This is a genomic window from Bacillus sp. GW823-FHT06A11, assembly GCF_058795355.1.
The window spans coordinates 301,606-359,276 of record NZ_JBXAHS010000002.1; the positions used below are offsets into that span (position 1 = coordinate 301,606).

58 protein-coding genes, 2 tRNA genes and 2 other annotated features (2 of these 62 only partly in view) are annotated in these 57,671 nt (G+C 36.5%); of the genes, 51 read left to right on the forward strand and 9 right to left on the reverse strand.

Annotated elements, in window-relative coordinates:
- On the reverse strand, window positions 1–225 hold the 5' portion of the coding sequence (locus AC1Q8L_RS10040; RefSeq protein WP_000782771.1) for a 5'-nucleotidase, lipoprotein e(P4) family. The gene continues 603 nt to the left of window position 1, outside the view; 225 of the gene's 828 nt are visible here — the first part of the coding sequence; it begins with the start codon at window positions 223–225; its stop codon lies beyond the left edge, outside the window.
- A 343-nt stretch (window positions 226–568) separates the two neighbouring features.
- Here AC1Q8L_RS10040 and AC1Q8L_RS10045 point away from each other — a divergent pair, with 343 nt between their 5' ends.
- The 3 genes from AC1Q8L_RS10045 (at window position 569) to AC1Q8L_RS10055 (ending at window position 3,232) form a co-directional block, all read left to right on the forward strand.
- Window positions 569–1,453, forward strand: a complete 885-nt coding sequence (locus AC1Q8L_RS10045) for an ABC transporter ATP-binding protein (RefSeq protein WP_065229401.1) — start codon at window positions 569–571, stop codon at window positions 1,451–1,453.
- Between the two features lie 2 nt (window positions 1,454–1,455).
- On the forward strand, window positions 1,456–2,682 hold the full coding sequence (locus AC1Q8L_RS10050) for an ABC transporter permease (RefSeq protein WP_001224987.1): 1,227 nt from the start codon (window positions 1,456–1,458) through the stop codon (window positions 2,680–2,682).
- 118 nt (window positions 2,683–2,800) lie between these two features.
- Window positions 2,801–3,232, forward strand: a complete 432-nt coding sequence (locus AC1Q8L_RS10055) for an Rrf2 family transcriptional regulator (protein WP_000512998.1) — start codon at window positions 2,801–2,803, stop codon at window positions 3,230–3,232.
- Between the two features lie 59 nt (window positions 3,233–3,291).
- Here AC1Q8L_RS10055 and AC1Q8L_RS10060 read toward each other — a convergent pair whose 3' ends face one another.
- Window positions 3,292–3,957, reverse strand: coding sequence for an aquaporin (locus AC1Q8L_RS10060; protein ID WP_000913212.1), 666 nt, complete (start codon window positions 3,955–3,957; stop codon window positions 3,292–3,294).
- Between the two features lie 143 nt (window positions 3,958–4,100).
- Window positions 4,101–5,066 carry a DMT family transporter gene (locus AC1Q8L_RS10065; protein WP_001201640.1) on the reverse strand — a complete coding sequence of 322 codons (966 nt, stop codon included), beginning with the start codon at window positions 5,064–5,066 and terminating at the stop codon, window positions 4,101–4,103.
- Between the two features lie 99 nt (window positions 5,067–5,165).
- Between AC1Q8L_RS10065 and AC1Q8L_RS10070 the strand changes: the two genes are divergently transcribed.
- Window positions 5,166–5,738 carry a helix-turn-helix domain-containing protein gene (locus AC1Q8L_RS10070; RefSeq protein WP_000661921.1) on the forward strand — a complete coding sequence of 191 codons (573 nt, stop codon included), beginning with the start codon at window positions 5,166–5,168 and terminating at the stop codon, window positions 5,736–5,738.
- Window positions 5,739–5,808: 70 nt separating this feature from the next.
- Here AC1Q8L_RS10070 and AC1Q8L_RS10075 read toward each other — a convergent pair whose 3' ends face one another.
- Window positions 5,809–5,994 (reverse strand): PspC domain-containing protein, encoded by a 186-nt coding sequence (locus AC1Q8L_RS10075; RefSeq protein WP_000044336.1) that lies wholly within the window; start codon window positions 5,992–5,994, stop codon window positions 5,809–5,811.
- A 180-nt stretch (window positions 5,995–6,174) separates the two neighbouring features.
- Between AC1Q8L_RS10075 and AC1Q8L_RS10080 the strand changes: the two genes are divergently transcribed.
- The 5 genes from AC1Q8L_RS10080 to AC1Q8L_RS10100 all read left to right on the forward strand — a co-directional run bounded on the left by AC1Q8L_RS10080 (window position 6,175) and on the right by AC1Q8L_RS10100 (window position 10,836).
- On the forward strand, window positions 6,175–7,416 hold the full coding sequence (locus AC1Q8L_RS10080) for an amidohydrolase family protein (RefSeq protein ID WP_025117768.1): 1,242 nt from the start codon (window positions 6,175–6,177) through the stop codon (window positions 7,414–7,416).
- Between the two features lie 98 nt (window positions 7,417–7,514).
- Window positions 7,515–8,810, forward strand: coding sequence for a purine/pyrimidine permease (locus tag AC1Q8L_RS10085; RefSeq protein WP_016512274.1), 1,296 nt, complete (start codon window positions 7,515–7,517; stop codon window positions 8,808–8,810).
- A 165-nt stretch (window positions 8,811–8,975) separates the two neighbouring features.
- A complete protein-coding gene (gene gerE / locus AC1Q8L_RS10090; RefSeq protein WP_000659484.1) occupies window positions 8,976–9,200 on the forward strand; it encodes a spore germination transcription factor GerE in 225 nt (74 codons plus the stop codon).
- Window positions 9,201–9,307: 107 nt separating this feature from the next.
- Window positions 9,308–9,970 carry a type 1 glutamine amidotransferase domain-containing protein gene (locus tag AC1Q8L_RS10095; RefSeq protein WP_016512275.1) on the forward strand — a complete coding sequence of 221 codons (663 nt, stop codon included), beginning with the start codon at window positions 9,308–9,310 and terminating at the stop codon, window positions 9,968–9,970.
- A 227-nt stretch (window positions 9,971–10,197) separates the two neighbouring features.
- Window positions 10,198–10,836 carry a TetR/AcrR family transcriptional regulator gene (locus AC1Q8L_RS10100; protein ID WP_016512276.1) on the forward strand — a complete coding sequence of 213 codons (639 nt, stop codon included), beginning with the start codon at window positions 10,198–10,200 and terminating at the stop codon, window positions 10,834–10,836.
- Window positions 10,837–10,884: 48 nt separating this feature from the next.
- Here AC1Q8L_RS10100 and AC1Q8L_RS10105 read toward each other — a convergent pair whose 3' ends face one another.
- Window positions 10,885–11,568: a type 1 glutamine amidotransferase domain-containing protein gene (locus AC1Q8L_RS10105; RefSeq protein WP_016512277.1), complete on the reverse strand. Its 684-nt coding sequence runs from the start codon at window positions 11,566–11,568 to the stop codon at window positions 10,885–10,887.
- Window positions 11,569–11,897: 329 nt separating this feature from the next.
- Between AC1Q8L_RS10105 and AC1Q8L_RS10110 the strand changes: the two genes are divergently transcribed.
- The 8 genes from AC1Q8L_RS10110 to AC1Q8L_RS10145 all read left to right on the forward strand — a co-directional run bounded on the left by AC1Q8L_RS10110 (window position 11,898) and on the right by AC1Q8L_RS10145 (window position 17,742).
- On the forward strand, window positions 11,898–13,223 hold the full coding sequence (locus AC1Q8L_RS10110; RefSeq protein ID WP_025117769.1) for an MFS transporter: 1,326 nt from the start codon (window positions 11,898–11,900) through the stop codon (window positions 13,221–13,223).
- 213 nt (window positions 13,224–13,436) lie between these two features.
- On the forward strand, window positions 13,437–14,246 hold the full coding sequence (racE, locus tag AC1Q8L_RS10115; RefSeq protein ID WP_000774008.1) for a glutamate racemase: 810 nt from the start codon (window positions 13,437–13,439) through the stop codon (window positions 14,244–14,246).
- Between the two features lie 183 nt (window positions 14,247–14,429).
- Entirely contained in the window at window positions 14,430–15,479 is a 1,050-nt protein-coding gene (gerM, locus tag AC1Q8L_RS10120) for a spore germination protein GerM (protein WP_001126742.1), read from the forward strand.
- 131 nt (window positions 15,480–15,610) lie between these two features.
- Complete coding sequence (rph, locus tag AC1Q8L_RS10125; protein ID WP_001261762.1) at window positions 15,611–16,348, forward strand: ribonuclease PH; 738 nt, start codon at window positions 15,611–15,613, stop codon at window positions 16,346–16,348.
- Window positions 16,349–16,359: 11 nt separating this feature from the next.
- Entirely contained in the window at window positions 16,360–16,968 is a 609-nt protein-coding gene (locus AC1Q8L_RS10130) for an XTP/dITP diphosphatase (RefSeq protein ID WP_000815949.1), read from the forward strand.
- 13 nt (window positions 16,969–16,981) lie between these two features.
- Window positions 16,982–17,485 (forward strand): metallophosphoesterase, encoded by a 504-nt coding sequence (locus tag AC1Q8L_RS10135; protein WP_000645488.1) that lies wholly within the window; start codon window positions 16,982–16,984, stop codon window positions 17,483–17,485.
- A 108-nt stretch (window positions 17,486–17,593) separates the two neighbouring features.
- Window positions 17,594–17,667: transfer RNA gene (locus tag AC1Q8L_RS10140), tRNA-Gly, on the forward strand.
- 1 nt (window position 17,668) lies between these two features.
- Window positions 17,669–17,742, forward strand: a tRNA-Arg gene (locus tag AC1Q8L_RS10145).
- Between the two features lie 157 nt (window positions 17,743–17,899).
- On the opposite strand, the gene AC1Q8L_RS10150 is transcribed toward AC1Q8L_RS10145, so the two are convergent.
- Complete coding sequence (locus tag AC1Q8L_RS10150; RefSeq protein ID WP_000061063.1) at window positions 17,900–18,259, reverse strand: DUF6572 domain-containing protein; 360 nt, start codon at window positions 18,257–18,259, stop codon at window positions 17,900–17,902.
- 363 nt (window positions 18,260–18,622) lie between these two features.
- Here AC1Q8L_RS10150 and AC1Q8L_RS10155 point away from each other — a divergent pair, with 363 nt between their 5' ends.
- Window positions 18,623–18,823, forward strand: a complete 201-nt coding sequence (locus AC1Q8L_RS10155; RefSeq protein WP_000124460.1) for a hypothetical protein — start codon at window positions 18,623–18,625, stop codon at window positions 18,821–18,823.
- A gap of 94 nt (window positions 18,824–18,917) precedes the next feature.
- Here AC1Q8L_RS10155 and AC1Q8L_RS10160 read toward each other — a convergent pair whose 3' ends face one another.
- A complete protein-coding gene (locus AC1Q8L_RS10160; RefSeq protein ID WP_016512281.1) occupies window positions 18,918–19,532 on the reverse strand; it encodes a PH domain-containing protein in 615 nt (204 codons plus the stop codon).
- A gap of 519 nt (window positions 19,533–20,051) precedes the next feature.
- Here AC1Q8L_RS10160 and AC1Q8L_RS10165 point away from each other — a divergent pair.
- From AC1Q8L_RS10165 to ysxC, 7 genes are all read left to right on the forward strand, one after another.
- Window positions 20,052–20,300 carry a hypothetical protein gene (locus AC1Q8L_RS10165; protein ID WP_001983650.1) on the forward strand — a complete coding sequence of 83 codons (249 nt, stop codon included), beginning with the start codon at window positions 20,052–20,054 and terminating at the stop codon, window positions 20,298–20,300.
- 197 nt (window positions 20,301–20,497) lie between these two features.
- On the forward strand, window positions 20,498–21,496 hold the full coding sequence (locus tag AC1Q8L_RS10170; protein ID WP_000358255.1) for a hypothetical protein: 999 nt from the start codon (window positions 20,498–20,500) through the stop codon (window positions 21,494–21,496).
- 309 nt (window positions 21,497–21,805) lie between these two features.
- A complete protein-coding gene (gene tig / locus AC1Q8L_RS10175; RefSeq protein WP_000105215.1) occupies window positions 21,806–23,083 on the forward strand; it encodes a trigger factor in 1,278 nt (425 codons plus the stop codon).
- Window positions 23,084–23,347: 264 nt separating this feature from the next.
- Window positions 23,348–24,607 (forward strand): ATP-dependent protease ATP-binding subunit ClpX, encoded by a 1,260-nt coding sequence (clpX, locus tag AC1Q8L_RS10180; protein ID WP_000472289.1) that lies wholly within the window; start codon window positions 23,348–23,350, stop codon window positions 24,605–24,607.
- A gap of 106 nt (window positions 24,608–24,713) precedes the next feature.
- Window positions 24,714–26,384, forward strand: coding sequence for an ATP-dependent protease LonB (gene lonB, locus AC1Q8L_RS10185; protein WP_000119173.1), 1,671 nt, complete (start codon window positions 24,714–24,716; stop codon window positions 26,382–26,384).
- 182 nt (window positions 26,385–26,566) lie between these two features.
- Entirely contained in the window at window positions 26,567–28,897 is a 2,331-nt protein-coding gene (gene lon, locus AC1Q8L_RS10190; RefSeq protein ID WP_000097288.1) for an endopeptidase La, read from the forward strand.
- The gene (gene ysxC, locus AC1Q8L_RS10195; protein WP_000869118.1) at window positions 28,894–29,490 is read left to right on the forward strand and encodes a ribosome biogenesis GTP-binding protein YsxC; all 597 of its coding nucleotides are present in this window, start codon (window positions 28,894–28,896) and stop codon (window positions 29,488–29,490) included. The genes lon and ysxC overlap by 4 nt, the downstream gene beginning before the upstream one ends.
- A gap of 34 nt (window positions 29,491–29,524) precedes the next feature.
- Here ysxC and AC1Q8L_RS10200 read toward each other — a convergent pair whose 3' ends face one another.
- Window positions 29,525–29,941, reverse strand: coding sequence for an organic hydroperoxide resistance protein (locus AC1Q8L_RS10200; RefSeq protein WP_000359768.1), 417 nt, complete (start codon window positions 29,939–29,941; stop codon window positions 29,525–29,527).
- 2 nt (window positions 29,942–29,943) lie between these two features.
- Complete coding sequence (locus AC1Q8L_RS10205) at window positions 29,944–30,396, reverse strand: MarR family winged helix-turn-helix transcriptional regulator (protein ID WP_000133921.1); 453 nt, start codon at window positions 30,394–30,396, stop codon at window positions 29,944–29,946.
- Between the two features lie 415 nt (window positions 30,397–30,811).
- Between AC1Q8L_RS10205 and hemA the strand changes: the two genes are divergently transcribed.
- From hemA to AC1Q8L_RS10335, 26 genes are all read left to right on the forward strand, one after another.
- Complete coding sequence (hemA, locus tag AC1Q8L_RS10210; RefSeq protein ID WP_000547865.1) at window positions 30,812–32,146, forward strand: glutamyl-tRNA reductase; 1,335 nt, start codon at window positions 30,812–30,814, stop codon at window positions 32,144–32,146.
- Between the two features lie 17 nt (window positions 32,147–32,163).
- Window positions 32,164–32,997: a cytochrome c biogenesis protein gene (locus AC1Q8L_RS10215; protein WP_000009005.1), complete on the forward strand. Its 834-nt coding sequence runs from the start codon at window positions 32,164–32,166 to the stop codon at window positions 32,995–32,997.
- Between the two features lie 15 nt (window positions 32,998–33,012).
- Window positions 33,013–33,942 carry a hydroxymethylbilane synthase gene (gene hemC / locus AC1Q8L_RS10220; protein WP_001226406.1) on the forward strand — a complete coding sequence of 310 codons (930 nt, stop codon included), beginning with the start codon at window positions 33,013–33,015 and terminating at the stop codon, window positions 33,940–33,942.
- A 2-nt stretch (window positions 33,943–33,944) separates the two neighbouring features.
- On the forward strand, window positions 33,945–34,718 hold the full coding sequence (gene hemD, locus AC1Q8L_RS10225) for a uroporphyrinogen-III synthase (protein WP_000992341.1): 774 nt from the start codon (window positions 33,945–33,947) through the stop codon (window positions 34,716–34,718).
- A complete protein-coding gene (gene hemB / locus AC1Q8L_RS10230; RefSeq protein ID WP_001087056.1) occupies window positions 34,715–35,704 on the forward strand; it encodes a porphobilinogen synthase in 990 nt (329 codons plus the stop codon). Before hemD ends, hemB begins: the two co-directional genes overlap by 4 nt.
- Window positions 35,704–36,990 carry a glutamate-1-semialdehyde 2,1-aminomutase gene (hemL, locus tag AC1Q8L_RS10235; RefSeq protein ID WP_492339435.1) on the forward strand — a complete coding sequence of 429 codons (1,287 nt, stop codon included), beginning with the start codon at window positions 35,704–35,706 and terminating at the stop codon, window positions 36,988–36,990. The genes hemB and hemL overlap by 1 nt, the downstream gene beginning before the upstream one ends.
- 81 nt (window positions 36,991–37,071) lie before the next feature.
- Entirely contained in the window at window positions 37,072–38,082 is a 1,011-nt protein-coding gene (gene spoVID / locus AC1Q8L_RS10240) for a stage VI sporulation protein D (RefSeq protein WP_003271973.1), read from the forward strand.
- Window positions 38,083–38,148: 66 nt separating this feature from the next.
- Window positions 38,149–39,174, forward strand: a complete 1,026-nt coding sequence (ysxE, locus tag AC1Q8L_RS10245) for a spore coat protein YsxE (RefSeq protein WP_000350660.1) — start codon at window positions 38,149–38,151, stop codon at window positions 39,172–39,174.
- A gap of 204 nt (window positions 39,175–39,378) precedes the next feature.
- Window positions 39,379–39,610: a binding site (T-box leader), on the forward strand.
- 37 nt (window positions 39,611–39,647) lie between these two features.
- On the forward strand, window positions 39,648–42,293 hold the full coding sequence (locus AC1Q8L_RS10250; RefSeq protein WP_000072222.1) for a valine--tRNA ligase: 2,646 nt from the start codon (window positions 39,648–39,650) through the stop codon (window positions 42,291–42,293).
- Window positions 42,294–42,386: 93 nt separating this feature from the next.
- A complete protein-coding gene (locus tag AC1Q8L_RS10255; protein ID WP_000582037.1) occupies window positions 42,387–43,688 on the forward strand; it encodes a bifunctional folylpolyglutamate synthase/dihydrofolate synthase in 1,302 nt (433 codons plus the stop codon).
- Window positions 43,689–43,853: 165 nt separating this feature from the next.
- Window positions 43,854–44,804 (forward strand): stage II sporulation protein B, encoded by a 951-nt coding sequence (locus AC1Q8L_RS10260; RefSeq protein WP_098295251.1) that lies wholly within the window; start codon window positions 43,854–43,856, stop codon window positions 44,802–44,804.
- 233 nt (window positions 44,805–45,037) lie between these two features.
- Window positions 45,038–45,613 carry a Maf family protein gene (locus AC1Q8L_RS10265; protein WP_000720494.1) on the forward strand — a complete coding sequence of 192 codons (576 nt, stop codon included), beginning with the start codon at window positions 45,038–45,040 and terminating at the stop codon, window positions 45,611–45,613.
- 46 nt (window positions 45,614–45,659) lie between these two features.
- Window positions 45,660–46,301 (forward strand): RadC family protein, encoded by a 642-nt coding sequence (gene radC / locus AC1Q8L_RS10270; RefSeq protein WP_065229394.1) that lies wholly within the window; start codon window positions 45,660–45,662, stop codon window positions 46,299–46,301.
- A 700-nt stretch (window positions 46,302–47,001) separates the two neighbouring features.
- The gene (gene ltrA / locus AC1Q8L_RS10275) at window positions 47,002–48,873 is read left to right on the forward strand and encodes a group II intron reverse transcriptase/maturase (protein ID WP_061688023.1); all 1,872 of its coding nucleotides are present in this window, start codon (window positions 47,002–47,004) and stop codon (window positions 48,871–48,873) included.
- A 321-nt stretch (window positions 48,874–49,194) separates the two neighbouring features.
- Entirely contained in the window at window positions 49,195–50,214 is a 1,020-nt protein-coding gene (gene mreB / locus AC1Q8L_RS10280) for a cell shape-determining protein MreB (RefSeq protein WP_000466736.1), read from the forward strand.
- 41 nt (window positions 50,215–50,255) lie between these two features.
- Window positions 50,256–51,107 carry a rod shape-determining protein MreC gene (mreC, locus tag AC1Q8L_RS10285; RefSeq protein WP_001135487.1) on the forward strand — a complete coding sequence of 284 codons (852 nt, stop codon included), beginning with the start codon at window positions 50,256–50,258 and terminating at the stop codon, window positions 51,105–51,107.
- 14 nt (window positions 51,108–51,121) lie between these two features.
- Window positions 51,122–51,667: a rod shape-determining protein MreD gene (gene mreD, locus AC1Q8L_RS10290; RefSeq protein WP_000975765.1), complete on the forward strand. Its 546-nt coding sequence runs from the start codon at window positions 51,122–51,124 to the stop codon at window positions 51,665–51,667.
- A 35-nt stretch (window positions 51,668–51,702) separates the two neighbouring features.
- Complete coding sequence (minC, locus tag AC1Q8L_RS10295) at window positions 51,703–52,389, forward strand: septum site-determining protein MinC (protein WP_000391521.1); 687 nt, start codon at window positions 51,703–51,705, stop codon at window positions 52,387–52,389.
- A 2-nt stretch (window positions 52,390–52,391) separates the two neighbouring features.
- Window positions 52,392–53,189 (forward strand): septum site-determining protein MinD, encoded by a 798-nt coding sequence (minD, locus tag AC1Q8L_RS10300; RefSeq protein ID WP_000503309.1) that lies wholly within the window; start codon window positions 52,392–52,394, stop codon window positions 53,187–53,189.
- A 133-nt stretch (window positions 53,190–53,322) separates the two neighbouring features.
- Window positions 53,323–54,069, forward strand: coding sequence for a stage IV sporulation protein SpoIVFA (gene spoIVFA, locus AC1Q8L_RS10305; RefSeq protein ID WP_000797475.1), 747 nt, complete (start codon window positions 53,323–53,325; stop codon window positions 54,067–54,069).
- The gene (gene spoIVFB, locus AC1Q8L_RS10310) at window positions 54,062–54,922 is read left to right on the forward strand and encodes a stage IV sporulation intramembrane metalloprotease SpoIVFB (RefSeq protein WP_000599064.1); all 861 of its coding nucleotides are present in this window, start codon (window positions 54,062–54,064) and stop codon (window positions 54,920–54,922) included. Before spoIVFA ends, spoIVFB begins: the two co-directional genes overlap by 8 nt.
- A gap of 67 nt (window positions 54,923–54,989) precedes the next feature.
- A complete protein-coding gene (locus tag AC1Q8L_RS10315; RefSeq protein WP_025117774.1) occupies window positions 54,990–56,378 on the forward strand; it encodes an Rne/Rng family ribonuclease in 1,389 nt (462 codons plus the stop codon).
- A gap of 77 nt (window positions 56,379–56,455) precedes the next feature.
- Window positions 56,456–56,533 (forward strand) — a sequence feature (ribosomal protein L21 leader region).
- A 14-nt stretch (window positions 56,534–56,547) separates the two neighbouring features.
- Window positions 56,548–56,856, forward strand: a complete 309-nt coding sequence (rplU, locus tag AC1Q8L_RS10320) for a 50S ribosomal protein L21 (protein WP_000270907.1) — start codon at window positions 56,548–56,550, stop codon at window positions 56,854–56,856.
- Between the two features lie 11 nt (window positions 56,857–56,867).
- A complete protein-coding gene (locus AC1Q8L_RS10325) occupies window positions 56,868–57,212 on the forward strand; it encodes a ribosomal-processing cysteine protease Prp (RefSeq protein WP_002094147.1) in 345 nt (114 codons plus the stop codon).
- A gap of 3 nt (window positions 57,213–57,215) precedes the next feature.
- Window positions 57,216–57,506, forward strand: a complete 291-nt coding sequence (rpmA, locus tag AC1Q8L_RS10330; protein ID WP_000944957.1) for a 50S ribosomal protein L27 — start codon at window positions 57,216–57,218, stop codon at window positions 57,504–57,506.
- A gap of 63 nt (window positions 57,507–57,569) precedes the next feature.
- A protein-coding gene (locus tag AC1Q8L_RS10335; protein WP_001003586.1) for a sporulation initiation phosphotransferase B crosses the window boundary here: on the forward strand, window positions 57,570–57,671 show its start. Its footprint extends 447 nt past the window's final position; 102 of the gene's 549 nt are visible here — the first part of the coding sequence; its start codon is at window positions 57,570–57,572; the stop codon falls past the right edge of the window.

Consider the following 57,671-nt stretch of genomic DNA (forward strand, 5'->3'; position numbering starts at 1 on the left):
AAGAACTGCATCAAGCTTTAATTGACCGATATTGTACCCTTGGTAGTAAAGTGCTTTCGTTTCGCCAGCTGTTTGATACCATAAATCAGCCATTAATTGCTGTTCTGTTAATTTTACTTTCTCTTCTTTCGCCACTGTTTTCTCTGGTGTTCCTGAACATGCTACAAGTGATGTAGATAGAACCGCTACAGATAATAGAGTGGTAATGCCCCTCTTCATCTTCATATGTATCCTCCTTGATGTTAGAAAATCATTTTATATTATATATTAAAATATAATATTTTTATATGAACATTTGCATATTGTCTTTTGTATATATAGTAGTATGTCCTATATTAGAAAGATGAGCAAAATAATAATAGTTATTTTGACAAGTTTTATTGTCGTAATGACAATTATAATTGACAAAAAGGGTTTTGTTATTTACAATTTTAACTAAATAGAACAAATGATGGATTAATGACGGTGTTTACATATAAGAGGATGAAGTGTAGTGCTATATTTTTTCTTGAATAAACATAGTCTTTGAAAGAGAGTACGAATGATACTAAAGGGGAGGCTTTATACTTTGAGTTTACAAATTCAAAACTTAACGAAACAATTTGGGGAATCAAAAGCAGTTAACGGTTTGCAAATTTCGTTACCAAAAGGTGAAGTACTAGGATTACTTGGACGAAATGGTGCAGGGAAAACAACAACAATCAAAATGCTTCTCGGATTATTAACGCCTAATGAAGGTACGATTACGTGGGATGGAAAAGCATTTGGGGATAGTGGCGTAACAATTGGGTATTTACCAGAAGAAAGAGGTTTATATACAAAAAGTAGAGTAATAGATCAGTTGCGATATTTTGGTAGATTAGAAGGAATGTCGAAGAAAGAAGTAGATCACGCTATTGATCATTGGTTAGAGCGTTTAGCGATACCAGAATATAAATTTAAAACGGCTGGAGAGCTTTCAAAAGGGAATCAGCAAAAAATCCAATTAATTGCTGCTCTTCTTCATAATCCGGAACTTCTCATTTTAGATGAACCATTCAGCGGCCTTGATCCAGTTAATGCCGGGATGTTAGCTAGTATTATTGAAGAACAAGTACAGAGCGGAAAGACGATTATTTTATCAAGTCATCGTATGGAACAAGTAGAGGCTTTTTGCCAACATGTATGTATTTTGAAAAAAGGTGAAGCAGTCGTAAAAGGACAGCTAAGTGATATTAAGAAAGAATACGGTTTCCGTAATTTAACGATTGAAGATACAGTAGAGAATGAAAAGGGATTAGAGGCTATACATGTATCGTATGAAAAACAACAAGGCCTTCTTTATGTGAAAGTACAAGACGATGCGGAAGCTCTCAAGATTTTGCAACAGTTGCAAGAGCAAGGTGTTAGCTTACGACAATTCAAAATGTTAGAGCCGACGTTAAATGAAATCTTTGTAGAGAGGGCGAAATAACGATGCGTAAATTTTCTCACGTATTTTCATTTTATTTTAGGGAAGCATTTTTATCTAAAAAATCATTAATTACGAGTGCCATTTTATTTTTAGTTGTGTTTGGGATTTTTGCATTTAATCATTTTACTTCAGGCGATGATAAAAATAAGGATAAAGATAAAATTGCAGTTGTAGTAGAGAGTTCCACATATAAAGTACAAAAAGATGAGCTAAATAAGTTATTGCCATCAGCAAAAATAACACTTGGTTCAAAGGATGATTTTGATAAACTGCATAAGCAAGTAGAAGAAGGCGATTTAGATGGTCTATTCCATGTGACGGAAAAGGGTGGGGCTCCATCGATTACATATATGTATAATGGATTTCCAAGCCAAGCAACTTCTGCAATTATGGCAGGATATTTAAAGCAACAATATACGATGGTGACAATTGCCAAAAATAATGTTTCACCAGAAATTGCACAGCAATTACAAACAGAAATTCAAGTAAAGCAAGAAGCGATAAAAGATCGTACATCTTCTTTCGGAATTGCCTATTTCTTTACATTTGCTTTATATATGTTTATTGTAGCGTTCGGAAATACAATCGCAATGAATATTGCATCTGAGAAGGCGTCACGTGTAATGGAAGTAATGCTTCCGAAAGTGAAACCTCTTACGATGATGTATGCGAAAATTTTAGCGGTTGTTTCAACGGCTTTATTGCAACTTGTCATATTGGCGTGTGGTTATCTTATTCCATATTTGTTAGGTTGGGTCGATTTAGAAAGTGCCTCACTATTTGGTATTCCAATTGACTTTACGAAATTAGATGCAAAGGTTGTAAGCATGTTTCTTGTTTATTTCATTACGGGATATTTACTTTATGCAATGATGTATGCTGCTGCTGGAGCTGTCGTGTCTAAGACGGAGGATTTACAAGCTGTATCTTTCCCGGTAATGATTTTAATTATGGCTGCATTCTTCATTAGTATTAAATCATTAAGTGATCCGAATAGTACTATCGTTGTTGTAAGTTCTTACGTTCCATTTTTTACACCGATGGTTACCTTCTCACGTATTGTAGCTGGTGAAGCAGGTATGCTAGAAATTACGATAACATTAGCAGTCTTATTGGCGACAATTGCGATATTAAATGCTGTTACAAGCCGCATTTACGTAAATGGCGTAATGAATTACTCAGATAAAGTGAAATTTAAAGATTTAGCGAAATTTATAAAGCGTCAATAATGAGAGAAAAGCATGATTTCCTATTGAAATCATGCTTTTTCTTTATGTATAAATTAAAAATAGTATATAATAATAAGAGTCGTCTTTTAATAGAATGAATAAAAAGGAGGGTGTGCAGATGGGGATTAGTAGTCGTTTTACAGTAGGTGTTCATATGCTGACATTACTTGCGATAGATCGAAACTCTCGCTGTACCTCTGAATGGATTGCCGGTAGTGTGAATACAAATCCAGTTGTGATTCGTCGCATTACAGGAATGTTGAAGAGAGCAGGACTTGTTGATGTACAAGCTGGTAAAGGTGGTACGACACTTGCTCGAGATTTAGAAGAAATTACATTACTTGATGTATATAAAGCAGTGGAAGTTGTAGAAGAAGGACAGCTATTTTCCTTCCATGAAAATCCCAACATTGAATGTCCAGTAGGAGCTAATATTCAATCAGTATTAGAAATTATTTTAATGCAAGCGCAAGAAGCGATGGAAAACGTGCTTGCAAATGTAACGGTAGATCAATTAGTTACAAATCTAAAGTCTAAAATGAAAGAATAAAAAAGCGAGCTTCCTCATAATGAGGGCTCGCTTTTTTTTATTCAGAAATATTGAAAATTCTATTTTTCAGTATTTAAAATGAATTTACCTACGATAGCTGCGAAGATACCACCAAGAATTGGTGCTATGATGAATACCCATAGTTGAGAAAGTGCTTCTCCACCAACAAATAAAGCTGGTGCGATACTACGAGCTGGGTTAACAGATGTTCCAGTTAACGGAATTCCTAATAAGTGGATTAAAACTAATGTGAAACCAATTACTAGTCCAGCTAAAGAAGAACTTCCTTTTTTACCTGTTACAGCGACGATAACTAAAATAAATACGAAAGTTAAAATGAACTCAACTAAAAATGCTCCAGATAAACCAAGAGTTCCGAAACCATTTTGTCCTAAATTATCTAAAGGTGTTTTAGCAGATTTTAAAATTGTTACTAACGTTGCAGTTCCTAATAAACCACCTAAAATTTGAGCTAATACATAATAACAAAGTTCCATAGCGTTCATGCGTTTGTTGATGAACATAGCTACTGATACTGCTGGGTTAATGTGACATCCAGAAATTGTTCCGATGCTATATGCCATAGCTACAATAGATAAGCCGAAAGCCATAGCGATTCCTAATGTTCCAATTCCTTCGATTCCGCCGCCAGTGACAGCTACTCCAGTTCCGAATAATACAAGTACAAAGGTACCAATAAATTCAGCGATTGCTTTTTTTAACATAATTTACCTCCTATTAATGCGCATGAAACGTATTATAACATACGTTTTAGTATAAACAGCCAATGAAATACTATTCTGATAAGGCAAAATAGGGGGACAATAAAAAAGAGTATGGTTCATCTCTATAGAACCATACTCTTTTTTTATGCTGGTTTTTTCTGTTTAACGGCTGGAATAGATCGGTTTAAAATACTATTTGCAACCATTCCTAACATAATAATAATCATTCCAAGTAGGGAAAGCCCGCCAGGAAACGAACCATTCAAGAAAACAATTTCTCCAAGTACGGTAAAGACCATCGTTCCAGCTTGTGTTGCTTCAACAGCTCCAAGTAAAGCCAGGTTATCTTTTGCTAAGTCAGTAGCAAAGAAAAATGTCATCGTTGCAATAACGCCGGAACATAATGCTAACAAAAATCCTTGAAGCATTTGGCTAGATGTTGGAATACCCGTAGTAGAAAATCCGTATACACCAAGCAAAATTGTTATAGGAAGACTTCCAATTGCCATTCCTAATACACGTTGGAACGTATCAAGGCGTCCGCCAACAAGCTCCATCATTTTTCGGTTACCGAACGGATATAAGAAAGCGGCTAATACGACAGGTAAAAAACCTGAAATGAACTGAGTCATTGTAATATGGCCTGCGGCAGTTGCTTGCATACAAATTACACCAAGTAAAATAAATAAAGCAACATATAAGCTACGAAGTGGAATTTTTCCACGTACAAGTTTCGTACCTGATTTTGTTTCTATTTTCACAAAAAATAGTGGTGATAGTAGTAAACCAGCTAAAATCGTAACTTGCCAAGTTCCAGCAACGAGCCAAGCTGGAGAAAAGACAGCTGAGAAACTTAATAAAGAATAAAAACCAATACCGGCAACAGAACCCCATCCGATCCACGCCAATGGATGTTTTTTTAACTCTTTCCATAATCCCCTAAAGTTTTTGCGAAATAAAACGATAAGGAATAAAATAGGGAGAGCAAATAAAAAACGGAAGGAAGCTGTCCAAGCCCAGCTCGTTCCAGATACATTCATTGCTCTATTAATAATAAAGGTTGCAGAAAAAAAGGCCGATGATAAAAGACCTAATAAAATTGCGCGCATGAAGTATAGCACTCCTTTCAAAATAAATAATTATGTATAGTATGATATACTTTAATTAAATAAAAGTAAACTATTTTATACTTCGAGGTGGTTTTATATATGAAAGAAAATGAAGATATGCAAACGAAAGAAGTCATTCAACAAGTTGGACAGTTATTGAGACAAATTCGAAATGAACAGAAATTAAGTTTAGAAGAATTAGCTCATAAAACAGGAGTTAGTAAATTAACATTAGGAAAGATCGAAAGAGGGGAAACAAATCCGACGCTAGCTGTCATTTGGAAAATAACGAAAGGGTTATCAATTCCTTTATCTAGATTAATGGTTTTTGGAGAACCAGTAGCCGTTGCGCGCTGTGGAGAAGGATTTGCAGTAGATGTAGGACAAGCATGGCATTTAGAAACGATGTTCCGTTATACGAAAGAAACAGGGATGGAAATGCACCGTGCTTGTTTACGATCAAATAGTATATATGAACCAGAAGCTCATCATGAAGGTGCGATTGAGCTTGTAACGGTAATGAAAGGGAAAGTGTCTATTCAAGTGGAGAATGATGTATATGAATTAAATGAGTTTGATTCCATTCAATTTGAAGCGAATAAGAAGCATATTTATAAAAATGAAGAAGAAGAAGTGGCGGTATTACATTTAACGATGAAATATTCTTCATGAAAAAATCCCCTATAGAAAAATCTATAGGGGATTTTGTATACACTATGCTCAAATATATGAAAGAATGTTATTAGTAAGAGTGTGGCATAAGTAATAAACAAATAAAATAAACTAAAAACCCCGTCCCAAAACATAAAACTGCAATGACCCAAAGTATGCGAATGAGAGTAGAGCTAATATCAAAATATTCTCCTAAACCACCGCATATACCAAATAGCATTTTATCAGTTTCGGATTTACATAATCTTTTTGACATCTTCCAATACACTCCTTTTTATAGCAAACTCTATACTTCTATTCTATATGGAAATCTATGAGGAGACTATGAGGTTGTATGACATTTTTTTAGGGAACAGTCATATTAATTGTCTTAATTTTCAGTTGATATTAAAATTATAGTAAGAGGTAACTTTTAATAAAGGGTGGGGAAATAGAGATGACGGTATATTGGTTGACTAATGTAACGCTTGAATCGGGGTATACATATGAAGAGGGGAGAATTTCAAAAACAGAAACAGAGTTATGTAGTTTACTTATTGAAGAGGGACGAATTAAAAAAATTATAGCAGGGACTGTTCAAGAGGAAGGGGTACTCATTCTTGATGCTAATCGTTTATTAATTTTGCCCGCTTTCGAAGAGATGCATATTCACATTGATAAGACATATTATAGTGGTCCTTGGAAAGCTTGTATGCCAGCAGAAAGTATTTTTACACGTTTTAATGAAGAAGAAAAAATTTTACCAAAGCAATTAGCGACTGCCCAAAATAGAGCGGAAAATATGCTAGAGTTACTACTGCAAAATGGTGCAACGAATATTAGAACGCATTGTAATGTTGATCCAATTATTGGGCTTGGTAATTTGGAGGCGACGTTAGCGGCATTAGAAACATATAAAAATCGAGTGTCTAGTAGAATTGTTGCGTTCCCGCAACATGGATTATTGCGCAGTAATTCTGTACAACTCGTGAAAGATGCGATGCGTATGGGTGCTCATCTAGTCGGAGGCGTAGATCCAGCTACAGTGGATAATGACATTGAAAAATCATTACATACAATTATGGATATCGCAGTAGAATTTAATGCGGATGTTGATATTCATTTGCATGATGCGAATAATCTTGGAACATTTACGATGAAGAGATTGGCAAGTTTAACAGAAGAAGCAGGATGGCAAGGTCGTGTAACAATTAGTCATGCACTTGGACTTGGTGGTGTTACTGATAAAGAGGCTGAAGAAGTGGCAGGAAGACTCGCAAATGTAAATATTGATATTACTTCAACGGTACCAATTGGTAAACAAGTAATCCCAATTCCGTTATTAGATAAAAAAGGTGTTAAGGTTTCATTAGGGAATGATAGTATTACAGATCATTGGTCACCGTTTGGAACAGGTGATATGCTTCAAAAGGCGAATCGATTAGCAGAGCGTTTTGGGTGGAGTGACGAAAGGTCTTTAGGAAAAGCACTTCGCTTTATTACAGGAGGAAAAGAAATGTTAAATAATGAAGGGAAGCGAGTATGGCCGAATGTAGGGGATGAAGCGAGTTTTGTTTTGACAAATGCGACATGCGCTGCTGAAGCAGTAGCGCGTCAAACAGAAAAACGTTTAGTCGTGTATAAAGGAAATATTGTTGTTGGAAGTTTAAATGAGGTGGAATTAAATAATCTTGTGTAGAAGAATCGTTTAAATATTTTGAGGGGGGTTCTAATGGTAAGTCTAGAACTCTTCTTTTTTATTCTTACAATATATTTTTTATAGGAAAGCTAGAAGGGATGAAAATTTTGGACAATCAACATAACCAAAATCATATTATGGGAACTTTGCAATGGTTTATATTTTTATTAGCAAATTCAATCGCACTACCAATTGTCGTTGGCGGATTATTTCATCTTACGACGGAAGAAATATTTTATTTAATGCAGCGTACGTTTTTTGTAGTTGGTATATCTTCTTTTTTACAAGGCTGGCTTGGGCATAGACTGCCAATTGCGGATGGGCCGGCTGGATCTTGGGTTGGTGTATTTACCGTACTTGCTTATGCAACGGCCGGACAGGATCAATTACATAGTACACTGCAAATTTTAGAATTAGGAATGATAATCTCCGGTGTTCTTTTAATAGGATTAGGAGTAACTGGTTTTATAGGACGTATTTTATTTTTATTTACGCCGCTTGTGACAGGGACGTTTTTACTTTTATTATGTTTACAATTAAGTGGTGTATTTTTAAAAGGAATGTTAGGAATTACAGCTACTATTTCTCAAATCGACGGATTTACAGCAATGATCGCGTTTAGTATATTTTTGTTCGTTATTATACTATCTAATTTCGGAAAAGGCTTTGTCAAAAGTTATGCAGTTTTAATAGGATTAATTAGTGGGTGGATTATTTTTCTCATTGCAGGAAAAGTGACAATCCCATCTCAAGTAACTCATTTTGTGCAACTTCCACATATATTTGCTTGGGGACTTCCGAAATGGAATACAGGTATGGCTGTGTCAAGTTTCGTTATGGTATGTATTTTAGTTTCGAATACGGTGGCAGCTATTATAGCAATTAATCAAGCAACTATTCATAAAGCGACTATTGAACAAAAACAGTTGAAAGATGGAACATGGGTTGGGGGGATTTCACATATCATCTCTTCTGTATTTTCAACTGTAGGTGTCGTTCCGTTACCAGCAACGGCAGGATTTATACGTTTAACAAAACAAAAGTATATACGATCGTTCTTAATGGCATGTGCGTTACTAGTCGTAATGTCTCTTTTTCCAAGTATTATTCGTTACTTAGCATCTTTACCATCTGCTATCGCATCGGCTGTTTTAATGGCTTCGTTCGTACAGTTAATTGGAATTGGATTTAATAATATAAAACAAGTGCCGATGAGTGAAAGGAATGTAACGATTTTAGGCGTTGCGGTATTATTTGGCAGCGGCGTTATGTTTTTACCGTCTGGAGCACTCCAATCCTTGCCGTCTGTTATGCAATATATATTCGGTAATGGTTTATTTGTAGGTACGGTTGTAAGTATATTGCTAGAACAAATATGGCGCGTTGGAAAGTAAGTGGATAAAAAGAGTGTACGCACTGTATAAAAGTCTAAAATAACATAGGAAATAAAGCCCATTTTCATTCACCACCTGCACATTTCGTTCATACAATATCTTGACTAAATAAACACCCAACTTACACATACACAGCTCTGGCTTAAGCAAGGAGGGTTATACCAGTTGAAGGAAAAAGCGTATCAATCTAAACCTTTACTCACAAAGAGAGAAAGAGAAGTATTTGAATTACTGGTTCAAGATAAAACAACGAAGGAAATTGCAGGTGAACTTTTTATAAGTGAAAAGACAGTTCGCAACCACATCTCAAACGCAATGCAAAAGCTAGGGGTTAAAGGACGTTCACAAGCAGTTGTGGAGCTTCTTCGTATGGGAGAGCTCGAACTATAAGAAAGCAGCCGACTTTTATACAAAGAGTCGGCTATTTTTTTGTTTGCTTCACTTGCTATATGAATGATAAGAACACTCCATACATAAATAGGTAATAAGGAGGGGATATGTTGAAAAGGATACTGTTAGTTTCAACAAGTGCTCATGATATGAATGGACACCCGACGGGTTTGTGGCTTGAAGAGCTCGCAGCTCCTTATCATTTATTTAAAAAGGCTAAGTTTGATGTTGATATTGTGTCAATAAAAGGCGGGAGAGTACCTATAGATAGAGTGTCTATTCCGAATGGTATACCTCGCGAATTCAAGCATGTAGCTTCTTTATTACAAAATACGAGGCCGATTTCAAATGTTCATTTCTCGGATTATGATGCGGTTTTATTTGGTGGTGGGCACGGGGCGATTGTAGATTTTCCAGGCAATCCATATGTAGCAAATTTGATTGAGAATATGTATAACAATAACCGGATTGTAGCGGCTGTTTGTCACGGAGTAAGCTCCTTAGTCGGTGTGAAAAATAAGGATAGCTCGTTTTTTGTTGCCGGTAAGCGTATAACAGGTTATACAAACGATGAAGAAAAAGCTGTACATTTAGAAAAGCGCGTTCCGTTTTTGTTAGAAAGTAAGTTGAAAGAAGAAGGAGCTTTGTTTTATGTAGCGCCTAATTTTACGCCGCATGTGGTAGTAGATGGGCATTTAATTACAGGGCAAAATCCACAGTCTAGCGTGGAAATAGGTAAGGCTATAAAAAGGGCTGTAAATAAATTATAGAAAAAGTACCCGCTACTAACAAAGGTAGTGGGTATTTTTATCCTAAAATTCCCCCCTCAAAATTGGTTTGTAACTGTCCAGTTGGTGATAATGGATTCTAGTTCTTTATGTATAGTATATGAAAATGTAATAAACTAAAAAAGCATAATGAGTATAATAACTTCATTTATAATCATTCGTGAATTTGCTATACTATTTTGTATGGACAAAAGGGGAGGCTCTTTTAAATGAGAAAAGTCGCATGTGCAAATACTTATATTAATAAAATAAAGCCCGTTATTAGAAAGACGAGTTTTAGCCAATTGAAAATAGATGAAATTGCGAAATATATGGATATTAGTAAAGCTACTTTATATAAACGTTTTTCTTCGAAAGATGAAATTATTGAGGCGGTAGTAGAGGATTTTATGAATTATCTACTCGAAGGTGATGCGGACAATCAAGATGAAAGCATGTCTTTTGCAGAACGTTTCCAAAAGACGTTTATCCACTCTTTAAAATGTGTGACATATATTTCGGATGTTTTTTTGCAAGATTTGAAAGAAGCATATCCGCATTTGTCAGATCAATTAGTCGCTGCACAACAAAATCGTAATCATAATTTGCAAATGTTTTTTGAAGCGGGTATGGAACAAGGTTATTTTAATAAAATGAATGCACAATTATTTATGGTACAAGATGATGTGATGTTACGACGTATTATAGATCATTCTTTTTGTATTCAGTACGATATTACTTTAAAGAAAGCGATATTTGATTTTTATCAATTAAAGAAGTATCAACTTTTTAAACCAGAGTATATAGAAGCAATTGATGATTCTGAAATTGAAAAAGAAGTTATTGCTATTTTGCAAATGATTTCGTAAAAAAGCAGATCTCCCTTAGTAGAGGGGAATCTGCTTTTTTAGTACATATTATTTTTGCAACTGTTTTAATACTAATTCGGCTACTGAACCACCTGAAGCTGGGTTTTGACCAGTGATAACACGATTATCTTCTAGAGAAAAAGCTTCCCAAGGCTGTGCAGCTTTTTCGTAAAGTCCTCCATTTTTAATGAGTTCATCTTCTGTTAAAAATGGAACGAATTGATCTAATTCAGCTAATTTTTCTTCTTCATTTGAAAAGCCTGTTACCTTCTTACCGCTAATTAAACGATCCCCATTACTTAATGTAATATGAAATAAACCAGCTGCTCCATGACAAACGGAAGAAACAATACCGCCGTTTTCATAAATATTGCGGCTAATATTTTGAAGTTCTTTATTTTCTGGGAAGTCCCAAATAACCCCGTGACCACCTGCGTAATAAATAACAGCGTAGTCTTCTGGATTCACTTCACTTGGTTTCATTGTAGAACCGAGGCGATTCATAAACTCTTTCTTTTGGTACCATTCCCAATCGATGCTCTCCGCCATTGCTAAACTATGTGGATCAATTGGTGTATAACCGCCTTGTGGACTGACGTAATCAACTTCGTAACCCGCTTCTTCTACTTTTTTTACGAAATGTACAGCTTCACCGAGCCAAAGTCCGGTAGCCCTATTTAAATTTGGGTATTTTTCTACGCTTGTTAATACAACTAACATTTTTTTCTTCATCATAATCCTCCTATAATGTCTCTTCTATATAAAAGTTCTGTGTTCGTTTCATTTTATTAAGTTAAAAAATGCAAATTTGAATAATCATGCCAGTCCTCCTTATATCAGCTTCGAAATTAGTGTATAATAACTTTTGAACAAAGTAAACTAAAAAGACTAAATTAGTTTACTTTGTATGTTTTTCGTTTCGAATTCAATTTATCGCGCGATAAATTAGCACCATTTATACATTTAATGAAGTTGTTTAGTGGTGATACAACATTTAAATAACTTCATTTTTTTATCTATAGTTTGACAGTTTTAAAATTGCAATCAGGAGAGTGTTACACATGGGGAAAGATATAAGTAACCATTCGAAATGGTTTGTTTTTACATTATGTTTTATTGTTTTGTTAGGACCGATGAACGCTGTGTTATTTAATGTAGCGCTAGAGGATATTGCCAATGATTTATCAATTAGTCAATTGAAAGTAAGTTGGGTTGTAGTAGGGTATTCTTTAGTCGTCGGTATCGGTTCGATGATATATGGAAAACTGGCTGATCGTTACAGTGTAAAAAGGCTATTAATTATTTCTATTATCATATTTGTAGCGGGTTCTATTGTTGGGTTTTTGAATCAATCTTATGAGATTATCATTTTCGCAAGGTTAGTGCAGGCGAGCGGAGGAGCAGCGTTTATTGCGCTTAGTATGATTGCGGTGGCGAAATTAGTTGCTCCAACTAAAAAACCGGGTGCGTTAGCAATGATTAGTTCTTCTATTGCATTAGCGGTTGGTATTGGACCTTTAGTTGGTGGGGCAATTACAAATACGTTAGGGTGGCCGTATTTATTTTTATTTATGGTTATTTCAATGGTTGGTATTTTCTTGCTCGTAAAATTTATGCCAGAAGAGGTGCAACATACCGATGAAGTGTTCCACTTTGATTTCATTGGAGCATTTTTATTATTTGTATTGATTACGACCGTTTTATTAGGAGTGAATATTAATAGTTGGCTTTTTGTGTTATCTGTTGCTTTCCTATTTTTATTCAAGGCTCATATGAAGAGAGCAGAGTCGCCGTTTATTGATATTGAGTTGTTTACAAATAAACCATTCCTGCGTTTAATAGCGGTCGGATTTATCATTAATGTGGCGTTATGTGCTAGTTTATTATTATTACCATTACTGTTAGGAAGAGGGCACGGATTGTCTCCGTTCGTTATTGGAATTGTATTGTTTGTTGCATCTCTCTTTGGTATTGTATCTAGTTTTATTACCGGAAAGATTATTCCTGCGTTTGGGAATGTGAGGATGATGTATGTAGCGTCTGTAGTTATGATCATTGGCTTTTTAATTTTAGGGATTATTCCAGACGGGAACTTACTCTTTATTTTATTTGCGGTTATTTTAACATTTATGAGTTATTCGGCAATTCAAGTATCATTAAACACATTTATTCCGAAAACATTAAATCCAGCTAAAGTTGGAGTTGGCCTTGGTTTATATAATTTAATTAACTTTTTCGGTATGGCATTCGGACCAGCTGTAGCGAGCAAAATTATGGAATCTACAAATAGTTATCGATTGAATTTTATTTTGATCGTCATTTTAATTTCTGTTCATTTCGTCTTATTAATGGGAATGTCTTCTTTTCAAAAAAAGATGGATCAATGAATATGCACTTTATATAGAAGAAACCGACTTTCTTATAGAAGGTCGGTTATTTTTCTATCTTGCAAATTATGAAAAAAAGGAGCAAAATAAAAAAGGTCCTAGTCTATACATGGGCAAATGAAAATTTTCATACAGAAGCATTTGAAGTGAGCGAACTTAAAGTGTGTAAAATATAATGATAAACATAAAAGATGATGAATGAGAAAATGGGTGATGAAGTTGAATAGAGCAATCGGTGTTATCGATTCAGGAGTTGGCGGTTTAACAGTAGCGAAGGAATTAATTCGTCAGTTGCCGAAAGAGCGTATCATATATTTAGGAGATACAGCACGTTGTCCTTATGGTCCACGTTCTCGAGAAGAAGTACGTCAATTTACGTGGGAAATGACGGAGCATTTACTAGGTTTAAATATTAAAATGTTAGTTATTGCGTGTAATACAGCAACTGCAGTTGTATTAGAAGAGATGCAAAAACAATTACCAATTCCAGTAGTAGGAGTTATTCACCCAGGATCACGTACAGCTTTAAAAGTGACAAACACGTATCACGTTGGGATTATTGGAACGATTGGAACGGTGAAAAGTGGTGCATACGAAGAGGCGTTAAAGTCTATTAATAACCGTGTTATGGTAGAAAGTTTAGCTTGTCCACCTTTCGTTGAACTTGTAGAGAGTGGGAATTTCGAAAGTGAAATGGCGTATGAAGTTGTAAGAGAAACGCTGCAACCACTGAAAAGTACCGATATTGATACACTTATATTAGGGTGTACACACTATCCGATTTTAGGACCTGTTATTAAAAAAGTAATGGGAAATAAAGTACAACTAATTAGTTCTGGTGATGAAACAGCACGTGAAGTAAGTACAATCTTATATCATAGTAAAATGTTGAATGAAGGAGAAGAACAAAGCGATCATCTCTTCTTAACAACAGGAAAAATAGGCTTGTTTAAAGAAATTGCATCAAAATGGTTCGGTCAACCGATTGAAAATGTGAAGCATATTCATTTAGAAAAAGAATAATAGTAGAATTCATATAAGTGAGCTCCTGAGAAATCAGGAGTTTTTTGTTTTATCTTGCTATTTGCTGGGCGGTTAGACCCTCCACTGATTAAAGTTTCACTTTATAAGAGGCACAGCTTGTTCTAAAATGTGAAACGGCTCGTATACATAATAGTACAAACTTAGATTTTAGGGGGGAATGGCATGCCTAAATCCACTTTTAAATGGGTTGTTGGTGCTACTGTGAGCGCTGTTTTACTAACAGGGTGTGGCTTTATAAATCAGGAGAAAGCAACTGAACAAATTGATCCGCCAAAACAAGTTACGTATACAGAGGGTGGGAAGAAAGAAGTAGCTAAAAAAGATAAGCAAGGGCAAATGGTAAATAGAGAACTATACCTTGTTGATAAAAATGGTTATGTTGTACCACAAACGTTAGCTATACCTACTCCGAAAGCAAATGAGACTGTGAAGCAAACGTTAGAATACCTTGTGAAAGATGGACCGGTAACGAATTTATTACCGAATGGGTTTCGTGCAGTCATTCCGGCGAATACAACGATGACTTTAGATTTGAAAAAGGACGGGACGGCAGTTATTGATTTCTCTAAAGAAATGAAAAACTATGCGAAAGAAGAAGAGCGTCAAATCATTGAATCTATAGCGTGGACGTTGACGCAATTTGCAGAGATAAAACAAGTGCAGTTCCAAATAAATGGTGAGAAATTGGCGAAAATGCCGGTTGCTGGTACACCGCTTGGTGAAGGAGTGAGCCGTGCAAATGGTATTAACTTTGATGATGAACAAGTAGCAGATGTAACGAATACAAAACCAGTCACACTATATTTCATGGCGCAAAATAATAATAAACAGCAATACTACGTACCAGTCACACGCCGCGTTGCGGAAGGAAAAGAAAATGATTATGCAGCAATTATAGATGAACTTGTAAAAGGTCCGATTCATCAATCACTCCTGAATGATTTTAATCCAGGCGTTAAGCTTATTACGAATCCGAAATTACAAGACGGAAATCTTACATTAAACTTTAATGAAAATATATTTGTAAACCCAGATAAAAATATGATCTCAAATTACGTATTGAAGTCGTTAGTTTTATCTTTAACAGAAAAGAAAGGTGTGAAAAATATTTCTATTGAAGTGAATGGAAAAGCAAATCTTATAGATGAAAAGGGCGGAAAGTTAATAAAACCTGTAGATCGTCCAGAAAACGTGAATACAGGTAGTTTTTAATCTTGAATAATTTGATATACTTAAGTAAGAAAGGAGAATTGCTTTTTGGGTTCTCCTTCTTTTATTGTATACATATCATACATTTAAATTTGGCTATACTAACGAGTAGTAATTAAGAGGAGGTTATTTTTATGCGAGTAGATGGTAGAGAGAAAACAGAATTACGCCATATACATATTCATACGAATTATTTAAAACATCCAGAGGGATCTGTATTAATTGAAGTTGGGGATACAAAGGTGATTTGCTCAGCGACAATTGAAGAGCGTGTCCCGCCATTTATGCGTGGAGAAGGAAAGGGCTGGGTAACAGCTGAATATGCGATGATTCCACGTGCGACAGAACAACGTACAATTAGGGAGTCAAGTAAAGGGAAAGTAACAGGACGTACAATGGAAATTCAACGTCTAATTGGACGAGCATTACGTGCGGTAGTTGATTTAGAAGCGCTTGGCGAGAGAACAGTTTGGATTGACTGTGATGTTATCCAAGCAGATGGTGGAACGAGAACAGCGTCTATTACAGGTGCATATGTAGCGATGGTATTAGCTTTCGAGAAATTATTACAAGCAGAAAAAGTATCTAAAATTCCAGTAAAAGATTATTTAGCAGCAACGTCAGTAGGAATTGTTGAAGAGCAAGGTGTTGTTTTAGATTTAAACTATGCAGAAGATTCTAAAGCAGACGTTGATATGAACGTAATTATGACTGGAAAAGGCCAATTTGTTGAAGTGCAAGGAACTGGAGAAGAAGCGACGTTTAGTAGAGCGCAGTTAAATGAACTACTTGATGCTGCGGAAAAAGGCATTTTCCAACTGATTGATATACAAAAAGAAGCTTTAGGTGACATCGTATCTCATATAGAGTAGAGGTGGAAAGTATGAAACAAGTTGTTGTAGCGACAAAAAATATGGGAAAAGTACGTGAGTTTGCTGAGTTATTTGAGCGATTTGATTTAGAAGTGAAATCATTACACGATTTTCCTCATATTGAAGAAGTCGAAGAAACTGGTGAAACATTTGAAGAAAATGCGATCTTAAAAGCGGATAGTTTGAGTAGACAGTTGAATTCTATCGTAATTGCGGATGATTCGGGTCTTATTGTAGATGCTTTAAATGGAAAACCAGGAGTGTATTCAGCGCGTTTTGCTGGTGAACCGAAAAATGACCAAGCAAATATCGATAAAGTGTTACAAGAATTAAATGGCGTTGACTTTGAAAAGCGTAAAGCTCGTTTCTATTGTGCATTAGCAGTTGCTTTCCCTGAAGGTGATAAAAAGCCTGTCATTGTAAATGGGACATGTGAAGGATTTATCTTAGAACAACGCCGCGGAGAAAATGGCTTTGGATACGATCCGATTTTTTATGTGGAAGAATACAAAAAAGCAATGGCGGAATTAAGTTCAGATGAAAAAAATGCTATTAGCCATCGTGGCCGTGCTCTTCGTAAGTTAGAAGAAAAAATCCCGGAATGGTTTTTAGGAGAATAAGGGAGAGAGAATGATGAAAGCTTTAATCGTAAGCGATAGTCATAGCTCTGTGAAGGAATTACAGCAGTTGAAAGAGAAATATGAAGGGAAAGTAGATATCATGATTCATTGCGGTGATTCAGAGCTAACGCCTGCTCATGAAGAACTGCAAGGTTTCCATGTTGTAAAAGGAAACTGTGATTATGCTAACTTTCAAGATGAAATTGTAACTGATGTAGATGGAATTCGCTTCTTAGTAGTGCATGGACATCGCCATAATGTGAAAATGACATTACAAACGCTAGCGTACCATGCTGAAGAAGTGGGAGCGCAAGTTGCATGCTTCGGACATTCTCACGTATTAGGTGCGGAATTAATCGAGGGCGTTTTATTTATTAATCCAGGCAGTATTTTATTACCACGTCAACGTGTAGAAAAGACATTTGCTTTATTAGAAATGGATGAAAATCAAATGGAAGTTCGTTTTGAAACGTTAGACGGACAACTAGTTGAACAAGCAGTTTTTAAAAGAGGATAAGAAAATTTATCCTCTTTTAAAAAAGGTGTTGACTTTATGTGTGGTTATACATATAATAAATATTGTCGATAGGGCAACGGCGCTAACGAAGAAAAGAAAATAACATATGCGGGTGTAGTTTAGTGGTAAAACAAGAGCCTTCCAAGCTCTGGTCGAGAGTTCGATTCTCTTCACCCGCTCCATGTCCCAGTAGCTCAGCCGGATAGAGCATACGCCTTCTAAGCGTACGGTCGGGAGTTCGAATCTCTCCTGGGACGCTAAAAAAACCTTGTTATCTTTTGATAACAAGGTTTTTTTTTGTCTATAAATTGATGTATGTGCAAGAGGTTTAAAAATATTATAACGGGATATATGATAATGAGTATATGCAACAGATTAAAGTGCATTAAAAAGAGCGCTTAAAAACGCTCTTTGCTAGTCAGTTATATTATTTGTTTGTTCAGGCTCATCAAATGGTTTATGCACGTATTGAAAACCATATCCAGCTTCAACGAGAGCCTCATCAATCTTTTCTAAAAATTCTATGCCCCATTCAGTAAAAAGATATTTCCCGAATATCTTAATAACAAAACCATACCCTTTTACTTCAGGATACCTTTCGTAAACCTCGTCACTTTCTATAAAGCCCAAATACAAATTGATTTTTTCTTGCAGTAATTCAATATGTTTTTCCTCATCAGACCAGTCTAATTCATCAGCGATGACTAAATAGGCTATTTTTTCTTCTTTATTGTAGCCCATAAAATCAACTTTTTCTAATTCGTATAAAGACATAAGTACACCTCTTATCTATTGTTTTCTTCTAATTTCAACTTTAGTTGGAGGTATTTCCGTACCGCCTACAAAAGGTGGTTTCCCTTTGCCTACAACTGTTGCGCCATATTCCTCTTATTTAATTTAAAGAATCAATAGGCTTATGATGGAACTCAAATCCATATCCGTATTATCCTAATTTATTACTTAGAATGTTCTAAAACTTTTTACCATTCTAGTAAGATTGAGCATCGATTGTCGGAACTTATCCCCGGCAGTGTGTTACAATTAATAGAAGCGGAAAACGAGAATCTCCAATTGACTGGACCTGTGATTGGTTAGAGGGTTTAAGAAGGTCGTATAAAAAAGGGAGATGGCGCAAAGATGGCGAGATCAAATGAGAATGATTTAACGGAGAAATTGGCAGAAGGTCACCGGAAATATGGTGATGGCAATTTTACAGTACAGAATATCGGTGATGAAACTAACCCGAATTGGACTGTCGTAAAAAATGTGAGGAAGGGATCGGCAGGCATTCGCGAAGGAGAAGATATATTAAGACTGCGATCCAAATATATAAAATAGTACGGAAATGGGCGGAGCGGGAGTTCGAATCTCTCCTGGGACGCTAAGAAAACCTTGTTATCTTTTGATAACAAGGTTTTTTGTGTATTTTAAATTAGTTGTTAATAAACTTGTCAAAGACAAAACCATAATCTTTCACATTATATTGTTTCTTCGTATCAACAAGCCAGTTAAAGGCAATCTCGTTCGTTTCTTTAAATTGCTCTGCTAAGTTTACTTGTGCGTTTGAAATACGGCTAAAAGCATTAGATGCCATATCTAAACTTTTATGTGCATATTGTAATGTAATATCGTTGTCGTATGAAATTTCTTCGATTTTAAGTAAAGCCTTATATAAATCTTTTAATTCTTCAATATGTTTTTTATGAACATCAATTGAGTAATGTTCATCGCCCATTTGAAACTTAATTTCTACATCTAAATCAATCGTTCCTGCAGTTTCAAGTGCTACGTTTTTAATTTGATATTTGCTATAGCTATAGCGGCGCAGTGTACGTTTTTTGCTTGTTGCGCTTGTACCGTCTAAGTGAATTAACCCTTTGTTTGTGAAGCAATATTCATCTGATTTGGATTTAATTAGAAAGTAAATTTTCTCCCCATCTTCATGCATCACATAATCATCAGCATCGACCTTATCATAGTCTTTAGGTGTAATGACAGAACCTACATCGCTTAGTCCTAATACATCTGCCGCCATTTTTTTAAACATATATAATCCCCCTTGTAAATTAAATTCTTAATTGTACAAAAATATATTAACACGATTTTCACCAGTTGTTTTCTTGTAATACGAAAATATCTGAAAGTAAGTTAAGAAAAGTAACGAATAATTATTTTGATTCTAAATTATTTAGTAAATCTATTAGTTTAAGAGTCGATTCGTCCAAAAATAACTAAAAGAAAAAAGTTGATTTTACAAGTGATTATAGAGAAATTCCGTGAAAGCACCTCAAGCGATATGAGGTGTTTTTCAATCTCTTTTTGAAATCTTACAATTCTGTAAGGTAACTGTAAGGTAGTTCGATGGTAAGAAATTGCTAATCTTTTATAATGAAGATAACAACGATAAAACGAGGAGGAAAAAATGATGAAAGGATTAGTTGTAACGGGCTTAACGGTTGCTTTTGGATTTGTAGCGTATGAGAAATTAACGTATGTAGTTGATGTTGTGAAACATTTGATCGCTTAGAGAAAACAGCCATGAGAGGGAAAGGGAATGAGTGAATGAATGGAATGGTTATTTGGAATTATAGGTACTTGTAGTGTAGTGTTATTGTTCTTTGTCCCAAGTGGTATACTTAGTTCGACAACAAGTTTGTTCTTCTTAAGTTTGTTTGCTTGTACGATGCTTATTATTATGTTTTTAATGAAGCGAAGTAAACCAATCTTCTATTTTAGCATGATTGTTATGGCAATTATTGTTCTCCAAATTATTACCCTTGTAATATACCCCACAATTATAAAAGCTTTCCATTAATGATGAATCCTCTGCGCTTGTTGCTGGGGATTTTTATTTGTGCAATTTTAATTTTTAGTTGAAATTTATTCGTATTGGAATGTAAAAATTAAATATTTCCATATTTCAAACAAATAGTTTAGGGATGTTGTGTTCTCATTACGCATTTGATATATTTACTTTGAACATAATTAAAATCAAGAAAAAGAGGCGGACGTATGGATAAAAAAGAAAATACGGTCGTATTGTTTCCACAACTATCAGAGCGCTATATTGATGAAGGTTTTTTAGCGCTGAAAGAGCGGGAATTCGAAGATGCATTGCGTTGCTTTGAAATACTACGTCAGTATAATGCGGAAACGGAACAAACGGAATTAGCTTCAGTTATTTGTTTACTTGAATTAAAACGTATGGAAGAAGCGAAAGACAAATGTGAACAGTTGCTTAAAACAGGAGTTGTCTTATTTGGTGATATTCTTGAAACGTACGTAACTATTTTAGTTCAAACAAATGATTATGAAGGTGTTATTGAAACTGTTGAAAAGGTTTTACAAACGAAAGATATAATGCCTGATCAAAAGGAAAAATTAGCGCAGCTTGCTTTATTTGCAGAAGGTATGCTAAATGAGGGAGACGCATCGCTAGTGGATTCAAATTTTGAATTGGATGAGTTTACTAATGAAATTTTTGGAGAAAACTTTGGACAGAAGCTAAGAGCGATTCAGCGACTTTCGTTAAAAGACTTAGATCTTGCATTACCTGTTTTAAAGAAATTTTTAATAGACGAAGAGCAGCACCCCTATTTGAAAACTTCTATTTTGTATAAAATGATAGAAAGTCAGGTAGAAGAAGAAATAGAGGTAGAAAAGTTTGGAAATACGATTAAGGTGATTCCAGCATTTACAGGTCATAATGAGGAGCAATCCAATAACATTATACATAAATTATCAAGCCGATTAGAGCAAAATTATCCCGATATATTTGAAGCAATGGTTACATATTGGAAAGAGTTGCAAATTAGCGTTTTCCCATTCGCTCTATTAATGGATAAAGAAGAGATTTGGTCAGCTGTTTTAGAGAGAATTGGAAGAAAGCGTTTCGGATTGGCTATAGATGAAGAAGAGCTTATGGCAGCATATAATATCGAATTGGAAGAGTTTCATATTGCCTATCAATGGTTATTACGTGTTGAAAGAGAAGGATATTTGCCCGTATAATTATGAAAAAGAATCGTTCAGTTCTTGAAACGAGCATATTCTATGTTATAATGTAAGGGTTGCAAAAGGCGGAAATCTGCCTGTTTGTAAGAGAAGAGAAGTGTAATTCTCTTACTTAATATGTTTCATATTATTCTCGAACAAAATATACCGTAGTTGTCTTCTGGGCAATTAGTAGATTGGAACATTATATCTGAAAGCTTTTGCTAGAGGATTATTTGTGTATTTGTTATTTCAAAAAAGAGATAATGAAGATCTTAATCTATAGAGGTATGTGCATACATTATTATAGTTGGAGGGAAAGAATAAATGTCTACAAAATGGGAAAAATTAGAAGGTAACGTTGGCGTTTTAACAATCGAAGTTGATGCTAAAGAAGTAAACAACTCTATCGACGCTGCGTTCAAAAAAGTAGTAAAAACAATTAACGTACCAGGTTTCCGTAAAGGAAAAATGCCTCGTCCATTATTCGAACAACGCTTTGGTATTGAATCTTTATACCAAGATGCTTTAGATATTATTTTACCAAAAGCATACGGTGAAGCGATTGAAGAAGCTGGTATCTTCCCAGTTGATCATCCTGAAATCGACATCGAGAAGTTCGAAAAAAATGCTAACCTTATCTTCACTGCAAAAGTTACAGTGAAACCTGAAGTTAAATTAGGTGAGTACAAAGGTTTAGCAGTAGAAAAAGTTGAAACAACTGTAACTGACGAAGATGTAGAGAACGAATTAAAATCTTTACAAGAGCGTCAAGCTGAACTAGTTGTTAAAGAAGAAGGAACTGTTGAAAACGGTGATACAGCTGTAATCGACTTCGAAGGTTTCGTTGATGGCGAAGCATTTGAAGGCGGAAAAGGCGAAAACTACTCTCTAGCAATCGGTTCTGGTACATTCATCCCAGGTTTCGAAGAGCAAGTAATCGGTCTTAAATCTGGTGAGTCTAAAGACGTTGAAGTATCATTCCCAGAAGAGTACCATGCTGCTGAATTAGCTGGCAAACCAGCAACATTCAAAGTAACAATTCACGAAATCAAAACAAAAGAACTTCCTGAGTTAAACGACGAGTTCGCTAAAGAAGCAGACGAAGCGGTTGCAACTCTTGATGAATTAAAAGCAAAACTTCGCACAAACTTAGAAGAAGGCAAAAAGCACGAAGCTGAGCACAAAGTACGTGACGAAGTAGTAGAATTAGCTGCTGCTAACGCTGAAATCGAAATTCCAGAAGCTATGATCAACACTGAGTTAGATCGTATGGTTCGTGAATTCGAGCAACGTTTAAGCCAACAAGGTATGAACCTTGAGCTTTACTACCAATTCACAGGTACTGACGCTGACAAATTAAAAGAGCAAATGAAAGAAGATGCACAAAAACGTGTAAGAATCAATCTTGTTCTTGAAGCTATCATTGAAGCTGAAAACATCGAAGTTACTGAAGAAGAAGTAACTGCAGAAGTTGAAAAAATGGCTGAAATGTACGGTATGCCAGTAGACGCTATCAAGCAAGCTCTTGGAAGCGTAGACGCTTTAGCTGAAGATCTTAAAGTGCGTAAAGCTGTAGACTTCTTAGTAGAAAACGCTGCATAATAAAATAACAAGGCACGATTCTAATCGTGCCTTGTTTTATAAATATAGAAATATATTTATAAAACTTTTCGATGGAGAAGGAAAAGTTCCTTTACAAGTCGAATATACATATTTCAAAAGTTTTAAAATTTTTTTATTTGTACATAACTAGTCATATTATTTGTATTTCTCGCCACGTAGTGACATAATATGTATTTACATACGATACATTTATCGTGTACATACGAAGGCAAGAGGTTAGCACTTTGTAAGGGGTGTGAAAATATGTTTAAATTTAATGATGAAAAAGGGCAATTAAAATGTTCTTTCTGTGGTAAAACACAAACGCAAGTTCGAAAGTTAGTGGCAGGTCCAGGTGTTTACATTTGTGACGAGTGTATCGAACTTTGTACTGAAATTGTACAAGAGGAGCTTGCGAAGGACGAAGAAGTAGAATTCAAAGATGTACCGAAACCGGTAGAAATTCGTGAAATCTTAGATGAGTATGTCATCGGGCAAGATAGCGCGAAAAAAGCACTAGCGGTAGCGGTATATAACCATTACAAACGCATTAATTCTAACAGCAAAATTGATGATGTAGAATTAGCGAAGAGTAATATCGCACTTATCGGGCCAACAGGTAGTGGTAAAACATTACTTGCACAAACGTTAGCGCGTATTCTAAATGTTCCATTTGCAATCGCGGACGCAACATCTTTAACAGAAGCTGGATATGTTGGGGAAGATGTAGAAAATATCTTACTAAAATTAATTCAAGCAGCTGATTATGATGTAGAGAAAGCGGAAAAAGGAATCATTTATATTGATGAGATTGATAAAGTGGCACGTAAGTCCGAAAATCCATCAATTACACGTGATGTATCTGGTGAAGGTGTGCAGCAGGCACTTCTGAAAATTTTAGAAGGTACTGTAGCAAGCGTTCCACCTCAAGGTGGTCGTAAGCATCCGCACCAAGAGTTTATTCAAATTGATACAACGAACATCTTATTCATTTGTGGTGGAGCGTTTGATGGCATTGAGCCGATTATTAAACGTCGCCTTGGTGAGAAAGTAATTGGATTTGGTTCTGAGAAGAAAAATGCTGATGTAAATGAGAAGCATGTTTTATCTCACGTATTACCAGAGGATCTTTTAAGATTTGGTTTAATTCCAGAGTTTATCGGTCGTCTTCCAGTTATTGCGAACCTAGAGCCACTTGATGAAGATGCTCTTGTTGATATTTTAACGAAACCGAAAAATGCACTTGTTAAGCAATTCCAAAAACTATTGGAGCTTGACGATGTTGAGTTAGAGTTTGAAGAAGGTGCACTAATCGAAATTGCGAAAAAAGCAATTGAACGTAAAACGGGTGCTCGTGGACTTCGTTCTATTATTGAAGGCTTAATGCTTGATGTAATGTTCGAACTTCCATCTCGTAAAGATATCGAGAAGTGTATTCTTACAAAAGAAACAGTAGCTGATAATGAACCGCCAAAATTGGTGTTACAAGACGGTACTGTACTTGATACAAAAACATCTGCATAATGCGAAAGGGAAACAGCAATTTTTATAATTGCTGTTTTTCTTTATGTTTAGCTACGTTCCTCCGCGGAAATACTAAGAGATAAAATATTGCGGGAGGAAATAAATAATGAGCTGGACAAATATATTTTTAGTTGTTCAACTTGTTTTTGGTGTAATTGTCGGATTATATTTCTGGCATTTACTTCGAAATCAACGAACACAAAAAGTTTCAATTGATCGAGAATCGAAAAAAGAATTAGAACAGCTTCGTAAAATGCGTGAGATTTCTTTAACAGAGCCGCTAGCAGAAAAGGTGCGTCCTACAACCTTTTTAGATATTGTAGGGCAAGAGGACGGGATTAAGTCCTTAAAAGCGGCTCTTTGTGGTCCGAATCCGCAACATGTAATCATATATGGTCCGCCAGGTGTTGGGAAAACAGCGGCAGCACGTCTTGTATTAGAAGAAGCGAAACGAAATCCTAAATCTCCATTTCGTACGAATGCAACATTTATTGAACTTGATGCGACGACAGCTCGGTTTGATGAACGTGGTATCGCAGACCCTTTAATTGGTTCGGTGCATGATCCGATTTATCAAGGTGCTGGGGCGATGGGGCAAGCAGGTATTCCGCAACCGAAAAAAGGTGCTGTAACAGATGCGCATGGTGGTATTTTGTTTATTGATGAGATTGGCGAACTCCATCCGATTCAAATGAACAAAATGTTAAAGGTGTTAGAAGATCGAAAAGTATTTTTAGAAAGTGCGTACTATAGTGAAGAAAATACGATGATCCCAACATATATACATGATATTTTCCAAAAAGGCTTACCGGCAGATTTTCGCTTAGTTGGAGCAACGACACGTTCGCCAGAGGAAATTCCTCCTGCTATTCGATCACGTTGCTTAGAAGTATTTTTCCGTGAATTAGATACGGAAGAGATTCAAAAAGTAGCGAAAAACGCTGCGGAAAAAGTGGAAATGCAAATAGGTGAAAATGGTATTGAAATGATTGGGATGTATGCAAGAAATGGACGAGAGGCGATTAATCTCGTACAAATTTCTGCTGGTATGGCGATAAATGAAGAACGTTCTTTCATTAAAGATGAAGATATAGAGTGGGTTGTTCACTCAAGTCAGCTTACACCGAAATACGAAAAGCACATTTATCCGATTCCAAGGATTGGTCTTGTAAATGGTCTTGCTGTATACGGACCAAATACAGGTGCGTTATTAGAAATTGAAGTAACAGCAATTCCGGCAAAAGATAAAGGATCGGTAAATGTTACCGGAATTGTAGAAGAAGAAAGTATTGGTAGTCAAACGAAATCGATTCGCCGTAAAAGTATGGCAAAAGGCTCTGTTGATAATGTATTAACAGTACTTCGTTCTTTAGATGTGTTGCCAGAAGGATACGATATACATATTAATTTTCCAGGTGGTATCCCAATTGATGGACCTTCTGCAGGAATCGCTATGGCAACAGGTGTATATTCTGCGGTGCATCGCACATATGTAAATAATGAAGTAGCGATGACAGGTGAAATAAGTATACACGGAGAAGTAAAGCCTATTGGTGGCGTGTACGCAAAAATAAAAGCTGCGAAAAAAGCGGGAGCTAAGAAAGTCATTATTCCTGCTGAAAATATGCAACCATTTTTGTATACGATAAAGGGAATCGAAATTATTCCTGTCCGTAAATTAAAAGAAGTATTTGAGTTAACGTTTATGCAAGAAAATATGCATAGAGAGCTAGATGTACATACTAACGTAGACGAAACAGATGCACAATCTATGTAAAAATAAACAATAATAAAATTTGCCAGACTTCGTTTAAGTTTGTATGCTTAATCGGAGTCTTTTTTCTTTTCGTGAGGTAGAAAAACAAGCTATTTACAATTGCGAGGAATCTCAGCAATTGCATCTAGGTGTATTGTAATATAAAATAGTTGAACAGGAGTTTAATTTATTATGGAGGTGCTATGTCTAGTATGAATACGAACGAAAGAATCGTGCCCCTCCTACCATTAAGAGGCGTTCTCGTATATCCAACGATGGTTTTGCATCTTGATGTAGGACGTGATAAATCGATACAAGCACTAGAGCAGGCGGCAATGGATGAAAATATCATCTTTTTAGCAATGCAAAAAGAAATGAATATCGATGATCCGAAAGAAGATGACATATATAGTGTAGGTACAGTGGCGAAAGTAAAGCAAATGCTAAAATTGCCGAACGGTACGCTTCGTGTCCTTGTGGAAGGTTTACATAGAGCAGAAGTAATAGAGTTTATCGAAGAAGAGAATGTAGTACAAGTGTCTATTAAAACGGTAACTGAAGAAGTAGAAGATGATTTAGAAGAGAAAGCTCTTATGCGTACGTTACTGGAGCATTTCGAACAATATATTAAAGTTTCGAAAAAAGTTTCAAATGAAACATTTGCAACGGTAGCTGATGTAGAGGAACCAGGGAGATTAGCTGATTTAATTGCTTCTCACTTGCCGATTAAAACGAAGCAGAAACAAGAGATTCTAGAGATTGTATCTGTAAAAGAACGATTACATACACTTATTTCAATTATTCAAGATGAACAAGAGTTACTTAGCCTAGAAAAGAAAATTGGGCAACAAGTGAAACGTTCAATGGAGCGCACGCAAAAAGAATATTTCTTACGTGAGCAAATGAAGGCGATTCAAACTGAACTTGGCGACAAAGAAGGTAAGGGTGGAGAAGTAGAAGAACTTCGTGAAAAAATTGAACAGTCAGGAATGCCTGAAGAAACAATGAAGGCTGCGCTGAAAGAATTAGATCGTTATGAAAAGTTACCAGCAAGTTCTGCGGAGAGTGGTGTTATTCGCAATTATATTGATTGGTTATTAGCGCTTCCGTGGACAGAGGCAACAGAAGATATAATTGATCTTGCTCATTCGGAAGAGATTTTAAATAACGATCATTACGGTCTTGAAAAAGTGAAAGAGCGTGTACTTGAATATTTAGCTGTACAGAAGTTAACGAATTCATTAAAAGGACCTATCCTTTGTTTAGTAGGCCCTCCTGGGGTCGGAAAAACTTCGTTAGCGCGTTCAATTGCAACATCATTGAATCGTAACTTTGTCCGTGTATCTCTTGGTGGTGTGCGTGATGAATCTGAAATTCGTGGTCACCGCCGTACATATGTTGGAGCAATGCCAGGACGCATTATTCAAGGTATGAAAAAGGCGAAAACAGTTAATCCAGTCTTCTTATTAGATGAGATTGATAAAATGTCTAACGATTTCCGTGGAGATCCATCAGCAGCATTACTTGAAGTATTAGATCCAGAACAAAACCATAACTTCAGTGATCATTACATTGAAGAACCATATGATCTATCGAAAGTTATGTTTGTAGCAACTGCTAATACACTTTCAAGTATTCCAGGTCCGTTACTTGACCGTATGGAAATCATTTCGATTGCTGGCTATACAGAACTTGAAAAAGTACACATTGCTCGTGAGCATTTATTGCCGAAACAATTAAAAGAGCATGGCTTACGAAAAGGTAATTTACAAGTACGTGATGAAGCGCTTCTTGAAATTATTCGTTATTATACACGTGAGGCTGGTGTTCGTACGCTAGAACGCCAAATTGCAAAAGTTTGCCGTAAAGTAGCGAAAATTATCGTTACAGCAGAACGTAAACGTATCGTTGTGACAGAGAAAAAGATTGTTGATTTACTTGGTAAACACATATTCCGTTATGGGCAAGCTGAAAAAACAGACCAAGTTGGTATGGCAACAGGTCTAGCTTACACAGCAGCAGGCGGCGATACACTTGCAATTGAAGTTTCTGTAGCGCCAGGAAAAGGGAAACTAATTTTAACAGGGAAACTTGGGGATGTTATGAAAGAATCAGCACAAGCTGCGTTTAGTTATATACGTTCTCGTGCAGAAGAGCTTCAGATTGATCCGAATTTCCATGAGAAAAATGATATTCATATTCATGTTCCAGAAGGAGCAGTTCCGAAAGATGGACCGTCAGCAGGTATTACGATGGCAACGGCACTTATTTCTGCACTAACAGGTATTCCTGTAAGTAAAGAAGTAGGTATGACAGGTGAAATTACACTTCGTGGTCGTGTATTACCAATTGGTGGCTTAAAAGAAAAAACATTAAGTGCTCACCGCGCAGGCTTAACAAAAATTATTTTGCCAGCAGAAAACGAGAAAGATTTAGATGATATTCCAGAGAGCGTAAAAGAAAACCTTACGTTTGTGCTTGCATCTCATTTAGATGAAGTATTGGAGCACGCATTAGTAGGAGTGAAACAATGAAAGTAACAAAAGCAGATATTGTAATTAGTGCTGTTAAACCAGAACAATATCCAGACAGTGATTTACCAGAAATTGCATTAGCAGGTCGTTCAAATGTCGGGAAGTCTTCCTTTATTAATAAAATTTTAAATCGTAAAAAGTTAGTGCGTATTTCTTCTAAACCAGGAAAAACGCAAACGCTGAACTTTTTCTTGATCAATGAGATGATGCATTTTGTTGACGTTCCAGGTTATGGATATGCGAAAGTGTCTAAATCGGAGCGCGCGGCATGGGGGAAAATGATTGAAACGTACTTTACAACGCGTAAGCAATTAGACGCAGCTGTATTAGTAGTTGATTTACGTCACCAACCGACAAGTGATGACGTGATGATGTATGATTTCTTAAAGCATTATGAAATCCCAACAATTATTATTGCGACGAAAGCTGATAAAATCCCGAAAGGGAAATGGCAAAAGCATTTAAAAGTTGTAAAAGAAACGCTTGCTGTTGAAATTGGCGATGAAATCGTTCTATTCTCTTCTGAAACAGGACTTGGAAAAGAAGAAGCGTGGAAGGCAATTCATAAAATGACAAAAACAAAAAACGCGTGACGAATGTCGCGCGTTTTTTTCTTTATATAAGCTGTTAACGTACGTTTAATGTAACTTCAATATTACCTCGTGTTGCTTTAGAGTAAGGACATACACCGTGAGCCGCTTCTACAAGTTCTTGTGCTTCGCTATGTGAAACGCCAGCGACATGTACATCAAGCACGGCAGATAGGCCAAAACCACCATCTGTATCTTTTCCGATAGAAACGTGAGCGGTTACTTCTGTACTTTCTACTTTCATACGTTTTGTACGAATGACAAGTTGTAATGCACTATCGAAACAAGCTGCATAACCAGCTGCAAATAGTTGTTCTGGATTTGTTGCTTCTCCACCTGCACCACCTAGTGCTTTCGGCATTTTCACATCAAGATTTAATATGCCATCATCTGAAATTACTTTCCCATTTCTTCCACCTGTTGCTGTTACTGAAGCAGTATATAATTTATCCACATTTATTCCCCTTTTCCATCATTAATTGTTTTCATTGTTTCAATTAGTTTATTTAGTTGAATTAATAAAGAGCGATATTCTTGCTCTGTAATTCCTAAGTTTGTAGCCATCGTTGTCGGTAATGAACAAGCCTTTTCCTTTAAATCTTTGCCTTGTTCTGTTAATTCAATACAAACTTTTCGCTCGTCTTCTTTGGAACGAACACGTTTTACAAGTGTTAATGATTCCATTCGTTTTAACATAGGTGTTAACGTACCGGAATCTAAAAATAGACGTTCTCCAATTTCTTTTACTGTTAGTCCATCTTGCTCCCATAGTACGAGTAAAGTAATGTACTGGGGATACGTAATACCCATCTCTTCTAAATAAGGTCGATAAAAACGAGTAACCTCTCTAGAGCAGGCATAAATAGAAAAACAAAGTTGGTTATCTAGATGCAAAGAGTCCTCTGTCATACATAACTCCCTTCTTATTAAGTTGTGCACAATTTAATTTTGTAAAATCAATATAACGAAAAATAAATAAAATGTCAAATACATTGTATTGAGAAAGTGTCTGCTACATTTTGGAACAATCATACATATTTTCCTTCATGATGAAAGAAGATAGGAAAGATGATGTTATAATTTATATGGAATAGTTTCCATCACTTGATTATGAGGACTTTTTTTGGTAACGTACAAATAGAGTTATTAATTTATAATCATTATAAAGTAGAAGTTTTTTTATTAGTTTGCTGAATCTCCTTTATTACATACGGAGAATAATTAAAAAATAATCGGTTGTTCACACGATTGTCAGATTCATAAGAGGAAAGTTGTATTATGATAGTAGATAAAGTGATAAAACGGGTGAAGGGGGACATGCTGCGTGCATATTCTTGTTGTTAGTGTAAATTATCGAACAGCCCCTGTAGAATTTCGTGAGAAACTCACATTTCAGGCAGCAGAGCTAGAGCGAGCGATGACTACATTACAAAATCAAAAGAGCGTGTTAGAGAATGTCATTGTATCAACTTGTAATCGCACTGAGATTTATGCTGTTGTAGATCAATTACACACGGGACGGTATTATATTAAGAAATTTTTAGCTGATTGGTTTCAGCTTGAAATAGAAGAAGTCGCACCATATTTAACTATTTTTGAACAAGATGGTGCAATAGACCATTTATTCCGCGTAACGTGCGGTTTAGATTCTATGGTAGTGGGAGAAACACAGATTTTAGGCCAAATAAAAGATAGCTTTTTAGAAGCACAACAAGTTAAAGCAACAGGCACAATTTTTAATGAATTGTTTAAGCAAGTCATTACATTAGCAAAACGTGCCCACTCAGAAACAACAATTGGTGAAAGTGCGATGTCTGTTAGTTATGCTGCTGTTGAGCTTGGAAAGAAAATATTTGGCGAGTTAACAGATTGTCATGTGCTTATTCTTGGTGCTGGTAAAATGGGCGAACTTGCATTGCAAAACTTATATGGAAGTGGTGCTCGTAAAGTAACAGTTATGAATAGGACGCTTTCGAAAGCAGAAGTAATGGCTGAGAAATATATGGGACATGCAAAATCGTTAAGCGAATTACAATGTGCATTATTAGAAGCAGATATTTTAATTAGTTCAACTGGTGCATCAGAGTATGTCATTACGAAAGAGATGATGACAAAGGTAGAGAAAATGCGCTCTGGTCGTCCTTTATTTATGGTTGATATTGCAGTACCACGTGATATTGATCCAGCGATTGATGAGTTAGAAGGTTCTTTCTTGTATGACATTGATGATCTGCAAGGAGTAGTGGAGGCAAACCGTGCTGAGCGTTTGAAAGAAGCAGAGAAAATTCAATTTATGATTGAAGAGGAAATTGTTCTATTTAAAACGTGGTTAAGTACACTTGGTGTTGTTCCGTTAATAGCAGCTCTTCGTGATAAGGCACTTGCAATCCAAAGTGAAACGATGGTAAGCCTAGAGCGAAAAATACCAAACCTTAGTGATCGTGAGAAAAAAGTTATTAGTAAGCATACGAAAAGTATTATTAATCAATTATTAAAAGACCCAATTTTAGTAGCAAAAGAAATAGCTGCTGAAGAGGGAGCGAGCGAAAAACTAGCGTTATTTGCAAAGATTTTTGATTTAGAAACGGAAGAAGTAGAGAGTCGTGCGGAAGAAGTAGAACATAAAAGAGTGTGGACACCATCCGTTCCATCTTTATAATTTGGAAGGATGATCGGATGAGTTTTTTAAATAACAGTATTATTTATCATATTGCAATTATTTTATATGCTTGTAGCATTAGTTTATATTTTATAGATTATTTCCAAAGTAACCGAAAGGCGAACCGATTTGCTTTTTGGTTACTTTCGATTGTATGGGTATTGCAGTCTATTTTTATGTTGCTTAGGGCGACAGATTCAGAAACGAATCCCATTTTAACTTTATTATCAGGGATTTATTTTTATGTTTGGTTATTGATTACGATGTCGTTAGTCATAAATCGATTTATGCGCGTTGACTTTTTAGTCTTCTTTACAAATGTTGTTGCATTTGGCGTAAGCGCTTTTTCTATTTTTACACCGCTCGGAAAGATGTCGCCAGTACTTGCAGAGCAATTAGTTTCAGAACTTGTATACGTGCATGTTGGAATGGCGATTATTTCTTATGCAACGTTTACGGTATCGTTTATTTTTTCTATTATGTATTTACTGCAATATCGCCTATTAAAAAAGAAAAAGTGGAATGCGAGATTAAGAAGGTTAGGGAATTTACCGAAGCTTGAATCTACGTCTTACGGATTAAATTTATTTTCTGTTCCATTTTTCTTACTAGCAATTTTATTGGGGTGTATATGGGGATATACAAAATTGGACAATTTCCATTGGTATGATACGAAAGTAATCGGATCTTTTGTCGTTCTATTTGTGTATTGCACAGGTTTATATTTACGAGCGGCAGATGTGTTGCAAGGTAAGAAAATTGTACAGTGGAATATCGGATCGTTTCTCGTAATGCTAGTAAACATTTTTCTATTAAGCAGTTTATCCAATTTCCACTTTTGGTATTTATAATGAGGAGAGAGAATTATGCGCAAAATTATTGTAGGGTCACGAAAGAGTAAACTAGCATTAACGCAAACAAACTGGTTTATTGATCAGTTAAAAGCGCTAGGTCTACCATATGAATTTGAAGTGAAAGAAATTGTCACAAAAGGTGATGTTATTTTAGATGTTACTCTTTCAAAAGTAGGCGGAAAAGGCTTGTTCGTTAAAGAAATTGAGCATGCGTTACTTACGAAAGAAATCGATATGGCTGTACATAGTATGAAAGATATGCCGGCCGTACTTCCAGAAGGTTTAATGATTGGCTGTACACCAAAGCGTGTTGACCCTCGGGATGCCTTTATCTCAAAAAATGGAGCATCGTTTAAAGAGTTAGCGGAAGGTGCTATTTTAGGTACGAGTAGTTTAAGACGTAGTGCACAGCTACTCGCTGCGAGACCAGATTTACAAGTGAAGTGGATTCGTGGAAATATCGATACACGTTTACGTAAATTAAAAGAAGAAGATTACGATGCGATTATTTTAGCGACAGCTGGATTACAAAGAATGGGCTGGGATGATGAAGTTATTACAGAACATTTAGATGAGACGTTATGTGTACCTGCTGTAGGACAAGGTGCATTAGCGATTGAATGTCGTGAGGATGATAAGGATTTATTGCAATTGTTATCGCATATTAATGATGCGATAACAGAAAGAACAGTGGCAGCGGAGCGAGTATTTCTTCATAAACTTGAAGGTGGATGCCAAGTTCCAATCGCTGGATATGCAACCCTTACAGAAAACGATGCAATCGAATTAACAGCTCTTGTCGGCTCTATGGATGGCTCTGTTTTATTAAAAGAGACAGTAGTGGGTACTAATCCTGAAGAAGTAGGATTAGAGGCCGCGGACCGTTTAATTAAACAAGGCGCCAAAGAACTCATTCTTGCTGCAAATAAGGAGCAACAATAAATATGAACGCTCTCGCTGGAAAAACGGTATTGATTACACGTGCCCAGCATCAAGCGAAACAAATGAGTGTAGCAGTGAAAGAAAAGAGCGGAATTCCATTGGAAATTCCGCTTTTGCGTATGGAAGGTATGTCTCATAGGCAAATTCAACATATTGAAGAGCAGCTACATTCATACGACTGGGTTATTTTTACGAGCAGAAATGGTGTAGCTTTTTTTCTAGATAGTTTAAAAAAGAAACTACCACTAACCATTAAAATCGCTGCGGTAGGTGTGAAAACAAAATTAGAGTTAGAAAAAAGGGGCTATCAAGTTCATTTTGTCCCGAATTCATTTGTTGCAGAAGCATTTGCCGAAGAGTTTCTAAAAGAATTAAATGGAAACGAACGTATTTTATTTCCAAAAGGCAATTTAGCAAGAGATGTAATACCAGTTAAACTGCGTGAAATTGGTGTTTCTCTAGATGAGTTGATCGTATACGGTACGAAAGTGAATGTAGAAAAAAAGCAAGAGCTTATAGCAGCGTTGAAGTTAGGAGAAGTAGACATTATTACATTTACGAGTCCTTCAACTGTTACTAGTTTTGTTCGTTTACTTGAGGGTGCAAACTGGAGAGAATGGACAAAAAAATGTACAATTGCTTGTATAGGACCTATTACGGAAAAAGAGGCAAGTCGTTATTTTCCGTCTGTTATTGTGCCGAAAGAGTACACTGTAGAAGCATTACTACAATGTGTTTGTGAATCTATAAAAAAGAATGGGGATAGAAATATATGAACTCTTTACAATTTAATCGTCATCGTCGTTTAAGACAAAGCGGGGGCATGCGTGCGCTTGTGCGTGAAACGTTTTTACATACGGAAGATTTTATTTACCCTATTTTTGTATTAGAAGGTGAAAATGTTCGTAATGAAGTTCCTTCTATGCCAGGCGTATATCAAATTTCTTTAGATTTATTGCAAGCTGAAATGCAAGAAGTTGTTGATTTAGGTATTCGTTCTGTTATTGTATTTGGTTTACCTGCTGAAAAGGATGAAGTTGGATCATCAGCATATTGTGATCATGGAATTGTACAACGTGCTATTCAGCAAATTAAAGGTGATTTCCCTGAGCTAGTAGTAGTCGCAGACACATGTTTATGTCAATTTACAAGCCATGGTCATTGCGGTGTAATTGAAGATGGTATTATTTTAAATGACGAGTCTCTTGCAGTTCTTGCGAAAACAGCTGTAAGTCAAGCGAAAGCAGGAGCGGACATTATTGCGCCATCAAACATGATGGACGGCTTCGTAACAGCAATTCGCCATGCATTAGACGAAAATGGTTTTGGACACGTGCCAGTTATGTCGTACGCTGTGAAATATTCATCAGCATTTTATGGACCATTCCGTGATGCTGCGCACGGTGCACCGCAATTTGGTGACCGTAAAACATATCAAATGGATCCAGCAAACCGTATGGAAGCATTCCGTGAAGCAGAATCAGATGTAATGGAAGGTGCAGATTTCTTAATCGTAAAACCAGCTCTTTCTTACTTAGATATCGTTCGTGATGTGAAAAATAACTTTAATTTACCAGTTGTCGCTTATAATGTAAGTGGTGAATATTCGATGATTAAAGCGGCAGCGCAAAATGGCTGGATTAATGAAAAAGAAGTTGTTCTTGAAAAATTAATTAGTATGAAACGTGCAGGAGCAGACTTAATTATTACGTATCATGCAAAAGATGCAGCAAAATGGTTACAAGAAGGAGGCGCTAAATAATGAAAAAGTTTGATAAATCGATTGCGGCGTTTGAAGAGGCACAAGACTTAATGCCTGGTGGCGTAAATAGCCCGGTTCGTGCTTTTAAATCTGTTGGGATGAATCCGTTGTTTATGGAGCGTGGAAAAGGCTCTAAAGTATATGATATTGATGGGAATGAATACATCGACTACGTATTATCATGGGGGCCTTTAATTCATGGTCATGCAAATGATCGTGTTGTAGAAGCGTTAAAATCTGTTGCTGAAAGAGGTACAAGCTTCGGTGCACCAACAGAAATTGAAAATAAATTAGCAAAACTTGTTATTGAGCGCGTGCCATCAATTGAGATTGTGCGTATGGTTAACTCTGGAACGGAAGCAACAATGAGTGCACTACGTTTAGCTCGTGGTTATACAGGTCGTAATAAAATCTTGAAATTTATTGGTTGTTACCACGGTCATGGTGATTCGCTATTAATTAAAGCTGGTTCTGGTGTGGCGACTTTAGGTTTACCAGATAGTCCTGGTGTACCAGAAGGTGTAGCGAAAAATACGATTACAGTAGCTTATAACGATTTAGAAAGCGTAAAATACGCGTTTGAACAATTCGTTGATGATATTGCTTGTGTAATTGTAGAACCAGTAGCAGGAAATATGGGGGTTGTTCCTCCGCAGCCTGGATTTTTAGAAGGTCTTCGTGAAGTAACAGAACAAAACGGTGCATTGCTTATTTTTGATGAAGTAATGACAGGGTTCCGAGTAGCTTATAATTGTGGCCAAGGTTATTATGGCGTAACACCTGATTTAACATGCTTAGGTAAAGTAATCGGTGGTGGTTTACCAGTAGGAGCATACGGTGGTAAAGCAGAAATTATGCGCCAAGTTGCACCAAGCGGACCGATTTACCAAGCTGGTACTTTATCAGGTAATCCACTTGCAATGGCAGCAGGTTATGAAACGTTAGTACAGTTAACGCCAGAATCATATGTAGAATTTGAGCGTAAAGCTGAAATGTTAGAAGCAGGATTACGTAAAGCAGCTGAAAAACATGGCATTCCACATCATATTAACCGTGCAGGTTCTATGATTGGTATTTTCTTTACAGATGAGCCCGTTATTAATTACGATGCAGCAAAATCTTCAAACTTAGAATTCTTTGCGGCTTACTATCGTGAAATGGTAGAACAAGGTGTATTCTTACCGCCATCTCAATTCGAAGGTTTATTCTTATCGACAGCACATAGTGACGCAGATATTGAGGCGACGATTGCAGCAGCTGAAATTGCAATGTCAAAATTAAAATAATGTATTAGAGAAAAATCGCTCTCCATAAGGGGGGCGATTTTTTTTTATTCATAAAGTAAGCTTTCCCTACATAAATCTGTAATGACATATAGTTTGGGAGGGGGAAAAGAAGTGGCTGCAGATCATTCGTTACGATTTTCATTAAAAGAATCTGTTTGGTTCCAAAAGGGACAGGAAGTCGATGAACTTTTGTCAATTTCGTTAGATCCAGACGTTGAGATAGAAGAGCTTGATCATGAAGTAATCGTGAGAGGGCAATTAGATTTAACGGGAGAGTATGTTGCACGAAAAGATGATTCGGCGTATTCATTAAGAGAACTATCGCCAGCAAAGTCAATTGATTATGTAGAAACAAGGGAGGATGGGGTTAATGAACTTGTTCATTCCTTTCCGCTTGAAATATCAATTCCGAGAAATCGAGTGAAAGTAATTGAAGAGCTATATGTATCAATTGAGGAATTTGATTATGAATTAAAGGAAAATGGTTGCTTACAATTATTAGCGGATATATCTATTACCGGTTTGTGTGATGAAGAGAGAAACGAGGATGAAGCTGAAGAGGAAGAAACGGTGTATGCTGAGTTAGAAGAAGATTCAGCACAAGAGGATGAAAATAGACCGGCGCCGCATGTAGAAGAACCAGCATATAAGGAATCAGATGAGTGGGAAGATTACGCATTTGAACCGTTCCAATTAGAGGAAAGAAAAGAGCAGGAATTAGAAGAAGAGAAGATAGAGGAACATGAATTTGTGGAGCGTGAAGAGGAGCAAGAAACAACGCCGCAATTTGAATTGTTTGGGCGAAAAGATTTCAAGAAAGAAAAAGCGAAAAAGCAGGAAGAACAAGAAGAAGAGTACTCACAGCGAGATGAAAATGCGCTTTATTTAACAAAACTATTTACGAAAGAACCGGAAGAAGAATTTACAAAGTTAAGAATGTATTTCGTGCAAGAAGGGGATACAATTGAATCTATTGCAGAACGTTATGAAACGTCTGTGCAAAATGTGTGCCGTGTCAATCAAACAGAAGATATATTTTTAAATACGGGGCAAATTATTTATATTCCCGTTTCAAGGGTAAAGGCGAAATAAGGAAGTGAGTGTTTTCACTCGCTTCTTTTCTTAGAGGCTATGTTTTGAATAGAAAGGGTTATTCGTATGGATATTGAATTACGAAATCACTATGAACCTATCGTGAGGCAATATAGATTGGATACGCAGCATATGGAAGAGCACGGAAGCGTAATGAAAATTTATACGAATCAAGGTCCATATGCACTCAAGAAAATAGAAGGCAGAAAGTTAGAGCGGAATAATTTTCTGCATCATATTCAATATTTGAAGGAGAAAGGTTTTTCAAATTATGTACCTATATACCACGCGACGGATGGAAATTATATTTTAAGTGACGGGACGTATAATTATTATTTAATGCCTTGGTTAGAACGTGCAGAAGGAAACGGCGAGGATAATGATCAATACCATAAAATGTTTCAGACACTTGGAACGTTGCATCAAAAAACTGTGAAGGAAGAAACATATACGGAAGAAGATTTAGAAAAACATTATACAACTATATCCGATCGCTGGGAAAATGATGGTGAGATGTTAGAAGAGTTTCTCGTAGAATCTGAATCAAAATGGTATATGTCCCCGTTTGAATTACAATATTGTACGTACTATCATCATGTAATGAGAGCGCGTGAATTTGCAACGAAGCAATTAAATGAGTGGAACGATGCGATGAAAGAAAAAGAGAAAACACGTATTACTTTTGTGCATGGTAACGTGTCACTTAATCATTTTTTATTTGACTATGAGCGAAATGGCTATTTTATTAGTTTGGAAAAATCGAAGTTTGCAACGCCTGTGCAAGATATAGTAGGTTTTTATTCACGGTCTTTAAACACATATCCAATCGCAAGAAGTGATCGGTTTGAATGGTTTCAAATGTATCAAAAAAATTTCCCTTTTACGAAAGAAGAGCAACTACTTATGTTTGCGTATATGACGTATCCATCGCAATTTATTCGGCAAATCCAGTCTTATAAGAAAAGAAGAGATAATCGCAACGAGGAAAATGAACTGCGCGGAGTAAAGAGTTTGCAACAATCGCATTGGCTCGTTAGCAATATAGAATATTTCCTGTCACAATTACAAGCTGCCCAGCAAGGGAACGGGTAAAGTAAAACTTTAATCAACCTAACTTCTTTGCTTCAGCTGAATTTTGAGGTGGGGTCTTATTGCCCGCAAATAGCGGGATAAAGAAGATAAGTAGAGAATGCTACTTATCTTCTTTATATTCACCCGAAAAGTCATAGTTTTAAATTTATCTTGACGAATAAGGTTTCGTTTTTTACACTATTGTATATAATAATTAACAATCATATAAATGCCTTGAAGGGGAAGAGTATAACATGAAACGTCTTCAGAGAGGAGAATCAGTAGCTGGGAGATTCTCTAGATAGTTATGTTAGAAGGTAGCCCTGGAGCATCTTTTCTGAACAGAATAGTTCTCATTAGGAAAAGACGGATTTGTCCGTTATCAAATTAAGAGTATAAGCAAATTATGAATTTGTTTGTAAATAAAGGTGGTACCGCGATGTCCCTCGTCCTTTTTGGATGAGGGACATTTTTTATTTTAAGGAGGGAAAATAATGTCAAACACGGAAAAGAATTTACCAACTAAATATGATCATATGTCCGTTGAAGAAGGCCTTTATCAATGGTGGCTTGAAGGCAAATATTTTGAAGCAACAGGAGACGAGAAGAAACAACCGTATACAATTGTAATTCCACCTCCGAACGTAACTGGTAAGTTACACTTAGGTCATGCTTGGGATACAACTCTTCAAGATATTTTAACTCGTACGAAGCGTATGCAAGGTTACGATGTGCTATGGCTTCCAGGAATGGACCATGCTGGTATCGCAACACAAGCGAAAGTAGAAGGAAAACTTCGTGAAGAAGGTATTTCACGTTACGATCTTGGCCGTGAGAAATTCCTTGAAAAAGCTTGGGAGTGGAAAGAAGAGTACGCTTCTCACATTCGTCAACAATGGGGGAAAGTTGGTTTAGGACTAGACTATTCTCGCGAACGTTTCACATTAGACGAAGGTTTATCTGATGCGGTTAATAAAGTATTCGTTCAATTATACGAAAAAGGCTTAATTTACCGCGGTGAATATATTATCAACTGGGATCCAGCAACACGCACAGCTCTTTCTGATATTGAAGTAATTCATAAAGAAGTTCAAGGTGCATTCTACCATATGAACTATCCGTTAACAGACGGTTCAGGTCACATTCGCCTTGCTACTACTCGTCCAGAAACGATGCTTGGTGATACAGCGGTAGCAGTTCATCCAGAAGATGATCGTTACAAACATTTAATCGGAAAAACAGTTACACTTCCAATCGTAGGCCGTGAGATTCCGATTATTGCTGATGAGTACGTAGAAAAAGACTTCGGAACAGGCGTTGTAAAAATTACACCAGCTCATGACCCGAACGACTTTGAAGTAGGTAACCGTCATGACTTACCACGCATCTTAGTAATGAACGAAGATGGATCGATGAACGAAAAAGCTGGTAAATATAACGGTATGGATCGTTTCGAATGCCGTAAAGAATTAGTGAAAGACTTACAAGAAGCTGGCGTATTAGTAGAAATCGAGCCACATATGCATTCAGTAGGTCATAGTGAGCGTAGCGGTGCAGTTGTTGAGCCTTACTTATCAACACAATGGTTCGTAAAAATGGCTCCACTTGCTGAAAAAGCAGTAGCGCTTCAACAAAAAGAAGAAGAAAAAGTAACGTTCGTACCAGAGCGTTTTGAAAACACATATTTACGATGGATGGAAAATATTCATGACTGGTGTATTTCTCGTCAATTATGGTGGGGACACCGTATTCCAGCTTGGTACCATAAAGAAACTGGTGAAGTATACGTAGGTACAGAAGCACCAGCAGATATTGAAAACTGGAATCAAGATAACGACGTACTTGATACATGGTTCAGTTCAGCGCTATGGCCATTCTCAACACTTGGTTGGCCAAATGAAGATTCAGCAGACTTCAAACGTTACTATTCAACAGATGCACTAGTAACGGGTTATGACATCATCTTCTTCTGGGTATCTCGTATGATTTTCCAAGGTTTAGAGTTTACAGGCGAGCGTCCATTTAAAGATGTATTAATTCACGGTTTAGTTCGTGATGAGCAAGGTCGTAAGATGAGTAAATCTCTTGGTAACGGTATTGACCCAATGGATGTTATCGAGAAGTACGGTGCAGATGCAATGCGCTATTTCTTATCAACAGGAAGTGCACCAGGTCAAGATTTACGTTTCAGCATGGAAAAAGTAGAATCTACTTGGAACTTCATTAATAAAATTTGGAACGCATCACGTTTCGTATTAATGAACATGGATGATATGAAGTATGAAGAAATCGATTTAACTGGTGAAAAATCAGTTGCAGATAAGTGGATCTTAACTCGCTTAAACGAAACAATCGAGAGTGTAACACGTAACATGGATAAATATGAGTTCGGTGAAGCTGGTCGTTCATTATACAACTTCATTTGGGATGATTTCTGTGACTGGTACATTGAAATGGCGAAACTTCCACTATACGGTGAAGATGAAGCAGCTAAGAAAACGACTCGTTCTATTTTAGCTTACGTATTAGATCAAACAATGCGTCTATTACACCCATTCATGCCATTCGTAACAGAGAAAATTTGGCAACATTTACCGCATGAAGGCGAATCTATTACAGTAGCTGCGTGGCCAACAGTTCGCGAAGATTTACAAGATACGGAAGCTGCGGCAGAAATGCACCTTCTAGTTGATATCATTCGCTCTGTTCGTAACATTCGTGCAGAAGTAAATACGCCAATGAGCAAAAAAGTTCAAATGCAAATTAAAGCAAAAGATGAGGCTGTACTTGCTCAACTTACGAAAAATAGCTCTTACATTGAGCGTTTCTGTAACCCAAGCGAATTAACAATTCAAACGGACTTACAAGCGCCAGAAAAAGCAATGACTGCAATCGTATCAGGTGCAGAGTTATTCTTACCGTTAGCTGATCTTATCAATCTTGATGAAGAGAGAGCTCGTCTTGAGAAAGAACTTGAGAAGTTCGATAAAGAAGTAGAACGTGTACAGAAGAAACTTTCTAACCAAGGTTTTGTAGCGAAAGCTCCTGCAGCGGTTATTGAAGGAGAGCGTGCGAAAGAGCAAGATTACCTAGAAAAACGCGAAGCAGTTCGTCAACGTCTAGCAGATCTTGAAAAGTAAAAATATTTTTAGAGACTCACTATATTGGTGAGTCTCTTTTCTTTGCGTATAATAGAACTATGAAAGTTGTCTTTTGAAAGGGGAAAAGCATACGTGATACATACATACGAAGAAGCGATAGGGTGGATTCATAGCCGATTGAAATTTGGTATTAAACCAGGATTAGAAAGAATGAATTGGATGCTAGAAGAGCTCGGAAATCCAGAGCGTCATATAAAATGTATTCATCTTGCTGGTACAAATGGAAAAGGTTCAACGTTAACATATATGCGTTACATGTTAGAAGGCGCGAAATATAAGGTAGGAACGTTTACCTCTCCTTACATCGAAACATTTAATGAACGCATTAGTGTGAATGGAACACCAATTGCAGATGAAGAGATTACTGAACTCGTAAAGATGGTAAAACCAGTCGTGGAAAAACTAGATGAAACGGATTTAGGGGAAGCGACTGAGTTTGAAATTATTACTGTTATGGCAATTTGCTATTTCGGTAAAGTCAATTTCTGTGATGTTGTTTTATTTGAAACAGGGCTCGGTGGACGTTTTGATTCTACCAATGTTATACACCCTGTTCTCACGATTATTACGAATATCGGTCACGATCATATGCATATTTTAGGGAATACACTAGGAGAAATTGCATATGAAAAGGCGGGGATTATTAAGTCTGGTGTGCCGGTAATTACTGGTGTAAAAGATGAAGAAGCTTTGCAAGTCATTCAAAATGTTGCAAAGGAAAACCATGCAAACTTATACGAACTTGGCAAGCATTTTACAGCGTTACATAAACAGTCTAACGAAGATGGGGAACAGTTTGATTTTACTTGTCCTTTTACCGCATTTGAAGATTTGCAAATCTCAATGAAAGGTATTCATCAAGTAGGAAATGCAGCGCTAGCACTTATGGCAGTAATGTATGTAAAAACATATTTATCATTTTTAATTGAGGAAGAGGGAATAAGAACGGGATTACGGGAAGCGTATTGGATTGGGCGCTTTGAAAAGCTACAAAGTAACCCGGATATTATTATAGATGGTGCTCATAATCCAGAAGGTATCGAAAGCCTTGTGAAGACAGTAGAAGCGCATTACAAAGATAAAAATGTAATAGTTTTATTTACTGCCCTTGGTGATAAACAATTGCATAACATGGTAGGCCGATTAGAAACCATTGCAGATGAAATGATTTTTACAACATTCGCCTTTGATCGTGCTATTTCTGCAGACAAGCTTGCATCATATTCACAAAAAGAATCAAAATTAGTTTTTGAAAATTGGAAAGAGGCAATTGATACAAAAGTTGAAATGATAGGGGAAAATGATGTTTTTATCATAACAGGTTCTCTTTATTTCATTTCTGAAGTTCGAAAATATATTCGAGAGAAAAACTAGATAGTCTTTACTATCTAGTTTTTTTGTTCTACAAATGAAGTCAAATGCATACATATAAGATAAATATATAGGGTTATTTGGCGAATTCCTCTGACAAATATCTCGTTTTTTTGTGAAATGAATATGATATGATGCGGACAACGATAAGAGGTGAGGTGTGAGTGTATGGACAAGCAATCACGAACGATCTCAGTGAAAGTGAATGGAACAGAAGCGAAGTATGAGGAAAAGAAGAAAGATGAATTTGAATGGGTGGTAGTAGAAAGTGAACGACCTAAAAATGTTGTTCCGTTTCAAAAAGCGAAATCAGTGTCTGTGGAAAAATACCGAAAGAAGTGGAGTAATACATTAATTGCAATCGTTGCAACCGCAATTATTATCGGTACGGCGTTTGGAATGGGGATGCTTCATTTACTTACTGGACAAGGAACAACAGGAGGAAGTGAAGTAACTGCTTCAAGGCCGACTGGAAATGGAGAATCAAAGGTGGGTGGAACGGCAGAACAAACACCAGCACCGAAAGAAGAAAAACAAAAGGCGCAGACAGGAACGTCATTGGATCCGATGAAATTATTCTTTGTTCAAGGGGGGCTTTATTCTTCTGAAGAAAAGGGACAGGCAGCTCTTGAAGAATGGAAAGGCAATGGGGGCATTGGTGCTTTGAGACCGAGCGGGGATAAGTATGCAATAGTTGTTGGTATTGCTAGCGATGAACAGGCTATAAATCAATTAATGACTAAGTATAAAAATGATGGTGTCTCCGTTTTAAAAAAGAACTGGGATATAACAGATAAAGCATTGCTGAAAGATGATAAAGAAGTAGGAACATTTTTAACAAAAGTGCAGCCATTATATACTCATTTAGCAAAATATGCTTCTAGCGTACAAGTTGGTGGAAAAAGCAGCGCAAAAGATATAGAAGTGATTGAAAAAGAATGGAAAGCGATTGAAAAAGAAGGGAAAAGTATGAAGCGAGAAGAAGCAAAGAAACTGTATATGTATACGTCGGTAGCTGTACAAACAGTAAAAGATGGGAAAATGGATAAGGAATCTTTGGCGAAATTAAATCAAGTTATTATTGATGGCTTACTCTCGTATGAAAAAATTGTTTCGTAGAAAGTGAAATGATAGGATAATAAAATGAGTAAGAAAGAAGTACATGTACTTCTTTCTTTTCTTTTGAATTTAGAGCAAAGTGCTTTCTCTATGACAGGAATATAATCGTATGCAATAAAGAAGTGTTATTTTTAGTTAGAGAAATTAATATTTCTTTCATTTGTGGGCAAACTATTCCTTTGATACGATTGATATAAATTGTTCTGCTTCATGTGAGAAAGGAAGGAGAAAATATGAAAAAAATAATTTTAGCTTCAGGGTCACCTCGGAGGAAGGAATTGCTTGAGTTAGCTAGCGTACCATTTGAAATCGTTGTAAGTGAAGTAGAGGAAACAATTGGTGCATATTCATCGCCTTCTGATATTGTAATGTCGCTTGCCTTGCAAAAAGCATCAGCGGTTGCAGAAAATAATAGTGATCACATTGTGTTAGGTGCAGATACAATTGTTACATATGAGTCGCGTATCCTTGGTAAGCCTTCTAATGAGGATGAGGCGAAAGAGATGTTACAATTACTATCTGGGAAAACACATGAAGTGTATACAGGTGTTGCGATTATATCAAAAGAAAAAACGGTTACTTTTTATGAGCGTACAGAAGTTACATTTTGGGAGTTAACAGAAGAGGAAATTGATACATACGTCGCGTCGAAAGAACCTCTTGATAAAGCAGGTAGTTATGGGATTCAAGGTAAAGGATCTATTTTCGTTCAAAATATTCAAGGGGACTACTATAGTGTAGTTGGCTTACCAATTGCACGTCTCGTTCGGGAATTAAAACAATTTGATATTGATGTAACCCATGCGTAAAATTGCATGGGGTTTTCTTTGAGAGAACAAATAAAGGGGTGGAGAAATGAACGGTATTCGTGATGTTGTAAGAGAAGAACAGCCACGGGAGCGTTTATTGTTAGAAGGTGCTGGAAGTTTATCAAATCGAGAGCTTCTCGCAGTGTTACTCAGAACAGGTTCTAAAGAAGAAACAGTTTTAAAGTTGTCAGATAAAATTTTACACCAATTTGATGGCTTACGTATGTTGAAAGATGCAACATTAGAAGAGCTAATTAGTATACATGGTATTGGGATTTCAAAGGCATCGCAACTTATGGCAGCCTTTGAACTAGGCAGAAGAATGGTACGTTTAGAATATCAAAATAGATATAGTATTCGAAGTCCAGAAGATTGTGCGAAATACATGATGGAAGAAATGCGTTTTTTACAACAAGAGCATTTTGTTTGTTTATATTTAAATACAAAAAATCAAGTTATACATAGGCAAACGATCTTTATTGGAAGTTTAAACACGTCAATTGTACACCCGAGGGAAGTTTTTAAAGAAGCCTTCCGTCGTGCAGCAGCCTCTATCATATGTCTTCATAACCATCCCTCAGGAGATCCCACGCCGAGCCGTGAAGATATTGAAGTAACCAAACGCTTAGTAGAATGCGGTCAGATTATCGGAATTGAAGTGCTTGATCATAGTGTGCGCTGTTCCTAGACAATCTGCGTAGAAATATGCAATAAAACTAGGCAAAGGTACTTACCTTTGAACTTTACGCTTGAATAGGTTGGTGAAATCCCAGCTCATCGTTAAATGTTGGTAACGATGCTCTGAAACTCCGACGTGCATAAATAGTTAACTACATTTGTGTACGAAGCTCGGTAAAGGCGCTGAAAAACAGACCTGAGAAGCGGTTAGTAAAGTAAGCGGGAGGCTATAAAACCGTCATGCTGACTTACCAGGAATCCTCGTATGTACGGCTCGTAAATGCAAAGGGAAACGAAATGAAGTTTCTCGCTTCTGTAAAAGAAGTTTAATCGTGGGTTTTGTATTTGTGGTTGCAAAATCTATACTACTCCAATTATGGAATAGTGTCTTGCGTCCTACCAACAGTGGACAAAAAGATGATTAACGGGTCAAAGAGGACAGCTAAAACGGTAATGAAAAGCTAAAGCGTAAGGAACAGCGGAACCATAGAGGATGATGACAAGAGGAGTTAAACTCAATGCATCTAAATTGGAGGAAATGACAATTGAATCTATGGGACAGCAGCCCGTAGTAGTGACGAAGTTTCTGTAATGGGAATAGAGCGAAGGGGCATAGTCAGTCCAATTATTAAGTTAAACCAATTTGTTAGGGAAGCCGTTTGAGCATACCTGATTAAAACCTTGCATTCTCCCAATAAGGAGGAATCGCAATGGAACAAGAATCTAACTATCTAAAATCTGAACAAGAATTAAGAGATAAACAGGACGAATTATATAATAAAAGTTTCGAAAGTATAAATCAAAAGGGACAATCGTCTGGACACAAAAACTTATTAGAACTGATGACAAGTGAAGCCACGATACTAACGGCTATCCATCGCATTAAAGCGAATAAGGGAAGTCGTACGGCTGGAAGTGACCATAAATTAATGAAACCAGACATTCTTCAAAAAGATTACCCAAAAGTCGTACAACTCGTACAAGAAAACTTTCGAAATTATCGTCCAGAACCTATTAAAAGAAAGTACATTCCAAAACCAAATTCCAAAGAGTTACGCCCATTAGGAATACCAAGCATTATCGACCGAGTTATACAGGAGTGTGTTCGTTTAATTATTGAACCAATTCTTGAGGCGCAATTTTTCCAACATTCATATGGATTCAGACCAATGAGAGATTCCAGTATGGCATTAGTTCGAACAACTGACATCGTTCATATCACGGGACACTATTGGATTATCGAAGGAGATATTAGTAAATTTTTCGATTGTGTTAACCATACGATTCTCATTAAGAAATTATGGAATATGGGAATTAGGGATAGACGTGTCCTCATGATTATCAAAGCAATGCTGAAAGCTGGGATCATGGATGAATTAAAAGAGAACCCAATTGGTACACCTCAAGGAGGAATCATCTCTCCGCTACTCGCAAATGCTTATCTACACGCATTTGACCAATGGGTAACAAGAGAATGGGAAAATAAGAAAACAAGCTACCCGTATGCACAAAAATCCAAACAGTTCGAAAGGTTACGGAAAACAACACGCCTAAAAGAAACGTATTTGGTAAGATATGCAGACGATTGGGTACTCATAACGAACTCTAAACGGAATGCGGAGAAATGGAAGTACAAAATAACAAAATATCTAAAAGAGCGGTTGAAATTGACATTGTCAGAAGAAAAGACGCTCATAACAGATATACGAAGACGACCAATTAAATTTCTTGGCTTTGAAATCAAGGCAATTAAGGGCAAGGCGAAAAATGGACATATTCTCGTCAGTAAGCCAAATCAACAACGGTTAAAAGAAAAGGTAAATGAGATTCATAAAACGATTAAGAAAATCAAAAAAGCAACAAGGAAAGACGACCTGATTCACTGGATTAATCTCATCAACTCTAAAATAAGAGGGCTAATTCAATATTACGAATGTACAACGAAAGTGAATGTGTACATGGGAAAGTATGTTGATAAACTCCACTATGCGGCATATTTGAAACTCCGAAAACATGGAGGTTATAAAATACCTGCAAAACGAGTGGACAATCTACGGTCAGCCCACGAAAAGTACGAAACCAAAATACCAATGGTTGAATACAACGAATTGAAAATAGGTGTTACAAGGCTAGATTTTTGTAGGTGGAAAAAGCCTAAAAATAAAAGCCCTAAAGAGACACCGTATACCAAACTGGGTAGACAAATTTATATGAACCGAACGAATAAAAAGCCCATTAAAGTAAGAGCGGATGAGCTCCTCAGCTTGAATTGGTCCAAGATTATCAAAATCGGACATAAGGGAAAATTGTACAACTTTGAATACTTTATGAATCGAGCCTATGCATTTAACCGTGATAAAGGAAGATGTCGAGTATGTGGAGAGTTACTTCAGGGGGATGATGTACACATACACCATGTCAACCCAAAACTTCCCATAGAAGAAGTAAATCGTGTTCCTAACCTTGCATCCCTACATGAACATTGCCATCAAATGATTCACAGTTCAAAAGATTATTCCATGGTCGGAAAAGTAATTTGGGAAAAGGTTCTAGGTTTTAGAGAAAAATTGGGATTAACGTAAATAATTGAGTTGATGGAACGCCGTATGAGGTGAAAGTCTCACGTACGGTGTGAAGTGGGGGAAAAGAAGTCCAAACGAGTAAAGTCGTGGTTTTTTCTTACCTATCACTATTTATAATAGGTGACCATAAATTCGTGAGTTTAAAGGAAAAAGGTCATATTTAAGACTATGCTTTTTACTTATTTTGTTTTATAATGTGATTTATGAGTTTTTTGTAGAAATTTATCTACAAAAAGGATAAAGATATAAAAAACGTACTGTTTTTATAATATAAAGTAAGAAAAAATGAGTCCGTGAAAACAAGAAAGGAAGATAAATAATATGTTTGGATTTGGTGGATTTACTCGCGATCTTGGAATAGACTTAGGAACTGCGAACACGCTTGTATATGTAAAAGGAAAAGGTGTAGTTTTACGTGAACCTTCAGTAGTTGCGTTACAAACTGATACGAAACAAATCGTTGCTGTAGGTAGCGATGCAAAACAAATGATTGGTCGTACACCAGGGAACGTTGTGGCACTTCGCCCGATGAAAGACGGTGTAATTGCTGATTATGAAACAACTGCAACAATGATGAAATATTACATTCAACAAGCTCAAAAATCAAACGGTTTCTTCTCACGTAAGCCGTATGTAATGGTATGTGTACCATCTGGTATTACAGCTGTAGAAAGACGTGCAGTAATCGATGCGACTCGTCAAGCGGGTGCTCGTGATGCTTATCCTATCGAAGAGCCATTTGCAGCAGCAATTGGTGCAAACTTACCTGTTTGGGAACCAACTGGTAGTATGGTTGTTGATATCGGTGGTGGTACAACAGAAGTTGCAATTATTTCTTTAGGTGGTATTGTAACAAGCCAGTCAGTTCGTGTTGCTGGTGATGATATGGATGATTCAATCATTCAGTACATTAAGAAAAGCTATAACTTAATGATTGGTGAAAGAACAGCTGAAGCATTAAAATTAGAAATTGGTTCTGCAGGCGAGCCAGAAGGTATCGAGCCTATGGAAATTCGCGGTCGTGATTTAGTAAGTGGTTTACCAAAAACAGTACTAATTCAGCCAGAAGAAATTGCAGATGCATTAAAAGATACAGTAGATGCGATTGTAGAATCAGTTAAAAATACGTTAGAAAAAACGCCACCTGAATTAGCGGCTGATATTATGGACCGCGGTATCGTATTAACAGGCGGCGGGGCATTACTACGTAATTTAGATAAAGTAATTAGTGAAGAAACGAAAATGCCAGTTCTTGTTGCAGAAGATCCATTAGATTGCGTAGCAATTGGAACAGGTAAAGCATTAGACAATATCGATCTTTTCAAAACTGCTGCTCGATAATATTGCAAAATAAAAATCAGTGAAATTAAGAGGGTGTGAACGTGCCACAGTTTTTCTTAAACAAAAGATTAATTGTTTTGTTGGTTAGTATTATTCTTCTCGTGGCATTGATTGGAATCTCATTGAAAGAACGGAACAGTTTAACATGGCCAGAGCAGTTTGTTAAAGACACTGTCGGTGTTGTAGAACGTGTATTCCAAAAGCCAGCGAAATACGTAGCTGGATTCTTCGAAAATGTAGAAGATGTAAAGCGCACGTATGAAGAGAATAAAGAATTAAAAGCAAAATTAGATAATTATGCAGGTCTATCAGGGAAAGTAAAACAACTAGAAGATGATAACAAGAAGCTACAAGAGCTAACTGGTAAAAAAGAGTTAAATAGCGGGTATACTGAAATTCCAGCTACTGTTGTTTCTCGTAATCCAGATAAATGGTACGATTTAATTGGAATTGATAAAGGGGCACAGCAAGGAATTAAAAAAGATATGGCTGTAGTAACTTCACAAGGGTTAGTTGGAAGAGTGAAAAGTGTATCTCAGTTTACATCATCAGTAGAATTACTAAGTTCTATGAGCCGAACAAATCGCGTTTCTGCTATTGTACAAGGGCAAGAGAAAATCTTTGGTTTGATTGAAGGTTATGACAAAGAAAAACAATTACTACTTTTCACAAAGATTGGCTCTGATGCACCGGTAGAAAAAGATCAACTAGTTGTAACATCTGGACTTGGTGATATTTTCCCGAAAGGTCTTGTAATTGGAAAAATCGTTGATGTTCAGCCGGATGCATATGGCTTAACAAAAACAGCTTATGTAAAACCTGCCGCTGATTTAAATGACGTAGAGCATATTACGGTTGCTAAACGTGCAACACCTTCAGCGCCATTAGAATAGGAGGAGAAGAAGAGATGATGAAGATATTAAAAAGAGCAGCTCTTCCTCTTTTGCTCCTTTTTGTGTTTCTATTTGAAAATATGTTTGCTACTGTTGTTCCAACGGATGTGTTTTGGAAAGACAGTATAGCAGCACCGCATTTCTTTATAATCGTCTTATGTTTTATTACAGTGTATTATAGTCCGGTCCAAGGGATTTATTACGGACTATTATTTGGCTTCTTATTTGATACCGTATACACAGAACTTGTCGGGATATATATTTTTGCTTATCCGATTTTAGCTTATTTAGTTTATAGTGTGATGAAAGTATTACAATTGAATTTATTTATTGTTGTTTCTATCATATTAGCTAGCATTGTAGCACTAGAGTATTATGTGTATGGATTCTTAACTTTGTTAGGACGTACTCATATGCCAGCTCATGTCTTTTTCACAGATCGTCTCCTTTCTACTTTATTGTTAAATGCTATTTTCTTATTGATAGTTTGTTTCCCACTGAGACGATATATAGTGCGTCTTTCAAAAGCGATGGAAGAAAAAGAAAAAAGGATTTTCTAATTTTATGTCGAATTGAATCGGTGGGGTGAACTTTAGTGGAAGAAAAAAAGCAACAAAATGTAACGATAAAAGGGACAAAAGATGGGATAACGCTTCATTTAGATGATTGTTGTTCATTCTCAGAATTATTGATGGAATTAGACGAAAAACTTTCTACACATTACTACGATGGTGATGGGCGCTCTTTAATTGAAGTGCATGTGAAAGTAGGAAATCGTTATTTAACAGAAGTCCAACAAGAAGAGATTCGTACGTTAATTCGTAATAAAAAGAATCTTGTTGTGGATTCAATTGAAAGTGATGTTATCACTAAAGCAGAAGCAATAGCTTGGAAAGAAGAAACAGAAATTGTCCCTATTTCCAAAATTGTTCGCTCTGGACAAGTTTTACATGTAAAAGGAAATTTGTTGTTAATTGGAGATGTTAATCCAGGCGGAACGGTTATCGCTGGGGGGAATATTTTTGTCGTAGGATCATTAAGAGGAATTGCACATGCTGGGTATTATGGGGATTCAGATGCTGTAATCGCTGCATCTGTTATGAACCCGATGCAACTTCGAATTAGTGATGTGGCAATGCGGGCTCCGGAAGAGAAAGAAGACGGAGCGGAGGCGGCAGAATGTGCGTATATTAATGAGAACAATCACATTGTTGTCGATCGCCTGCAACTTCTCACTCATCTTAGACCTAATTTAACAAAGTTAGAAAGGGGAATTGTATAGCTGTGGGAGAGGCAATAGTAATTACATCTGGAAAAGGCGGAGTAGGTAAAACTACTACATCTGCGAACATTGGTACGGCCCTAGCGTTATCTGGAAAGAAAGTGTGCTTAATTGACACAGATATCGGTCTTCGAAATTTAGACGTAGTAATGGGGCTGGAAAATCGTATTGTATTTGATCTTGTTGATGTCGTTGAAGGGCGTTGCCGTTTACCTCAGGCTCTTATTAAAGATAAACGTTTTGATGATCTTTATTTATTACCTGCAGCACAAACGAGTGATAAATCAGCGGTAACACCTGAACAAATGGATGAATTAATACAAGTATTACGTCAAGATTATGATTACATATTAATCGATTGTCCTGCGGGGATTGAGCAGGGATTTAAAAATGCGGTAGCTGGTGCGGATAAAGCAATCGTTGTTACGACTCCAGAAGTATCCTCAATGCGCGATGCGGATCGTATTATTGGGCTTTTAGAAAAAGAGGATATTGAACCACCGAAACTTGTTATTAACCGTGTACGTAGTCATATGCTTCATGAACAGGATATGTTAGATGTTGATGAAATTGTACGTACATTGTCAATTGAGCTTCTTGGTGTTGTCGAAGATGACGATGAAGTTATTCGAGCTACAAATACAGGTGAACCTGTGGCGTTGCAACCAAGCGGAAAAGCAGCGTTGGCTTATCGTAATATTGCAAGACGCTTGTTAGGTGAGAATGTACCATTACAAGCATTTGAACAAGAAAAGGTATCGGTATTTGCAAAGGTGAAAAACTTCTTTGGAATCCGTTAAGAGCACTTCGCACATATGCGAGGTGCTTTCTTTTTTCTTCACACGAATATCTTTCTTTCTTAGCTCATACATATGTACAAACTGTATACAACTGTTTCTATTGAAATTAGCTTAACGAAAGAAAGGAGACAGTATGAAGAATAGACGCGTAGAAGAAATTAAAAAGCGGATTGCAAAAAGGAAGGCCGAGCAAGAAAGGATGGAGGAAGAACAGTATTTTACCGGAGGGAATTTTGATAGCGAAACAGTAGTTATTGAAGATGGAGAAAAGGAAATGCATCCTTTATTTCGAAAGGAAGTCTTTTTCTTCAAAGTTTTATTATCGGCAATATTAGTTCTTTCGGTTGCTATTTTATATAAGAATGCTCCTTCTTCATTCAATGGAGCTAAAGCTGTTACAGAAAAAGTGATGAAAGAGGAATTTCAGTTTGCTACTGTAGCGAAATGGTACGAAAAGCAATTTGGAAAACCGCTCGTATTCTATTCGCCAAATGAGAAAAAAGAAGGAAGTATTCAGCAAAAAGATTATGCAATTCCCGCTTCTGGAAAGGTAATGCAAGGGTTTCAAAAAAATGGCCAAGGTGTATTTGTCCAAACAGCTACAAATGCAACGGTTGAGTCAGTGAATGAAGGATTAGTTGTTTTTGCGGGTAAGAAAGAGGAACTTGGAAATACAGTTCAAATTCAACATGCAGATGGTACGGAGTCATGGTATGCAAACTTAAACGATATGTCAGTGAAATTATATGATTACGTTTCAAAGAAACAAAAAATTGGAACGGTGAGTAATGATACAAATGATAAAAATGGAAAGTTTTATTTCGCGATAAAAAAGAATGAAAAATTTATTGATCCGATCCAGGTGATATCATTTGATTAAATATAGAGACGTTTTGACGAAAATTTCCGTGCATCCATTATTTTGGGTTATTATTGTCATTGGTATTTTTACTGCACGTTTTAAAGAGTTACTACTGTTATTTTGTATCGTTCTTATTCATGAACTTGGGCATGCTATTGCAGCAGCACACTATAATTGGCGTATAAAAAGAATTCAGCTTTTGCCGTTTGGTGGCGTGGCCGAGCTTGAGGAACATGGTAATAAGTCATTGAAAGAGGAACTTGTTGTCGTAATTGCAGGACCGATTCAACATGTTTGGATGATGCTAGTAGGTTATATGTTGTTTGAAGCCGGTTGGTTGAATGCAGATTTATATTATTTCTTTATGTGGAATAATATAATTATTTTAGCGTTTAATTTACTTCCTATTTGGCCGTTAGATGGCGGGAAAGTATTGTTTAATATACTATCATATCGTTTTCCTTATTTACAAGCACATGAAAAGATGATGAAATTGTCATGTGTTTTTTTTGGTGTAATATTAGGATGGCAGTTGCTCTGGAATAGTAACAATATTATGATGTGGGTACTACTCATATTTTTGGCAGTGTCGTTATATCAAGAGTGGAAACAAAGACGGTATGCATTTATGCGTTTTTTATTAGAACGTTATTATGGAAATAAAAGAGGGATTGAAAAGATTGCACCTATTGAAGTGCAATCAGAAGATCATTTATATAAGATATTCACAAAATTTCGTAGAGGATATAAGCATTCTATTATCGTCCGTGGAAAATATAAAGAGCATTACACATTGGATGAAAATGAATTGCTCTATGCATATTTTACTGAAAAACGAACAACCTCATCAGTTGAAGAATTAATCGGTTAGTGTTGACGATAGCACTAACCTTTTATTATTGTAAAAGCAAAGAAGATTATAAAGTGAGGAAATAATTTTGAAAACGTTATATGTGAATTACGCTGGTTCGGAAAAGCGCGTTGCAATTGAAGAGAAGAAAAAGATTGTTGAGTTTTTATGGAAACGTAATGAAGAGCAAGAGATTGTTGGGCATATTTATGTTGGACGTATCGTAAGAACAATTGCTGGAATGAACGCAGCTTTTGTAAATATAGGTTTAGAAAAACATGCGTATCTTTCATACGATGATGTACCAGCTTCTTATCGTATACATGAAGGGCAAGCGATACTCGTACAAGTTGTGAAAGAGGCAATTGATACGAAAGGGCCTAAATTGACAGCGAATATAGAATTTACCGGGAAATATGTCGTTTATATGCCGTTTGATGAGATGCGAGCTGTTTCTCGGAAAATAAAAAATAATAAAAGAAGACAACAGTTACTTGAAATTGAAGTAGAAGGAACGGGAGGTTACATTTTCCGCTCTGCTTCTGAAAAAGGGGGAATTGAAGAAATACAAGCTGAAATGCAAGGGTTACAACAGTTGTATGAAGAGTTAAAAAGAAAAGAGGATCAAGGAAAGGCGCCGTTATTACTTCATCGACCGGCGACCTTTTTAGATCGTGTATTTCAAGAGAACCCAATTGAAACAATTGAAAAAGTAGTTGTAGATACAAGAAGTATAGTAAAAGAATTAGAAGACAAAGTTGGAAAAGAAAAAGTATCTTTTTATAATGAAAAGTCTTCGATGTTTAACCATTTTGGAATAGAGCGTGAAATTGAGAAAGCACTCCAAAAAATTGTGTGGCTTCCAAATGGTGCTTATTTAATTGTAGAGCAAATGGAGACGATGACTGTAATTGATGTGAATACGGGCAAGTTTACTGGAAAACAAAATTTACAAGATACAGTACTTCGCACAAATGAGATGGCAGCTGAAGAAATTGCACGCCAATTAAGACTTCGTGATATTGGTGGTATGATATTAATTGATTTTATTAATATGAAAAAAAGAGAAGATAAAGAAAAGGTAAGAGAATGTCTCATAGCTGCTATGAAAGATGATCGTACTTATACAAGAGTACTTGGATTTACTGAGTTAGGAATTTTGGAGATGACACGAAAACGTAAAAAACATTCTTTACGTGACGTATTACTAGAAGAGTGTGTATCTTGCAAAGCGACGGGTTATGTAATGTCGTATGAAACAATTGCGTATGAGCTAGAGAGAGAATTAATCACATATGGTAACATAGAGGATGAGGCAGTATTAATTGCTGCGCCTAAAGAACTGCAAAAACAATTTTTGCAAAAAGAATTACAAAAAAATATTCCATTTGAAATTTATTTCAAAGATGATATTATCGAAAAGTACACTATTATCCGTTTTGGAAGTAAAAAAGAAATTGTAGAACGGAAAAAATAGTTAGTAGAAGATTCATTGACAATACTCAATGAATTATGGTAACATCTTTATGTTATAGTTTATAGCACCTAAACGGCTATATGCTACAACCGCACAAGACAGGTTCCCTAAAGGCATTTATGTCTACCTCGTTTTTGGCGAGTCTTAGTAATTAAGAGGAGGTGCAAGTATGTACGCAATTATCGAAACAGGTGGAAAACAAATTAAAGTTGAAGCTGGTCAAGCAATCTACATTGAAAAATTAGATGTTGAAGCTGGTGAAACTGTTACTTTTGACAAAGTTCTTTTCGTTGGTGGCGAAAACGTTAAAGTTGGTAGCCCAGTTGTAGAAGGTGCAACAGTTACTGCGAAAGTTGAAAAACAAGGTCGCGCTAAGAAAATCATCGTTTTCAAATACAAAGCGAAAAAGAACAATCGTAAGAAACAAGGTCATCGTCAACCTTACACTAAGCTAGTTGTTGAAGCTATCAACGCTTAATTCTGGTTAACATGATTAAAATTACGATAAGTCGCACGAAATTAGGAAGTATCCAATCATTTAAAATGACTGGACATGCCGATTATGCGCCACATGGACAAGACCTTGTCTGTGCTGGAACTACAGCGGTTGTGTTTGGTTCTATAAATGCAGTGGAAGAACTTTGTAATGTGCAGGCAACTATTGAACTCGGAAGTGATGGCGGATTCTTAACGTATGAATTGCCTAATGATTTAGACGTTCATGCAGCAGAAAAAGCACAGATACTTTTAGAAGGATTGGTTGTTTCGCTTAAGACGATCGAACTTGATTACGGAAAGTATATCCGTTTAATAGAAAAAGTGCAGGAGGTGTAACGTATGTTAAGATTAGATCTTCAGTTTTTCGCATCTAAGAAAGGTGTAGGTAGTACAAAGAACGGTCGTGACTCTCAGTCAAAACGTCTTGGTGCTAAACGCGCAGATGGTCAAACGGTTTCAGGTGGTTCAATTCTTTACCGTCAACGCGGTACAAAAATTTATCCAGGTGTTAACGTTGGTCGTGGTGGCGATGACACTTTATACGCGAAAGTTGACGGCGTAGTACGCTTTGAGCGTCTTGGCCGTGACCGCAAACAAGTGAGCGTATATCCTGTTGCTCAAGAAGCATAAGAACTCACGGAAAACTCTAACCTGAGTGCAGGTTAGAGTTTTTCTATATTAAGGGGTATCTAAATGAATGAAAAATGGACAATTATAGATGCATTGCGCCATTCAAGACATGATTGGCTCAATCGTATGCAGATGGTGAAAGGAAACCTTTCACTTGGAAAAGTG

Excerpts from the sequence above, each read along its gene's own strand:
- AC1Q8L_RS10050 (WP_001224987.1), top strand. The coding sequence starts at position 1,456 with ATGCGTAAATTTTCTCACGTATTTTCATTTTATTTTAGGGAAGCATTT.
- AC1Q8L_RS10055 (WP_000512998.1), top strand. The coding sequence starts at position 2,801 with ATGGGGATTAGTAGTCGTTTTACAGTAGGTGTTCATATGCTGACATTA.
- AC1Q8L_RS10060 (WP_000913212.1), bottom strand. The coding sequence starts at position 3,957 with ATGTTAAAAAAAGCAATCGCTGAATTTATTGGTACCTTTGTACTTGTA.
- AC1Q8L_RS10065 (WP_001201640.1), bottom strand. The coding sequence starts at position 5,066 with ATGCGCGCAATTTTATTAGGTCTTTTATCATCGGCCTTTTTTTCTGCA.
- AC1Q8L_RS10070 (WP_000661921.1), top strand. The coding sequence starts at position 5,166 with ATGAAAGAAAATGAAGATATGCAAACGAAAGAAGTCATTCAACAAGTT.
- AC1Q8L_RS10075 (WP_000044336.1), bottom strand. The coding sequence starts at position 5,994 with ATGTCAAAAAGATTATGTAAATCCGAAACTGATAAAATGCTATTTGGT.
- AC1Q8L_RS10080 (WP_025117768.1), top strand. The coding sequence starts at position 6,175 with ATGACGGTATATTGGTTGACTAATGTAACGCTTGAATCGGGGTATACA.
- AC1Q8L_RS10085 (WP_016512274.1), top strand. The coding sequence starts at position 7,515 with ATGAAAATTTTGGACAATCAACATAACCAAAATCATATTATGGGAACT.
- AC1Q8L_RS10095 (WP_016512275.1), top strand. The coding sequence starts at position 9,308 with ATGTTGAAAAGGATACTGTTAGTTTCAACAAGTGCTCATGATATGAAT.
- AC1Q8L_RS10100 (WP_016512276.1), top strand. The coding sequence starts at position 10,198 with ATGAGAAAAGTCGCATGTGCAAATACTTATATTAATAAAATAAAGCCC.
- AC1Q8L_RS10105 (WP_016512277.1), bottom strand. The coding sequence starts at position 11,568 with ATGAAGAAAAAAATGTTAGTTGTATTAACAAGCGTAGAAAAATACCCA.
- AC1Q8L_RS10110 (WP_025117769.1), top strand. The coding sequence starts at position 11,898 with ATGGGGAAAGATATAAGTAACCATTCGAAATGGTTTGTTTTTACATTA.
- racE (WP_000774008.1), top strand. The coding sequence starts at position 13,437 with ATGAAGTTGAATAGAGCAATCGGTGTTATCGATTCAGGAGTTGGCGGT.
- gerM (WP_001126742.1), top strand. The coding sequence starts at position 14,430 with ATGCCTAAATCCACTTTTAAATGGGTTGTTGGTGCTACTGTGAGCGCT.
- rph (WP_001261762.1), top strand. The coding sequence starts at position 15,611 with ATGCGAGTAGATGGTAGAGAGAAAACAGAATTACGCCATATACATATT.
- AC1Q8L_RS10130 (WP_000815949.1), top strand. The coding sequence starts at position 16,360 with ATGAAACAAGTTGTTGTAGCGACAAAAAATATGGGAAAAGTACGTGAG.
- AC1Q8L_RS10135 (WP_000645488.1), top strand. The coding sequence starts at position 16,982 with ATGAAAGCTTTAATCGTAAGCGATAGTCATAGCTCTGTGAAGGAATTA.
- AC1Q8L_RS10150 (WP_000061063.1), bottom strand. The coding sequence starts at position 18,259 with ATGTCTTTATACGAATTAGAAAAAGTTGATTTTATGGGCTACAATAAA.
- AC1Q8L_RS10155 (WP_000124460.1), top strand. The coding sequence starts at position 18,623 with ATGGCGAGATCAAATGAGAATGATTTAACGGAGAAATTGGCAGAAGGT.
- AC1Q8L_RS10160 (WP_016512281.1), bottom strand. The coding sequence starts at position 19,532 with ATGTTTAAAAAAATGGCGGCAGATGTATTAGGACTAAGCGATGTAGGT.
- AC1Q8L_RS10165 (WP_001983650.1), top strand. The coding sequence starts at position 20,052 with ATGGAATGGTTATTTGGAATTATAGGTACTTGTAGTGTAGTGTTATTG.
- AC1Q8L_RS10170 (WP_000358255.1), top strand. The coding sequence starts at position 20,498 with ATGGATAAAAAAGAAAATACGGTCGTATTGTTTCCACAACTATCAGAG.
- tig (WP_000105215.1), top strand. The coding sequence starts at position 21,806 with ATGTCTACAAAATGGGAAAAATTAGAAGGTAACGTTGGCGTTTTAACA.
- clpX (WP_000472289.1), top strand. The coding sequence starts at position 23,348 with ATGTTTAAATTTAATGATGAAAAAGGGCAATTAAAATGTTCTTTCTGT.
- lonB (WP_000119173.1), top strand. The coding sequence starts at position 24,714 with ATGAGCTGGACAAATATATTTTTAGTTGTTCAACTTGTTTTTGGTGTA.
- lon (WP_000097288.1), top strand. The coding sequence starts at position 26,567 with ATGTCTAGTATGAATACGAACGAAAGAATCGTGCCCCTCCTACCATTA.
- ysxC (WP_000869118.1), top strand. The coding sequence starts at position 28,894 with ATGAAAGTAACAAAAGCAGATATTGTAATTAGTGCTGTTAAACCAGAA.
- AC1Q8L_RS10205 (WP_000133921.1), bottom strand. The coding sequence starts at position 30,396 with ATGACAGAGGACTCTTTGCATCTAGATAACCAACTTTGTTTTTCTATT.
- AC1Q8L_RS10215 (WP_000009005.1), top strand. The coding sequence starts at position 32,164 with ATGAGTTTTTTAAATAACAGTATTATTTATCATATTGCAATTATTTTA.
- hemC (WP_001226406.1), top strand. The coding sequence starts at position 33,013 with ATGCGCAAAATTATTGTAGGGTCACGAAAGAGTAAACTAGCATTAACG.
- hemD (WP_000992341.1), top strand. The coding sequence starts at position 33,945 with ATGAACGCTCTCGCTGGAAAAACGGTATTGATTACACGTGCCCAGCAT.
- hemB (WP_001087056.1), top strand. The coding sequence starts at position 34,715 with ATGAACTCTTTACAATTTAATCGTCATCGTCGTTTAAGACAAAGCGGG.
- hemL (WP_492339435.1), top strand. The coding sequence starts at position 35,704 with ATGAAAAAGTTTGATAAATCGATTGCGGCGTTTGAAGAGGCACAAGAC.
- spoVID (WP_003271973.1), top strand. The coding sequence starts at position 37,072 with ATGACATATAGTTTGGGAGGGGGAAAAGAAGTGGCTGCAGATCATTCG.
- ysxE (WP_000350660.1), top strand. The coding sequence starts at position 38,149 with ATGGATATTGAATTACGAAATCACTATGAACCTATCGTGAGGCAATAT.
- AC1Q8L_RS10250 (WP_000072222.1), top strand. The coding sequence starts at position 39,648 with ATGTCAAACACGGAAAAGAATTTACCAACTAAATATGATCATATGTCC.
- AC1Q8L_RS10260 (WP_098295251.1), top strand. The coding sequence starts at position 43,854 with ATGGACAAGCAATCACGAACGATCTCAGTGAAAGTGAATGGAACAGAA.
- AC1Q8L_RS10265 (WP_000720494.1), top strand. The coding sequence starts at position 45,038 with ATGAAAAAAATAATTTTAGCTTCAGGGTCACCTCGGAGGAAGGAATTG.
- radC (WP_065229394.1), top strand. The coding sequence starts at position 45,660 with ATGAACGGTATTCGTGATGTTGTAAGAGAAGAACAGCCACGGGAGCGT.
- ltrA (WP_061688023.1), top strand. The coding sequence starts at position 47,002 with ATGGAACAAGAATCTAACTATCTAAAATCTGAACAAGAATTAAGAGAT.
- mreB (WP_000466736.1), top strand. The coding sequence starts at position 49,195 with ATGTTTGGATTTGGTGGATTTACTCGCGATCTTGGAATAGACTTAGGA.
- mreD (WP_000975765.1), top strand. The coding sequence starts at position 51,122 with ATGATGAAGATATTAAAAAGAGCAGCTCTTCCTCTTTTGCTCCTTTTT.
- spoIVFA (WP_000797475.1), top strand. The coding sequence starts at position 53,323 with ATGAAGAATAGACGCGTAGAAGAAATTAAAAAGCGGATTGCAAAAAGG.
- rplU (WP_000270907.1), top strand. The coding sequence starts at position 56,548 with ATGTACGCAATTATCGAAACAGGTGGAAAACAAATTAAAGTTGAAGCT.
- AC1Q8L_RS10325 (WP_002094147.1), top strand. The coding sequence starts at position 56,868 with ATGATTAAAATTACGATAAGTCGCACGAAATTAGGAAGTATCCAATCA.
- rpmA (WP_000944957.1), top strand. The coding sequence starts at position 57,216 with ATGTTAAGATTAGATCTTCAGTTTTTCGCATCTAAGAAAGGTGTAGGT.